Genomic DNA, 57,671 nt, shown 5'->3' with positions numbered 1-57,671 from the left:
ATGCTCTCACGTGCCACATCTTCTGGAAGCTCTCCTTCTAAACCATTGAAGGATAAGCTATCATGGTCAATTTTAGCTTTATCAAGAATTTGGTCAACCAAGGTTTTCTTGACTTTGCCTTTCTTAGCCATTGTCATATCTCCTTTTAAAGTTATACATTTCTACCATCCATTATAACACATTCGTCCGAACACGCCTAAACCAATTTGACAAGAAGAAAACCAGTGCCTTAGACACTGGTTTTTACTGACTACTAGATGAACTTGTCGAAGTAGTCTTCTTATTTTTAGTTGGTTTTTGCTTAATCTTACCAAAGAGTTTTTCAAAGGTTTTACGTTTGTTTTTCTCTGGATTGATTTGGTTAAGATCTAGGATGTTGTCGAAACCTGGAAGGCTTCCTTGAGACGTATACTGGTGAAGGTCATAGTCGATTTCAGTGTTTGGTAAAGCCTCGTAATAACCAGAATCGGTACCATAGGCTGGAATCCAAACAGCGTCGAAGTTTTTAGTTGAAACTTCTTGCTCGAGCATGAAATAAGCACCAATATAGAGACCAACATTTTCAGCTCCAAGTCGTTTGAGCTCAGCGAGAAAGGCTTGGACACCTTGCTCCATGTTAGACATGGTTTCCTCTTCGACGTCAATCCAGTAATAAGTCGGTTTGTATGGAGAAGCATTTTTGTAGAAAATACGAGCTTCTTCCTTCATCTCCTTGACAGAAGTACCTTGAGCGTAGGAATAGACGGCAACTGGAACGTCACGTTTTTTGAGTTCTTTAATATGTGTTTTAAAAGATTTGTCGACCCCATTCGAACTAGCGGCATTGCTATCCTTACTAATCAGTGATCCACCGAAGACGCGGACGATAGCACCAGAAATATGATTTGACAAGACATCGTAATCGATATCCTGAGGTAGTTGCCACCCTGAAAGGTCGATAATGGGATTGAGTATCAGCTCCTCGTCGGAACTGCTAGATGTACTACTGGTTGTTGTTTTTGGTGTAGTAGCATAAGGAATAGCAGATTTCACGTTTTGAAGATGCGCCTGTTGTTTGGACGTATTGTGAATATTTGCAATAACTAATGCTAATCCTAAAAGAGCTAGAACCACGTAAACAACGATCGGTTTTATTCTTTTTCTCATTACTCCCATTCTACCTTAAATAGCGCAAAAATGCAAAATAGAATGTTTATAAATTCTGTGAGAGATATTAAAGTGACTGATTTCCAAAAAGCCTTTGTAGTGCTGACTTAGGCACATTTTATGAATAAAGGTGTTTTGAGCTATCCTTGAATTAAGTGAATTTTTCATTTATTAAAGCAAGAAATTTAGCTTAAAAGTCAGTTTCCTCCTTGAAACTAGCGCCACTAGTGGCATCAGACCAGGCGACAAGAGCTTGAGCAGAGTTATCCAGATAGGTCTTGAGAGGTTGCTTCAAATCATAAATGGTTTCCCAAAATCCTAGTACCTTTCCTTCGTTGTCGATAGCAGCTTGGTAGGTTTGGATGAGGACTTGATCAAAACTGTCTGTTGGAATCTGATAACTTCTTTCTTTGGTAGGAGAGGCTAGCACTTCAGACATGATCCAATCAGGCAGATTTTCAGACTCACGGGGGAAGAAACTACCGTCAGCGCCACCATTGTCATAGAGAAAGTTTCCTTGGGCATCATAGGCTGCTAATTTATAGGGCAGGTGATTCAGTAGTGTTTTTAAATCATTCATACTTTCATCATAGCTTCTTTCATGCAAAATGGCAATGCATTGGATTGGAGACAATACTATCGTAGGATAGTATCAGTTTGTCCAAGGATAGTAGTATCTCCTGTAGCAGTATCAGGGTATAATAAAGTAAAAGAAGACTCGAGGTGAAAACATGTCAAAACTTATTTTTTTAGATGTTGATGGGACCTTGGTGGATTATCATAATCGTATTCCAGAGTCAGCAGTTAAAGCAATTCGTCAGGCGCGTGAACAGGGGCATTTGGTCTATGTTTGTACCGGACGTAGCAAGGCAGAAATGCAACCAGAATTATGGGAAATTGGCTTGGATGGGATGATTGGTGGCAATGGCTCTTATGTAGAGCATCATGGCCAAGTCCTCATGCATCAGTTGATTTCCAAGGAAGATGCTGCTAAGATTGTGGATTGGCTAACAGAACGCCATCTGGTCTTTTATCTGGAGAGCAATAATGGTCTATTTGCTAGTCCGGATTTTCGGGAGCGGGCACGTGAGACACTTAAGACTTATGCCATTCAAAAGGGGCAGTCAGAAGGGTCTGTCGCTGGTAAGGAACCAGAAGATTTTCTTCATGGCCTTCAGTATGGTGGGGAACTCTACCGTGATGACCTAAACAAGGTCAGTTTCGTTTTAGAATCCTATCAGGATCACCTAGATTCAAAAGAAGCTTTTTCACAGCTTGAAGCCCATACTTGGGGAGGTCGAGGTGAAACAGCCTTGTTTGGTGATCTAGGTGTTAAGGATATTAACAAGGCCCATGCCATCGATGTCCTTTTGGAACATTTGGGGGCTGAGCGTTCGGAAACCATTGCTTTTGGCGATGCCAAGATTGATATCCCTATGTTGGAATACTGTGAGGTCGGGGTTGCCATGGGAAATGGTGGGCCGGAAATCTTAGCTATGGCAGACCTAATCACAGACGATGTTGAAGCTGATGGCCTCTATAAGGCTTTTGAGAAATTGGGTTTATTGCAATAGAAAAAACTGAGTTTCTTTTGGAGCTCAGTTTGTGTTTTATGCTGGTTTACGACCGATAAATTTTTTCAAGAGGTACAAGAGATAGCCAACAGCGATATACCCGACACTGATGACCAGGACGTTTACCAAGACCTTGTTCCAACCAAATTTATTAACATTGATAAAGAAGTAGGCGAAGGGGCTATCTTTGGCACCTGGAATTGGGAGTTTTAGCACCAAGCCATTTAGAAGGGCAAAGGCAAAGTAAGACAGAGGGACCACGGACCAGTAAATTGGCTCACGTAGACGGTAGGCTTTCTTAGCATCGAAAATAAGGGTATCAAGCACCAACCCCCAAGGGACAATATAGTGGACCAAGAAGTTGCGGAGGGTCCAGAATTTCTCAGGTTCCGTAATAGGTGCCAAGAGGATATGATAGATGACTCCAGTGATGAGGATAGCCATGGTTACACCACCCTTGTAACGCAAGAGTTTGGTGTTGGTTGTCGCGTTCCCTTTTTTGAAGTCATAGATGATAAAGAAAATCAAACTAGAAAAGACAAGGATATTGGACAAAACAGTGTAATAGAGTAACATGCCCCAACCATCATCATGGATTTGGATAGAGACTCCTACCAGTCCACAAAGGGCTAGCAAGATACGGTAAAATCGTGAAATAGTCATAAGCTTCCTTTTCCTAATAAATAATCTCTCTTATCATATCACATTTTTCACTAACAATTTATTGAAAATTCTAGTAAAATCAAGGTAAGAAAGACTTTAAGGAGTAATGATGTCCAATTTAATCGATTATCTTGATAAGGTTAAGGATTTGCCTTTCGACCAAGAGCCTCTAAATATCTTGGATAAGGTTTGCATCAATGAAATTGGCTACCTGACTTATGAAAAATGGCTCTCAGCAAGTGATTTGAAGGAAACCATCAATCTACATGACTATGCTGAAGGGAAGGACTTAAATCCAGACTACAGCTTCATGGTGACTAAGGAACGGGTAGATTTGGCTGAAGCCATGGTCAGGTCTAGGCGTTTCGCTGGACTTAATCTAAGTGACTACTGTAGTGTCTTGGACAAGGAAGTGGAAAAGCAGTTTGCGGCTATGATTTTCAGCTTGCCTGAATTTGACTACCAGCAGATTGTCTTACGTGGTACCGATGATAGCGTCATTGGTTGGAAGGAGGATTTTCAGTTGACCTACAGTCGGGAAATTCCAGCCCATCGCTCAGCCATGGCCTTTCTGGAGAAGTACTTGCCAAACCTCAGTGGTCATATCATTGTTTCTGGACACTCCAAGGGTGGTAATCTTGCCCTCTATTCGGCTGTACAGAGTTCGCCTGTCCTGCGTGAGCAAATAGCAGAGCTCTTGCTTCTGGATTCTCCGGGCCTGATGAAGTCCCTCTTAGAGAAGCCTTCTTACCAAGAGTTGAACCCCAAGATGACGGTTATTAGACCTCAAGAATCTGTTGTGGGAGTCATGCTCTACTGGGATAAGGTCGCAAAGCTCGTAGCAGCAGATGGCATAGGCATTGCTCAACACAATGTCTTGCTTTGGCAGGTTGACCTGGAAGCAGGAGATTTTGTTTATGTGGACCAGCCCACAGACCTGAGTCAACGCTTAAAAGAGACCTTCCAAGAATGGATTGAGACCTTGCCTAATCAAGAACTCAAGCAGGTTTGTGACTTGTTCTTTGATACCATTCTTGATTCTGGAATTGAAAGTCTGGATGATATTGGGATTAAAACTCTCCCTAAGCTAGGCCAACTGTTGCAAGAATTTGGCAATCTCTCGGACCAACAAAAGAAGGTCCTGCAGGACGGTTTCAACCAGTTACTCTGGATATTTTGGAAGTCAGGAAATAAGAGATCTAGCCTGCCCAAGCTAGAACTTCCTGATTTTATCAAGAAGTTGAGTGAATTAACCAACAACGATTAGAGACAGCGGAATCATAGAAGTGGAGGATTTTATGTCTAAGAACGTACTTATTACAGGAGCAACATCAGGAATTGGGGAAGCAACGGCGCGTGCCTTTGCCGAAGAGGGAGAAAATCTCATCCTAACAGGTCGCCGTGTGGAGCGCTTAGAAGCTCTAAAAGAAGAGCTCCAAGCAACCTATCCAAATCAAAAAGTTTGGACCTTTTCCCTAGATGTCACAGATATGGCCATGGTCAAGGATGTTTGCCAAGCCATTCTCAAAAGTGTAGGTCAGGTCCATGTCTTGGTCAATAATGCAGGTCTGGCACTAGGTCTAACAGCTTATCAAGACTATGAGGAGTGGGACATGCTGACCATGCTCGATACCAATGTCAAGGGCTTGATGATGGTGACACGTCAGATTTTGCCAAGCATGGTAGCTGCCAATGAGGGTCATATCATCAATATGGGCTCTACGGCGGGCATTTATGCCTACGCAGGTGCTGCCGTTTACTCAGCTACCAAGGCCGCAGTGAAAACTTTCAGCGATGGCTTGCGTATCGATACCATTGCCACAGATATCAAGGTGACGACCATTCAACCTGGTATCGTTGAGACAGACTTCTCTCAAGTTCGCTTTCACGGTGATAAGGATAAGGCAGCCAAAGTTTATCAAGGGTTAGAAGCCCTCCAGGCTCAAGATATTGCGGATGCAGTCCTTTATGTCACTAAGCAACCAAGACGTGTCCAGATTTCAGACATGACCATCATGGCTAACCAACAAGCTACAGGGTTTACGATTTATAGGGGAGAAGACTAGGAGAAGCTTATGAAGAATCACACTAATCCAGCCATCGGCAGTAGCTGGGAAGACTTGCAAACAAAACTCTTTAGCAAGGAAGAGATTGAAGCCAGTTACCAAAGAGTGGAAAAACTCATACAGGAAAAAATGGGTAAATAAATGATAATAACATGACCTTCGGGCCGTGTTTTTTTGTTGGAATTTTCCCAAAACTATGAAAGAACCCGTGAAAATGCTATAATGTAAGGGATTACGACAATATTGAAAGGATAAGCCATGCCACCAGTTACTCCAGAACTTGAGATAGAACGTCAATTAATCGAGCAATTAACCTCTGGGGAGAGTCAGTGGACCTATCGCCCAGACTTAAAAAATGAAGGTCAATTATGGGACAACTTTTTTGAGAAGTTAGCGCAAAATAACGTTGCCCTCCTTGCTGACCATCCCTTGACTGAGCAGGAGAAGCGCCAAATCAAGAACCAGCTTAACTTCATTAACTATTATGAAGCTGCTAAGTGGTTGGCAGGTGAAAATGGTATTGCCAAAGTCGAGGTACAGCGTGAAGATGCTAGCCTTGGGACTATTCGACTTTCTGTCATCTGGCGTGATAATATTGCTGCTGGAAAATCCAGTTACGAGGTGGTTAATCAAGTAGAACGTGACAAGGCCTACCCACAAGATCAGGACCGTCGTTTAGATACGACGCTGATGATTAATGGACTTCCTCTTATCCACATCGAGCTCAAGAGTCCTCGTGTGGCCTTTTTGGATGCCTTTCATCAAATCAAAAAGTATGACCGTGAAGGAAAGTTACGTGGTATCTATTCTGCCCTTCAGATGTTTGTTGTGACTAATAAGGTGGATACACGCTACATCGCAGCTGCACGAGAGGATAAACTCAATAAACAATTCTTGACATCTTGGGTGGATAAAGATAATAAACCCATGACCAGTCTCATGGACTTTGCCCATGAGGTCCTGTCTATTCCACGTGCCCATCAGATGGTGATGCAGTACTCCGTTATTGATGATAGTAAAAAAGCCCTCATCCTCTTACGTCCCTATCAAATCCATGCCATCGAGTCTGTTCAAGATGCCTCTCGTCGTCAGGAATCAGGCTATATCTGGCATACCACGGGTTCTGGTAAGACCCTGACCTCCTACAAGGTGGCTCGCAACCTCTTGCAGATCCCAGCTATCCAAAAGACCATCTTTGTCGTCGACCGTAGGGACCTTGACCAGCAGACGACTTCGTCCTTCCTTTCCTACGCCGCTAATGATGTCGTTGATATTGACGAAACGGACAATACCCACGATTTGGTCAAGCGTTTGGCAGGAAATGATAAGCGTGTGATTGTGACGACTATCCAGAAAATCACGACCATGATGCGCAAGTTCCAAGAAGGTAAATATCAAAAGGATTCGGAAAAAATTAAGGACCTTCGTGTGGCTTTTGTTGTGGATGAATGTCACCGTGCGGTCACGCCTCAGACCCAAAAAGACATCAAAGGCTTTTTCCACAATTCGCTCTGGTATGGCTTTACAGGAACACCGATTTTCAAGGAAAATAAACGCAAGCAATTAGGTGATTTGGCACAAACCACCCACCAACAATATGGCGAACGCCTCCATGAGTATACGGTCAAAGAAGCCATCCATGACGGGGCAGTTCTGGGATTTAAGGTGGACTATCGTAATACCATTATTTCGCCGATTCCTGAAGAAGACCTTCCTGACTCTGTCTATGAAGATAAAGAGCACATGCTAGAAGTCTTGGATGCTATCCTAAACAAAAGTTATCAACAGTTGGGCTTCCCAAATGGTGAGGGCAAGACCTACGAGGCCATCTTAACCGTTAAGTCCATTCCACAGGCTCAGGCCTATTACAATCTGCTCAAGAGTATCAAGGCAGGACAGGAACGTGTCAAGGTGTCAGAGCGGGTTAAGCGCGTGCTACTTGACTTTCCAAAGGTGACAGTCACTTACTCCGTGTCGGAAAATGAAGAAGAGTCTATCGGCTACCAAGAGCACATGAAGCAGGTCATGGATGACTACAATCAGGAGTTCGGTACCCATTTTAATATGGCTGATTTGCGTGGTTTTAACACGGATATCAATAATCGTTTAGCCAGAAAGTTAGACAAATACATTCCTCGTAATGAGCAGTTGGATTTGGTTATCGTCGTTGACCGTCTTTTGACCGGTTTTGATGCCCCATGTCTATCCACACTCTTTATCGACCGTAAACCTATGCGTCCACAGGATTTGATTCAAGCCTTTAGCCGCACCAACCGTATCTTTGACAGTAAAAAGCGTTATGGCCATATCATCACCTTCCAAAGACCAGAGGCTTTTAAAGAGGCTGTGGATAACGCCCTTAAACTCTACTCAAATGGTGGTGAAAATGATGTCATCGCCCCAGATTGGGAAGAGGAAAAAGCCAACCTCATCCAAGCCTGGATAGACTTTCAAGTAAAAGTGGAAGATGTGGAAAACTATGTCATCACGATTGAGCAGGCCACTAGCCCACAACTCCGTCGCATTGCCAAGGCTTACCAAACCTTTGACAAGTATCTGGCATCTATCCGTGTCTATAGTGAATACGATGAAGCGGCTATCTATGCGGAGACAGGCCTATCAGATGAAAAGCTCGAAACCTATCTAGGAATCTATCAAAATATCCTAGCAGAGCTCAAAAGCCGAGCCGAAGACGATGGTGATCATAATCTCTTTGATATCCACTACGAACTGGAATCCGTCCAAGTCGATGAGATTAACTATGCTTACATCCTGACACTGATTCAAAGTATGATTCAGCAGGAAGAGGATAGTCCACAGGCCCTCAGTGACAGGGATATCGAAACGGTTGATAACTACATCCAGAGCCTGGAACGCACCAATCCTAAACTAGCCGAAATCATCCAAAACCTGTGGAAAGAAGTCCAAGCCAATCCTAAAGATTACCAAGGACAATCTATCACTGGTGTCTTAGACACTATGATTGAAGCCATTATTGACGACCATCTCAAACGCTTTGCTAGAAAATGGTATGTCGGACTCGATGAACTTCGTTACTATGTCCAACACTATCGCAAGGGTGCTAAGAAGCAATCTGGAGAAAGCCAGCTCACCAAGAGCCAACGCTACAAAGACTACAAAGCAGAAACAGCTGATGCCCTCAACCCGCTCAGCTACAAAAAACACATCAAAGAAGCCTACACCAAACTCATCGAAGAGGTCATTGAACCATTGAGAGTGGGGAGGTAGAGGAATAACTAAGGAGGAATAAATGAGTTGGACTAGTATATTTGCAGGAGTTGCAGCATTTACTTCAGTTGTTAATGTGTTTGTAACTATTATAAATAATAAAGCTCAAATGAGGGCCCAAATAATAGCAAGTTCTCGGGTTCAATGGATTAAAGAAGTTAGAAATATCTACACAAACTTTTTAAAGTTAAGTACGGAATTTCATAATGAATTACTGTTTCTAAACGAGTTTGATAAAGAAAAGAATTTTGACAAAATATTTAATCTGTTGAGAGGGAATTTGTGGTCAAATTATTATCAATTGATTTCTTATTTTCCTGAAATAGATAGTGATGGAAGAAATATCGAGATTAGAAATACTTTCGAAGAATTAATTATTTATTTAGAAGAAAAATTGGAGTACTCTTATAAGAATACTACTTTTATTGAATTTACACCTAGTTGTAAACAATTGAAACAAGAGAATATATCTGACCAATATAAAGTATTACTAGATTATATTTCTATTGAGTTTTCAAATTATATAAAACAGGAATGGGAAAAGGTCAAGTCAGAGGTAATGTAAACTTTTTGAATTATATAGTCTATTAAGGTGAAAGTATTACACATATTGTGTGATACTTTATTTTTTAAATGTTGTCCCATTATTGTTATTTCTGTCCCTAAGTGATATAATGATAATAGATAATAAAAAGGAGTTTAGTTATGAAAAAGAAACAAGTTATCAACTTAATTAAATACTTTTCAGAAAAAAATGAAATAGGATTTAGAACGGAGGCTTATGAAATTGCAAAGTCCTTTGATAAAAATGGGGACTATCAACTAGCTGAATACATAATGGCACTCCTATCAGATGCAAATACTTTTGTTCCACAAATTAATGAAGAAAATTTTGAATCGTTAAGAAAGGTTTCATTACTAAGTCCTGAGGCATTGCCATTACCAGATTCTATTTCCAAAAATATAATTGGTATTGTGAATGCTGTTCGAAGGAATATTGGTGTTAATAAGTTTTTATTTGAAGGTGCGCCGGGTACTGGTAAAACGGAAACCACAAAACAAATAGCAAGACTTTTGGATCGAGAACTCTATATTGTGGATTTTGAATCAATAGTTGATAGTAAGCTAGGTCAGACGTCAAAGAACATTGCTTCACTTTTCAAGGAAATTAATAGTTTTTCTAAACCAGACAAAGTAGTCGTGCTATTTGATGAAATAGATGCAATTGCTTTGAATAGGTTAGATTCGAATGACTTGAGAGAAATGGGAAGAGCTACCTCGTCTATACTAAAGGGATTGGACTCATTAAATGATGAAATCGTTCTAATTGCTACTACAAATCTATTTGACGTTTTTGATAAGGCTTTAATTAGACGATTTGATGCGGTTATTAATTTTAATAATTATAGTCAAGAAGATTTATTAGAAATATCTGAGGTTCTAATCAGCGATATACTGAGAGATTTTAAACAATCTGGGAAAAATAGTAAATTGTTGAGAAAGGTTATCTCATTGATGAATCCGATTCCTTATCCAGGAGAGCTAAAGAATATTTTAAAAAGTTCAGTGGCTTTTAGCAGTTTAACTGATAAGTATGATTATTTTAGACGGATATTTTCAAATGCATATAAATCTATAGATGAAGTTTCAATTGATGAACTGAAAACACTTGGTTTTACGGTGCGAGAAATTGAAATCTTAAAAGGAATATCAAAAAGCCAGGTTTCAAGAGAATTAAAAGGAGAGTAAGTAATGAACGAATTGTTGCAATTAAAAGGTCGTTTTGAACAAAAATCAAGCAGTAATCGACCTGGTTCTCCAAAATTGTTGGCCAATCAAAAAGTAAGTAGTGAGAAATTATTAAAATTAAAAAAAGAGTTAGGGTCATTAAAAAAATACTGGCTTAAAGTTCCTTATTTTGAAGGAGCCTTAATATCAACAACCTATGTAGATGTTGTGGCAAAAAGTAGAAGGGTGAAGGAGCTTTTTAAAAAAAGTAATAAAGTTCAACCCAATGACTGTATTGTTGGGGCAAAGTTTTTTGAAAGCGATTCTAATAAAAAAAAGCATGTTATTACGTATTATGTAGATTTAGAAGTTTTAGATGAAACAATTAATAAGCTTAATACGGTTGCTTCTATACTTGTAAATGATTTTGATGGTGAAATTTCAACAGAAACATTAAATTCAATAAGTGATAAAAAGATTAGTTACGAACCGAGTGGAATTTCTAAGACTCGATTCTTACAAACTGTTGTAGATGTTAGTTCAATTGAGAATTTTGGAATACCTCAAAATGAACTTGATGAACTGAGCACATCAATAATTAGTATTTTTGATATTAATATACCAACATCAGAACTACTGAAAAGAATTGGTTTAAATGTTCCTGATTATAGAATAATAGATGGAGCAACAATATTATTGACGCCTGATCAGTTAACAATTTTAAATGAAAAAGCTCCTTATCTAATTGCCATGGCTACTACTGATATCTCGAAATTAGACCTCCAAAACTGTGAGTTGTTTAATAGTGAGCAAACTATGTCAATTCCTTCTCCTACTGATGAGCCTGTAGTTGGAGTAATAGATACGATGTTTGACAATAGTGTGTATTTTTCTGAGTGGGTTACATTTCAGGATAAGGTAGATTCAGAAATTCCTATTGAACGATCTGATTATGAACATGGAACGGCAGTATCTTCATTAATAGTTGATGGTTCCTCAATTAATCCAGAATTAGATGATGGTTGTGGTCGTTTTCGAGTAAAACACTTTGGAGTTGCGAGAGGTAGTAAGTTTAGTTCGTTTTCTGTACTTAAGTCAATTAAAGAAATTGTTGCAGAGAATAGAGATATAAAAGTATGGAATTTATCGTTGGGTTCGGCATTGGAAATTCAAAATAACTTTATTTCACCCGAAGCAGCTTTATTAGATGAAATTCAGTTTGAATATGATGTGTTATTTATAGTGGCAGGAACTAATAAAAGAATAAGTGATAAAGATGGAATGAAAATAGGTGCACCAGCGGATTCAATTAATTCTTTAGTTGTGAATGCAGTTGATAAAAATAATAAACCGGCCACATATTCTAGAGAGGGCAATGTTTTATCTTTTTTTAATAAGCCTGATATTTCTTATTACGGTGGAGACAAGAAAGATAAAATGAGAGTTTGTATGCCTAATGGAGAATACTTTGTGTCAGGGACGTCTTTTGCAGCACCTTGGATTACGAGAAAAGCGGCATATTTGATTCATAAAATTGGTTTAAGTAGAGAAGTAGCAAAAGCTTTAATTATTGATTCTGCTATATCTTGGGTTAAACCAAATATTTCCTCTAATTTAATTGGTTATGGTGTAGTACCTCGAAGAATTGAAAATGTACTTAATACAACGGATGACGAGATTAAATTTGTTTTATCAGGTGAGTCTCTCATGTATGATACATATAATTATAACCTTCCGGTTCCTATTGTTGACGAAAAGCATCCTTATATAGCTAAGGCAACATTATGTTATTTTCCTAAGTGTTCTAGAAATCAAGGAGTGGATTATACGAATACAGAATTAGATATTTATTTTGGAAGACTAAACGGAAAGAAAATTGTTACTGTGAATGATAATAAACAAAATGATAATGTAGCTCTACCAGAAAAAGAAGCTAGAGGCATGTATAGAAAGTGGGATAATATTAAGTCTATAGTAGAATATGTAAAAACTAATGGTCGTGCGAAAAAAGCATATGAAAATGGTTTATGGGGATTTAGTCTTAAAACTAAGGAAAGACTTAATAATGGAGATGGAAAGAATCTTAGGTTTGGAATAGTTGTAACATTGAAAGAAATAAAGGGTGTAAATAGGATTTCAGATTTTATAAGTCAATGTTCGATGCGTGGATGGCTCGTCAACAGAATTGATATCAAGACAATGATAGATATCTATAATATTGCTGAAGAAGATATTGATTTTGAAGATTAATATATCAATAGGAATTTTGAAGGAGTTTAGTTAAGGTATGGTTAACAGAAAGATTCCAAAAATTAGATTTAAACATTTTGGTGATGGTTGGAAATCTGATAAATTAGGAAATTTAGGAACAGTTGCCATGAATAAGCGAATTTTTAAGGAGGAAACATCCGAAGTTGGAGAGGTTCCATTTTATAAAATTGGCACTTTTGGTGGTAAACCAGATTCGTTCATAACACGTGACAAATTTGAGGAGTATAAATCAAAATATCCATATCCTAAAATTGGAGATATTTTGATTTCTGCTTCAGGAAGCATCGGTCGAACAGTAGAATATCAAGGGGAAGAGGCATATTTTCAAGATTCAAATATCGTCTGGTTAAAACATGATGGACGAATAGATAATTCTTTTCTCAAACATTTTTACGCCATAGTAAAATGGCAAGGTGTTGAAGGAACAACTATTAAGCGGTTGTACAATAAAAACATTTTAGAAACTCCAATAACTCTTCCAAGTATATCCGAACAATCCGCCATCGGCTCTCTTTTCTGCACCCTCGACGACCTTCTAGCAAGCTACAAGGATAATCTCGCTAACTATCAAGCTCTAAAGGTGACCATGCTTTCCAAGATGTTTCCCAAAGCTGGACAGACAGTCCCTGAGATACGTTTGGATGGATTTGAAGGTGAGTGGGTTGAAAAAAGATTAAAGGACATATCTAAACGTGTGACACGAAAGAATAATGATTTAGTATCAGAAAGAGCCTTAACGATATCGGCTCAATTCGGTTTGATAGATCAGGAGGAATTCTTTCAGAAAAAGATAGCTTCGAAAGATGTAAGTGGATATTATCTTATAAAAAAAGGGGAGTTTGCATATAATAAAAGCTATTCGACAGGTTATCCCTTAGGAGCAATAAAGCGTCTTGATAAGTATGAGAATGGAGTATTATCTACTTTGTACATTCTTTTTAAAGCAGTAGATGTTGATTCGGACTATCTTGCTCATTATTATGAGAGTGATAAGTGGCATCGAGAGGTCTCTATGTGTGCTGCTGAGGGAGCACGAAATCATGGATTATTAAACATTACGCCTGTTGATTTTTTCAACACTAGATTAGTAGTACCTAAAGAACTAGAGGAACAACGTGCAATCGGCTCCTATTTCTCTAATCTCGATAACCTCATCAACTCTCACCAAGAAAAAATTACTCAGCTTGAGAATTTGAAAAAGAAACTCTTGCAGGATATGTTTATATAAAAAGGAGAATAGCCTTATGTCAAAAATAAAATCTAATCGTCTCACTAAAGATGATAAACCAGTTGTAGCCATTTGTTATGATTTTGATAAAACTCTGTCTCCTGATGATATGCAAGCTCAAGGGTTTATCCAGAAGCTAGGTTATGAAATTGGAGATTTTTGGAAAAAGTCAAATAGTTTTGCCTATAATAATGATATGGACCAAAATCTAGCTTATATGTATACTATGAAAACAGAATCTGCAGGAAAAGTTTTATTCACAAAAACTGAACTAGCTAGGTTTGGTTCAGAAGTAGCATTATTCGATGGGGTTGAAGGCTGGTTTGAACGGATCAGAAAGTATGGGGAAGAACGAGGTGTAACTGTTGAGCACTATATTATTTCATCGGGTTTGAAAGAAATGATAGAGGGGACTTCTATTGCTAAAAAAGGAGCTTTTAAGAAAATTTATGCGACTTCTTTTTATTGTGATGAAAATGGGGTTGCAGTCTGGCCAGCTCAAGTAGTGAATTACACCAATAAGACGCAATTCCTATTTCGAATCACCAAAGGTGTTCTGGATGTAAATGACTCTGCAGTCAATGAATTTTTCCCAGAGAGTGATTTACGAGTTCCTTTTAGAAATATGATTTATCTGGGTGATAGTGATACTGATATCCCCTGTATGAAATTAGTTAAAATGCGAGGAGGCTATTCTATCGGTGTATTCAATCCAAAAACTAATGACAGAACTAAAGTTCACAAAATGACTCGTGATAGTCGTATTGATTATTTTGTGCCAGCAGATTATTCAGAAGGAACAGAACTTGATAATTTAATCAAGACAATTATTGATAAAACAGTATTTAATGAAAAATTAGAAACTAAGAAAAATGCTGATAAGGTTGAAGCAGGCACAAGAAAGCTTAAAAGAAAGAAAAAATAGACTAAAATTTCATTTTTAAATTTCTAAGTTATAAAAAAAACTCTTACAAGATATGTTTATCTAACCTTCAAAAAAGATCCTTATCAGCATTCCTCAGCACATCCTTTTTCGAATAGTATAAGTGAGTCCCTTTGAAACTTTCAAAGGGTGCTCCTTAGTTCTTAATAGCTTAAAAGTATTTACTTTTAATAACTTTGGAGTTATAATTAATTCGAAAAGAGGTTGCTTTGTGCACGCTATTTATTTTTATAAGGACAAACAAGGGAATCAACCGGTCTTGGACTACATGAGGGAGTTAGCTCGTCGCGATAATAAGGACTGCCGGTTCAAACTCAACAAGCTCAACGACTATATTGAACTTTTGAGCCAGCATGGAACTCGTGCTGGCCACCCCTATATCAAGCATCTGGATGCGGAGATTTGGGAGTTGAGGCCCTTGCGGAATCGGATTTTATTCGTGGCTTGGTTGGATGGGAGCTTTGTCTTACTGCATCATTTTGTCAAAAAGACGCAAAAGACGCCCAGACGAGAGATCGAGAAAGCCAAGCGGGAGTTGCAAGATTTGAAAGAAAGAGGGCTAAGAGATGAACAATAGTGCCATCGGAAGCAATTGGAAGGATGTGAGAGCAGAGCTCTTCACTAAGGAAGAAATCCTGGAAAGTGATCTGCGGGTCGCGATTATGACTGAGCTGATCGAGGCTCGGCATGAAAAGGGCATTAGCCAAAAGAAACTAGAAGAACTAAGTGGGGTCAGTCAACCGGTCATCGCTCGGATGGAGACAGGAAAGACCAGTCCTCAATTGGACACGGTTTTGAAAGTCTTAGCTAGTCTGGGCAAGACCCTCGCTGTCGTCCCACTGGAACAAGAAAAGGTCTAAAAGAAATCAGAAAGAATTACTATGGAAACAACACAAACCTCCCAGTCGCTTTATCAAGCCCTGTGGAACTCAGCGGACGTGCTCCGCTCTAAGATGGATGCCAACGACTACAAGTCTTATCTCTTGGGTATGGTCTTTTACAAGTATTTGTCGGACAAGATGCTCTTTTTCGTGGCAGAGACCATGGAGGAAGAGACAGAAAGCTTGGAAGAGGCACTGGCAGTCTATCGTAAATACTACGAGGATGAGGAGACTCACGAGGATCTCTTAGCAGTCATCACTGATGAGATGAGCTATGCCATTCATCCTGACTTGACCTTTACGGCTTTAGTGGAGCGAGTGAACGATGGAAGCTTTCAGCTAGAGGACTTGGCTCAGGGCTTCCGTGATATTGAGCAGAGCGACGAGCTTTATGAAAACCTTTTTGAAGACATTGACCTCTACTCTAAGAAACTTGGAGCGACTCCTCAAAAGCAAAACCAGACGGTTGCGGCTGTGATGAAAGAGTTGGCAGTCCTAGATGTGGCAGGTCATGCTGGTGATATGTTGGGGGATGCTTATGAGTACTTGATCGGTCAGTTTGCGACGGATTCGGGTAAAAAAGCTGGTGAGTTCTATACGCCACAACCTGTTGCCAAGCTTATGACGCAGATTGCTTTTTCAGGACGTGAGGACAAGCAAGGTTTTACCCTTTACGATGCGACTATGGGGTCAGGATCGCTCTTGCTTAATGCCAAACGCTATTCACGTCAACCACAGACTGTGGTTTACTTTGGTCAGGAGCTCAATACCTCAACTTATAACCTGGCACGTATGAACATGATTCTGCATGGTGTGCCGATTGAAAATCAGTTTTTACACAACGCTGATACATTGGATGAGGATTGGCCAACCCAAGAGCCAACTAACTTTGACGGTGTTCTCATGAACCCACCTTATTCAGCCAAGTGGTCTGCTAGCTCAGGTTTCATGGATGATCCTCGCTTCTCACCATTTGGGAAACTAGCACCTAAATCTAAGGCCGATTTTGCCTTCCTTTTGCATGGTTACTATCACTTGAAACAAGACAATGGTGTTATGGCCATTGTCCTACCTCACGGGGTCCTCTTCCGTGGTAATGCTGAAGGGACTATTCGTAAGGCTTTGTTAGAAGAGGGTGCTATTGATACGGTTATTGGTCTGCCTGCTAATATCTTCTTTAACACCAGTATTCCAACGACGGTTATCATTCTTAAAAAGAACCGCACCAATCGTGATGTTTACTTTATCGATGCCTCTAAGGAGTTTGATAAGGGCAAGAACCAGAATATCATGACGGATGCCCATATTGAGAAGATTCTCAATGCCTATAAGAGCCGTGAGGATATGGACAAGTTTGCCCATCTGGCTAGCTTCGAAGAGATTGTGGAAAATGACTACAACCTTAATATTCCTCGCTATGTGGATACCTTTGAGGAAGAGGAAGTGGAGCCCTTGACTGAGATTGTGGCTAAGATTAATCAGACCAATGCGACAATCGAAAGTCAGACAGCGTCCCTTCTCGACATGCTTGGTCAGCTTCATGGAACGACCAAAGAAGCAGACGAAGAACTCAAGGCTTTTGTGGAAGCATTTAAGGGGTAGTTGCCATCTTTCATTTACTTTTTCCGAATAATTGAAGTAGAGGGACCAACCCTCTATTTTTAATTGAGGAGATGTAAATGGAAAAAAGACATAAGCATGTCTCACCGACCTTGGATATCATGGCTAAGAAGATTTTTAGCCTGCCTGAGGTGACGGTGGCATTTATTCGAGATATTTTGGATTTGGATGTTGTGGATGCCCAGATTTTGGAGGGAACACAGCTTCATAAGAAGGACTTTGATGAGGATGAGCTCTTTTCAACCTCGGTGGATGTTCGAGCCAAGTTGAATGATGGAACTGAGGTTATCATTGAGATTCAGGTGCGTAAGCAGCATTATTTTCTCAATCGTTTTCATTATTATTTGGCTAACCAGCTAGTAGAAAATGTGCAACAATTACGCCAACAAGGGCAGACGCATAAGATGTATGAGCAGATGGAGCCGGTCTATGGTATTGCTATCTTGGAGAAGACCTTGTTGCCAGATGAGGAGTCCCCGATTAATACTTATTGGATGGCCAATAGTAGGACGGGGAGGCCTTTGAATGCTTACTATAAGGATGGGAAACAGCAGAACCTTCTTCAGATTGCCTTTTTAGAGTTGGATAAGTATAATAAAGATAAGCATATTAGGGATGAAGGGCGGCAGTGGCTAGAGTTCTTTGGAAATCTCCCATTTTCAATGGCACCTAGTCACGCGGTCACGCATGCCGATTCATTACTGGATTCATCCAGCTGGACACAGGAGGAAAAGGCGATGATTGATGAACGCATACGTATTCAAGAAAATTATGACATGACCATGGAAACAGCAATTGATGAAGCGCGTGAAGAAGGTATAGAGAAAGGGTTAGAGCAGGGACTAGAGCGAGGTCGTTATGAGGGACAACTAGAAATGATTCGTAAGATGCTGTCAAAAGGCCTATCTCTAGAAGTTGTCTCAGATGTGACTGGTCTATCGCTTGAAGAATTAGATGGTTTGTTATCGTAAGAGCCAACCGATAGGAGGAAAAGGCGATGATTGATGAACGCATACGTATTCAAGAAAATTATGACATGACTATGGAGACAGCAATTGATGAAGCGCGTGAAGAAGGTTTGGAACGAGGTCGTCATGAGGAGCGTTTAGAGTTGATTCGTAAGATGCTCTCAAAAGGCTTATCTCTAGAAGTGGTATCAGATGTGACTGGTCTGTCGCTTGAAGAACTAGAGGCAATGTTATCGTAAAATCTAGTTAGGTTAGTTATTTTTTTGAAAAATCAGAGACAGATTATTGTCTCTTTTTTTATTTTTGGGTGTTTAACATTTGTAATACTAAAACATTCGGAAAATAATACTTTGAAGCGTAAAATTAAAAAAGACTGTCAAACGTTTGACAGAAATCTGAGAAAACAGATTTAAAACATTTTGATAGTTTTGGCCGATAACTCTTGCTAAATAAGCCTTTATGGAAATTTAGAGTCTTTTCTTTCTTACACGTGAAAGAAATCACCTTTTTGTGCGACATTTTTAGACTATAATTTAGACGTGAATGACTGAACTTTCTAATATGACAATTTTGTTAAGGCCTTGTTAAAATGGATAGCCTAGCCTTTTTTTTTACTTTTTCATCCCTTATAATTTACTTTGGTTTGTTTTTAATAAGAAAAACAACAGCATTATTAACAATATTTAATATGAGGGAATCTTTATTTTCTTTCAAAGGACGGCTTGGTCCTAAGATAGAGAGATTGTGAAAAAAAGTATCAGGAGAATAGACTTGTTTAAAGAAAGAAAAACGAAACCAAAGTACAGCATCCGTAAATATTCCATTGGGGCAGCATCAGCTTTGATTGGCTTTATGGCTCTTGCCAATGGGCAAGCAGCTCAGGCTGATGAGGCACAATCGATTGGTGATTTGACTGATGCCTCAAATCAGGCACAGACACCTCAAACAGCCTCAAGGGCACAAGTGGCGACTTCCGAACCAGCATCAGTTGAGACTGTGCAAGCGTCACAGCCTGCTAATATTGCTCCAGTTCATCCTCAGGTAACAACTGTTCAAGCAGCTGAACAGACTCCGACCATTGATCAATTGGTTGAGGCAAGCAACCCTCAAACTCAAGAAACTTCAGCAAATGTTTTAACCAATGCGACTGAGGATCAAGCTCAAGGCAAGGAGTATAGCACGGATGCCTACGGTGCCAAAATGCCTTACACGACTCATGAAGCAGAAAATGCGACTGTCGAAAATGGAGCTACAATTCAACAGTCAACGGACATGGAATCTACAGCTGTAGAAGCGACTAACCAAACTTATGTTGAGCTTCCTAAAAAAGATGCAGCAGTTACCTTCAATGTTACCGAGCCAGCCAATGCTTTGAATGTGCGTTATACAATACCTGATGGTGCATCAGGTCAGTTGGATGTGCAGGTTAATGGTTCAAGTGTCGGTAATCTTGATTTGTCATCTCACTCAGCATGGCAGTACCTTAAAGGTGACCATGAGTATGATCAAGCTATTGATGGATCAAGTGCACGTTTCCGTTTTGATGAGACACGTCTTCTCCTCAAGGACATCCAATTGAAATCTGGTGATAAGATTTCTCTGGTTAAGAAGAAAGATGACAATGTCCCTTATGGTATTGATTTTATTGAGCTAGAACAGGCTCCAGCGCCAGTTGCCCAAGGTGAAAATAGTATCAGTATTGTGGATAAGGGTGCATCTGCCAATGATGATAGTGATGACACAGCTGCCTTACTTGCGGCTGTTGAAGAAGCTAAAGCCAGCGGAAAATCTGTCTATATTCCAGAGGGACGTTTCAATTTCGACAAACAAGTTAATATCGAAGCCGATAATCTAAAGATTTCAGGTGCTGGTGTTTGGCATACACAACTGCACTTCACAAGTGATAAACGCTATGGTGGTGGGATTGTCTTCGGTCATAATAGTAATGGTATCGAGTTGAGCAATCTTTATATGGATTCCAACTTGACCTCTCGTTATAACGAGGATGCACAGTACAAGGCTATTTCGGGAACACTTGGCAAGGATTCGAAAATTCATGACATCTGGGTTCAACATTTTGAAGTTGGTATGTGGATTGGAGACTATGACCAAACGGGAAATATGAAGTACACGGATGGTCTTGTCGTTGAAAATGCTCGTATCCGTAATAACTTGGCTGATGGTATTAACTTTGCTCAAGGAACCAAGAATTCAACAGTAAAAAACTCTAATATCCGTGGGAATGGTGATGATGGTTTGGCTATCTGGTCAAGTATTTCAGATGGGACAAATGCCGCAGCTGAGGAAAATAATAAATTCCTTAACAACACCATTGAATCAGGTTGGCGTGCTGCTGGTATCGGTATTTTTGGTGGTAAGGGGCATGAGATTTCAGGAAACCTCATTAAGGACGTCTTTGCTGGAGCAGGTATCCGTGTAAACACTGTCTTTGCAGGTCACAATTTTGACCTCAATGATTCTGGAATTAAGATTCATGACAATACCATTCTACGTTCAGGGACAACTAATGACCTCTATAAGCTCCATCGTGGTGCCATTGATTTCCAACAAGTTCGTGGAACAATCAAGAATGTCGATGTCTATGATAATAAACTATTGAATACCTTGGCTGAGCCGGTGATTACCAAAAACTTTGAGATGGGTGACAATGGTAATGGAGAAATCCGTTTATCTAATAATACGATTGACAATAAGGCGACGATTGTTGGGGCTGTCTCAGCAGTTTCTCCAACAAAACCTGAACCAAAGCCTGTCAATAATCCAGTCTCCGAGACTTCAGTTTCTGAAGCACTGAAGAGTGAAGCAAGTTCAAGCACTCCAGTTTCTGAAGCATCAACTAGTGAAGTGATCTCAGAGTCTTCAGTTTCAGAAACACCAAAGAGTGAGGCAGGTTCAAGTACTCCAGTTTCTGAAGCATCAACTAGTGAAGTAGTTTCTGAGACTTCAGCATCAGAAACACCAAAGAGTGAGGCAAGTTCAAGTACTCCAGTTTCTGAAGTATCAAACAGTGAAGTAATTTCCGAGACTTCAGTTTCTGAAGCACCGAAGAGTGAGGCAGGTTCAAGCACTCCAGTTTCTGAAGCCTCAACTAGTGAAGTAATTTCTGAAACTTCAGCATCAGAAATACCGAAAAGTGAAGCAACTTCAAGCGCCCCAGTTTCCGAAGCATTGACTAGTGAGGAAAGTTCAACAGACCCAGTTTCCGAAGTATCTAACAGTGAGGTAATTTCCGAGACTTCAGTTTCAGAAACACCAAAGAGTGAGGTAGGTTCAAGCACTCCAGTTTCTGAAGCATCAACTAGTGAAGTAATTTCTGAAACTTCAGCATCAGAAACACCAAAGAGTGAGGTAGGTTCAAGCACTCCAGTTTCTGAAGTATCTAACAGTGAAGTGATCTCTGAGACATCAGTTTCAGAAACACCAAATAGTGAGGCAAGCTCAACCGCTCCAGCCTCTGAGTCACCAAAGAATGAGGAAACTTCAGTAGCTTCATCTACTAGTCAGGTTGACGTAGCAATTACTTCTGATAGCCCAGAGAAATCTCCAACTTCAGAAAGCACACAAAAAGATCCGATAAGTGAGGTTTCTTCAGAAGTTATTGAAAAAGGTTCAACAAGTCAGGTTGATGTCAAAGTTTCTGAATCTCCAACAATAGCACGTAGATCTGAAGTTGTCAGCATCTCACCAAATAGTCAGGTCGCTTATAACAATGACCTAAAAATCTCTGTAACAAGCAGTCAGCTCGCCTCAGAAGCTATTCGCTATAATTCTCTTTTGAATGAGAAGTCTGTGGATATGATTGCAAGTAAAGTTATGGCGGTTATGGCCTCTGAAACATTAGCCTCAGAAGCGGCATCACTTACAAGCTCTGAAGGTGTTGCCAAAGAGATTAGCAGTGATTTGTCAGAATTGGCGGAAAGCAAGAAGGATGACACACCTAAGAATGTCGCTCGTATTGATAAAGCAACTGAGGCAAAACAGGTGGCCAAGAGTTCTGAAAGCCAAGCTAGCACTTCAAAAGAAAAAGGTAAGTCTAATACGACAACGGTCTTCCTTCTTGTCGGAGTTGCTGCAGCACTAAGTATATCTACAGTTTACCTTACAAAACAAGGTAAAAAAGCAGGTAAATAGTAGGTAAGAAGCATCCATTAAAATGGGTGTTTTTTATCTATGCCAAAAAATACCAAGAAAACAAATGTCGTTACAATGACAGAAGCAGATGCCCTAGCCCAAGGTAAACGACACACGTCTAAAGAGTAATACAAAAGCTGGACATCTTGTCCAGTTTTTTTGTAAAACGACTCACATTTTACCACTTTTATCTGAAAATTTGATATACTGAGACTATCAAAGATACTTGAAAGAGAGGTTAATTGACTCTTTTTCAGTACAAGAAAGGAATAAAAATATGATTTGGATTATTATTGCCATTATCGTTGTTCTTGTAATTTTTGTTATTGCAAGTTATAACGGCTTGGTTAAAAGCCGTATGCAGACTAAGGAGGCATGGAGTCAAATTGATGTTCAATTGAAACGTCGTAATGACCTTCTTCCTAACTTGATTGAGACTGTTAAGGGATATGCAAAATACGAAGGTTCAACGCTTGAAAAAGTAGCAGAACTTCGTAATCAAGTAGCAGCTGCGACTTCACCAGCAGAGGCTATGCGTGCTAGTGATGAATTGACACGCCAGGTTTCTGGAATCTTTGCGGTAGCTGAAAGTTACCCTGACCTTAAGGCTAGTGCAAACTTCAGCCAGCTTCAAGAAGAGTTGACGAACACTGAAAACAAAATTGCCTATTCACGTCAACTTTATAACAGTGTGACAAGTAACTACAATGTGAAATTGGAAACATTCCCAAGCAATGTTATTGCTAAAATGTTTAGCTTTAAGGCTGCTGAATTCCTTGAAACACCTGAAGAAGAAAAAGCTGTTCCTAAGGTTGATTTCAGTGGACTAGGTAACTAATATGTTATTTGATCAGATTGCTCGAAATAAGAGAAAGACTTGGCTTTTGCTCCTGGTCTTTTTCCTCTTGTTGGGCCTTGTTGGTTACGGTGTCGGCTATCTTTGGTTAGGTTCAGGCTTCGGTGGTTTGATTCTTGCTCTAGTTATCGGTTTTATCTATGCCGTTACCATGATTTTCCAATCAACCAATGTCGTTATGGCTATGAATGGTGCACGAGAGGTTGATGAACAAACCGCTCCAAACCTTTATCATGTGGTTGAAGATATGGCTATGGTGGCACAAATACCGATGCCACGTGTCTTTATTGTCGATGATCCTTCAATGAATGCTTTTGCGACGGGGTCTAGCCCTAAAAATGCTGCTGTGGCTGCTACGACAGGTCTTCTTGCAGTTATGAATCGTGAGGAACTTGAAGGGGTCATAGGGCACGAAGTCAGCCATATTCGTAACTATGACATCCGTATTTCGACTATTGCAGTAGCCTTGGCATCTGCGATCACCATGCTAGCTGGTATGGCTCGCAATATGATGTTCTGGGGTGGAGGCCGTCGTCGTAATGATGATGATCGTAATGGAAGTAGTGGCTTGGAGATTATTCTTCTCATTATTTCCTTGATTGCCATTATTCTTGCGCCTTTGGCAGCTACCCTGGTTCAGTTGGCTATTTCACGTCAGCGTGAATTTCTAGCTGATGCTTCTAGTGTCGAATTAACACGTAACCCGCAAGGTATGATTAATGCTCTGCTTAAACTTGATCATAGTGAACCGATGCAACATCACGTAGATGATGCTAGCGCAGCTCTCTATATCAACGATCCTAAAAAGGAATCTGGTTTGCAGAAGCTCTTTTATACGCACCCACCAATTTCAGAACGGGTGGAACGCTTGAAACAAATGTAAAAAAAGTGAGACTGATGACACTTCTAAGGGTGTTTATCAGCCTCGCTTTTTTAGTTTGATTCAATATAAAGGTTGCTAGCAACAGTTTCTGGAATTTGAATTTCTTTTCCATCAATATTCAGGCGGTAGAGTTGTGTAAAAGGGTCAAAGCCTTTCAAGGTAAAAGTTACTCCAATTTTAAGACTGACAGTTTCCAAATAATGGAGTAAATCAATTTGATCCTGAACTCGACGAAGTACATAGTCTCCAGGAGTTAGGTCTTGTGTAAAAGTCTGGTTGTAGATTTCCTCTATGAGCTGACCTGACTTGGGGATTTGCCCACCGTGTGGACAGGTTTGGGGGTAATTGAGTAGGCGGTCAAGGGCATTGATAAAGTGATCAGAGACAGTATGCTCTAAAATTTCAGCCTCTTGATGAATTAGGTCGCAAGTATATTGCAAGTGGTCCACCAAAAAGACTTCGATGATGCGATGTTTCCGATAGAGTTCAGCGACATTGATTTTACCAGTTTTCGTTAGAAGATAGCCTTTGACTTTGTCTTTGATGATGAGGTCTTCTGAAATTAATTTCTTAATCATTTCTGTCACAGCAGGTGGAGACACCTGCATACGGTTTGCGATTTCCTTATTGCTTATTTTGCCTTCTTCAGTACCAATCTCATAGATACATTTGAGGTAGTCTTCTTTGTTAGGTGTCATTTCTCTTCCTTTGAAAATAGTCTCACCTTAGTATAACAGATTTATCATAAGAATACAGAATATTTCTTAGATAAGATTTTTACTGATTCAAGCCTTGGGTGATTTTATCCAGATTATATTTCATCATGTTGTAGTAGCTATCACCGTCTTGCCCTTTTTCAGCAATAGAATCTGTAAAGATCTTTGCATAAATAGGAATATTGGTATCCTTAGATACTGTTTTCATAGGGCGTTCATCGACACTAGATTCGACAAAGAGAGCTGGTACCTTTGTTTGGCGTAGTTTTTCCACGAGTGTTTTGATTTGGTCTGGTGTGCCTTCTTCTTCTGTATTGATTTCCCAGATGTAGGCAGATGGTATGCCATAGGCTTTAGAGAAGTATTTGAAGCATCCTTCACTAGTGACAATCAGTTTTTTCTCATCGGGAATCTTGTTAAATGTCTCTTTAGCTTCTTGGTCCAGTTTACTAAGTTTGTCAGTATAGGATTTTAGATTCTTTTCGTAGTAGGTCTTGTTTTTAGGGTCCTTAGCAATCAGTTGCTTGGCAATATTTTGAGCATAAATAATCCCATTTTCCAGATTAAGCCAAGCGTGGGGATCTTCCTTACCTTTTTCTGATTGACCTTCAAGGTAAATTACCTCAACACCATCACTAACTGCAAAATAATCTTTATTTTCTGTCTTATGAGCATTCTTGACTAACTTAGTAAACCAAGCATTTCCACCAGTTTCTAAATTGATACCGTTGTAAAAAATCAAGTCAGCTTGCGATGTCTTCTTTACATCATCAGGAAGGGGTTCGTATTCGTGAGGATCCTTACCAACGGGGACAATACTGTGGAGAGTGATTTTATCTCCGGCAATATTTTTGGTGATATCAGCAATAATGGAATTGGTCGTAACGACTCGTAATTTATCCTTGTTACTGCCTTGTTTATTGGTACAAGCTGTTAGAGTAACTACCGCTAAAAGTAGTAGTACTATTGTTGATAGTATTTTTTTCATATTATTTTCATCCTATTTTTTATTGTTTAGAAGTTTTATTCATGCCACTTTGTTTTGGGGCGATGAAAAAGCTGATGAGAAAGAGTAGAGCAGACGTTAATACAATGCTCGAACCAGCTGCAATATTAAAACTATAGCCGATAAAAAGACCTAGAACAGATGCCAGAGCCCCCAATCCTGATGAGAGAAGAATCATTGTTTTTAGGCTATGAACATAAAGGTAGGCAGTGGCAGCCGGTGTAATTAAAAGTGCCACAATAAGAATAGTGCCAACACTCTGCATGGCAGTTACAGAAACCAAAGTTAGAATAACCATAAGTAAGTAGTGGTAGAAGGTGACCTTAACTCCCATAGACTTGGCCAAAATTGGATCAAAGGATGTTAGGAGTAGAGGGCGAAAGAAGATTGTAATAGTTGCTAGTACGAGAAGTGAAACGATAATCGTTATCCACATATCCATGTCTTGTACAGCTAGAATATTCCCGAAGAGAATATGAAAGAGATCTGTGGAACTATTAGCAACACCGATGAGAATAATACCGAGAGCTAGAAAGCTCGAAAAGGTAATCCCAATTGCCGTGTCACTCTTAATAATGGAATTGCTTTTGATATAGGTAATCATTGTAGAAGCTAAAAGTCCAAAGATGATGGCTCCTATGAAAAAGTTAATACCCAAGATAAAGGAAGTAGCTACGCCGGGTAAAACCGCATGTGAAATCGCATCACCCATAAGCGACATGCCTCTTAGAATAATAAAACAACCAACAGCCCCTCCGACAATTCCAATAACTAAAGCCGTTATAAGAGCATTTTGTAAGTAGTGGAAATTTAGCAAACCATCAATAAATTCAGAAATCATTTACATCTCCTTTATAAAATAAACTGTTACCGTAGGTTTTACGGAGATTATCCTCATTAAAAACAAGATTAGTAGGCCCACTAGCAATCAGTTTACGATTTAGGAGGATAACTTGGTCAAAATAATGAGGAACTTTGCTCAAATCATGGTGGACAATAAGAATAAGCTTACCTTTGTCCCTAAGTTCTCTCAAGGTGTTCATGATAATATCTTCGCTAACAGAGTCAATCCCTACAAAGGGTTCATCTAATAAAATAATATCAGCCTCTTGTACAAGACAACGAGCGATTAGAACACGTTGAAATTGCCCTCCTGATAATTGGCTTATTTGTCGATGGGCCAAATCATTTAGACCAAGTAGTGTTAAAGCATCTGTGACCTTAGACCAATCACTCTTAGATAGACGTTTAAAGAACTTGGTTTTGGGATAGAGTCCTAGAGAGATGCACTCTCTGACAGTAATCGGAAAGTTAAAATCAATATCAGCCTTCTGTGCAACATAGGAAATACGATTCAATTGCTGACGAATAGGTTGTTTATTGAAAAGGATTTTTCCAGAGTGAGGAATAATACCAATTAATGCTTTAATTAGAGTTGATTTACCAGCACCATTTGGTCCAATAATCCCAGTAATACTAGGTCCCTCCAAGTTTAAGGTGATATTATCCAGAGCCAATGTCTGTTGGTAAGACACATTAATATTTTCAATTTGAATCATTAGCTACCTCCTTGAGTTTAATATACTTTAAAATAAAAAATAAGTCAAGTTAACTTTTATAATTAATCAAACTTAATTATTTACTGTTGTCAAGATGACAGAGGATAGTGAATGAGAGTACATTTTTATATCAAATATTTAGCCTAATCAAACTGTTTGACATTTGGGAGAGGCAACAAGGAATATTACTTTCTTCAATTTGTACAATCTTACTCTGTATTTCAAGAAATCTTTAGTTTTTATTTTTAAAAACTAGTCATATTTCCTTATTTCTGGCATAATAGATGTATGAAACTAACGATTCAACGAATGGCTCGAATAGCCATTTTGTCAGCTCTGGCAGTAGGATTGCGGTCGGCATTTATAGGATTGCCAAATATTCAGCCTATTACAGCTATGTTTTTTGTGGCTGTTCTTTACTTGGGTTTGGTAGATGGTCTCTTGATTATGGCTTTAACCATGTCCATCTCAGGATTCATCTTTGGTTTTGGTCCTTGGGTCTTTAATCAGATTCTTGCCTTCGGCGTCTTGATGGCTCTTTGGAGTTTGATTGCACCTAGGTTGTCACTTGTTTGGCAGATTGCTTTGGTAACTCTCTTGTCCTTTCTCTATGGGGTTCTCATGGATTATAGCTATGGCCTCCTATTTAGAAGTGGGATTACCTTTGTTATTTCTGGTCTGCTTTACGACACCTATCATGCAGTATCGACGCTTCTATTCTATCCATTCATCCAGTCTATTTTTAGGAGGTTTTTGAAATGAAAAAATTATTGACATATATTTTTCTTGCTTTATCACTTGTTACTCTAGCAGCCTGTGGAAAAAATGAGGCAGCTAAACTTACTAGCAGCACAAATAATCATCAGTCTAAGGTTCAAGGTCAAGTGACTTTGATTTTGAAAACAGATAAGGAAAGTAAGAAAAAATCAGTAGAAATCCAAAAAGGTGATACAGTGCTTGATGTATTGGAAGAGGTATATCCTGTTCAAGAAAACGATGGCTTCATCACTGAGATTGATGGTATTTCTCAAGATAAAGATAAGGGGATCTATTGGATGTTTGATGTCAATGGTAAACTAGGTGAAAAAGCAGCCAACCAACTTAAGGTTGAAGATGGCGATGAAATCAAATTCTATCAAGAAAAGTATAATTAAGATTCTGAACTCTGTTTCAGAGTCTTTTTTATAAAGTTCGGAAATAGCCTTGAAAATTTGTTTGAAAAAGTCGGAAAATTGCAAAATAACTGACGATTTAAAGGAAAATAGTTTACTTTTGTTTTAAAAGTGATATGATAAGAGGGTACTACATAAAGTAAGGAGAATAAGGTTTGGCTTTTAACAAATTGGAAAGCAGTAACAACCAGGAAATCATCTCTGAAGAAGTTGGTATCTTGAAAGAATTGTTGGATGATGCAACACGAGGCATGGCTGGAGAGCAAGGTCTCACAACTATCCAACATTTGGTTGAACTTTATGATGAAGGTGACTATGTGGCCCTTACACAAGCCATTTCAGAAATGACAAATGACGATATGGTCGTTGCATCACGTTATTTCTCTTTGTTACCTCTCTTAATTAATATCTCTGAAGACGTGGATTTGGCTTATGAAGTCAACCACAAGAACAATATTGATGAATCTTATCTAGGTAAGTTGTCTGAAACCTTTGATGTTGTCGCTGAAAGTGAAAATGCACGTGACATTCTTGAACATGTCAATGTCGTGCCAGTATTGACAGCCCACCCAACTCAGGTTCAACGTAAAACTATGCTTGAATTGACTAACCACATTCACGAACTTCTCCGTAAGCATCGTGATGTTAAGGCTGGTCTTATTAACAAGGATAAATGGTATGCAGATTTGCGTCGTTATGTAGAAATCATGATGCAAACAGATATCATTCGTGAGAAAAAACTTAAGGTTAAAAACGAAATCACTAACGTTATGGAGTATTACAACTCCTCATTGATTAAGGCGATTACAAACTTATCACATGAATTCAAACGTTTAGCAGTTGAAAAAGGTATCGAACTTGACAATCCAACACCTATTACTATGGGAATGTGGATTGGTGGTGACCGTGACGGGAACCCATTTGTAACAGCAGAAACTCTTAAACTTTCTGCCACTGTACAAAGTGAAGTTATCCTTAACTACTATATTGAAAAAGTTGATAATCTTTACCGTTCGTTCTCCCTCTCATCACGCTTGACTGAGGTTTCAGATACAGTAGCAGAGATGGCGAAACATTCTCCAGATACATCTGTTTATCGTGAAAATGAACCTTACCGTCGTGCTTTCAGTTACATCCAGTCTAAGTTGATTCAGACACTTCTTTTCTTTAAAGAAGGAAACTTTAGCAAGGAAAGAGTTGCTAAACGTCTTTCTGAAAATGTTCGTCTAGGCTCAGCTTCAACGGGTGAAGTAGTAGCTGATTACGTGCAACAACGTCTCAGCCAAAGTCTTCAAGCTGTCTCACAACAAACGACTGAATTTTATGAAACAGCTGAGGATTTCCATGATGATCTTTTGGCAATCAAAAATTCACTTCTTGAAAATGACGATGCTGTCTTAATTTCAGGTGATTTTGAAGAGCTTCTCCAAGCTGTAGAAGTCTTTGGTTTCTATCTTGCTACAATCGATATGCGTCAGGATTCAAGCGTTCATGAAACTTGTGTGGCAGAATTGCTTAAGTCTGCTAATATTGTTGATAACTATAGTGAATTGACTGAGGTTGAAAAGGTTGCGGTTCTTCTCAAAGAATTGCAAGAAGATCCTCGTACTTTGTCATCAACTAATGTGCCTAAGTCAGAAATTCTTGAAAAAGAATTGGCAATCTTCCGTACAGCTCGTCTCTTGAAAGACTATATTGGTGAAGATGTCATCAAACAACATATCATTTCTCACACTGAGAGCGTTTCTGATATGTTTGAGTTGGCTATCCTTCTTAAAGAAGTTGGCTTGGTTGATACAGAACGTGCGCGTGTCCAAATCGTTCCACTTTTTGAAACTATCGAAGACTTGGAAAACTCTAATGATATCATGAAACAATACCTTGGTTATGATATCGTTAAACGTTGGATTAAGAATAGCAATAACTACCAAGAAATCATGTTGGGTTACTCAGACTCTAACAAAGATGGTGGTTACTTGTCATCTGGTTGGACACTCTACAAGGCTCAAAATGAATTGACTAAGATTGGGGAAGAGCGTGGTATTAAGATTACCTTCTTCCATGGTCGTGGTGGTACTGTTGGTCGTGGTGGTGGCCCATCATATGATGCCATTACTTCTCAACCATTTGGTACCATTAAAGACCGTATCCGCTTGACTGAACAAGGTGAGGTTATCGGTAATAAATATGGCAACAAGGATGCTGCTTACTACAATCTTGAAATGCTTGTTTCAGCTGCTCTTGACCGTATGGTGACACGTCAAATTGCCGATCCAGAAGAATTGGTTGATTTCCGTGAGGTTATGGACGGAATTGTTCACGATTCAAATGTTATTTATCGTGACCTTGTCTTTGGAAATGAACATTTCTATGATTACTTCTTTGAAGCTAGTCCTATCAAAGAAGTGTCAAGTTTGAATATTGGTTCTCGTCCAGCTGCTCGTAAGACTATTACTGAAATTTCTGGTCTTCGTGCGATTCCTTGGGTATTCTCATGGTCACAAAACCGTATCATGTTCCCAGGTTGGTATGGTGTGGGTTCTGCCTTTAATCGCTTTATCCAAGCTGAAGAAGGCAACCTCGAGAAACTTCAACATATGTTTGAAACATGGCCATTCTTCCGTTCACTTTTGTCAAACGTAGACATGGTGCTTTCAAAATCAGATATGAATATCGCCTTCCACTATGCACAATTGGCAGAAAGTGAAGAAGTTCGTAGTGTCTTCAATATTATTTTGGATGAGTGGCAGTTGACTAAAGATGTCATTCTTGCGATTGAAAAACATGATGGCTTCCTTGATGAAAGTCCATCGCTTAAAGCAAGTTTGGACTTCCGTTTACCATACTTCAATGTCTTGAACTACATCCAAATTGAATTGATTAAACGTCTTCGTAACAATGATTTGACCGATGACGAAATTAGCCTTATTCACATTACCATCAATGGTATTGCAACAGGTCTTCGTAACTCTGGTTAATAAAGTAAAGTTCATCACGTTAGTGGTGGGCTTTTTGTTATGGTGAAAATTCTGTTATAATAAAACCATGATTGCTATGGAAACGATTGAAAAGCTGTCCAAAGAAAAGCTCCCTATGATAACGGTCTTGGCGGGCGAGGATTTAGGGCAGTATAGTCAAGCTAAAGAAAAATTTTTAAAACAAATTGGTTTTGATCCCAGTGACTTAACCTATTCTTATTTTGATATGTCTGAGACTGATTATCAAGATGCTGAGCTCGATTTAGAAAGCATGCCTTTTTTTGCAGATGAAAAGGTGGTCATTTTTGATCATTTCGCAGATATGACTACTGCTAAAAAATCGTATCTGGATGAGAAAGAGTTGAAGCGCCTTGAAAATTATCTTGAGTCTCCTGTTGAAACAACACGTCTTGTCTTGATGTCTGCAGGAAAGCTAGATGGAAAGCGTCGTTTAGTCAAACTTCTCAAACGTGATGCCATGGTGCTTGAAGCCAGTCCTTTAAAAGATGCAGAACTTAGAACCTATTTTCAAAAGCAGGCGCATCAAGAGGGGCTTACATTTGATACAGGAGTCTTTGAGGAACTTTTGATTAAGTCAAATTTTGACTTTTCAGATGTTCAAAAAAACTTAGCTTTTCTAAAGGGGTATAAAACGGAAGGAAATATCTCATCGCAAGATATTGCTGAGGCCATTCCGAAAAGTTTGCAAGATAATATTTTTGATATGACGCAACTTCTTTTGCGAGGCCAAATTCAGAGTGTTCGTGAATTGGTTCATGATTTACGGCTTCAGGGTGAAGATGAGATTAAGTTGATTGCTGTGATGTTGGGACAATTTCGTACCTATTTACAGGTTAAACTCTTATCTGCTCAAGGCAAAAGTGAGCAGCAAATTATTTCAAGTCTGTCAGATTATTTAGGGCGTAAAGTCAATCAATTTCAGGTTCGTTTTGCTCTGAGAGATAGTCGTCCTTTGTCAGTAGCATTCTTAAAAATGACGATTAAGATTTTAGTAGAGACAGATTACCAGATAAAAACAGGAACCTTAGATAAAGATTACTTGTTTGATTTAGCACTTTTAAAAATCGTATCAAACCGCTAGAGATTTAGAATTTTCTTTGATTTTGTAAGCAAAATTTTTGAAAGCTCTACCACTTTACGGTAAAATGAAGAAAAAATGAAAAGAGGACCTTTACTATGGCAATTATCCTTCCAGACCTTCCTTACGCTTACGATGCTTTGGAACCATACATTGATGCTGAAACAATGACTCTTCACCACGATAAACACCACGCAACTTATGTAGCAAATGCTAATGCTGCTCTTGAAAAACACCCAGAAATTGGTGAAGATCTCGAAGCACTTTTGGCTGACGTGGAACAAATTCCAGCAGATATTCGTCAAGCACTTATTAACAATGGTGGTGGACACCTTAACCACGCACTTTTCTGGGAACTCTTGTCTCCTGAAAAACAAGAACCAACTGCAGAAGTAGCAGCTGCCATTAACGAAGCTTTCGGCTCATTTGAAGCCTTCCAAGAAGCTTTCACAGCAGCAGCAACAACTCGTTTTGGTTCAGGTTGGGCATGGCTTGTTGTTAACGCTGAAGGTAAGCTTGAAGTCGTTTCAACAGCTAACCAAGACACTCCTATCTCAGACGGTAAGAAACCAATCTTGGCACTTGATGTTTGGGAACATGCTTACTACCTAAACTACCGTAACGTACGTCCAAACTACATCAAAGCTTTCTTTGAAATCATTAACTGGAATAAAGTTGCTGAGCTTTATGCAGCAGCTAAATAAGTTTAAAATTATCCTCACTATTGGGGATATTTTTTTGTAATATGATTGTAAAATCTCCTTGATTTTTAGTGAATTATAGCTTAAACTATATTTGTTATGAAAAAAAAGAAAAAACATTCAAGCAAAAAGTATAGTGGAAGCCGCCGAAAAACTAAAGATAAAAAGAAAGATTCGGTAAAACAAGACCTTCAACAAGACGTCCAAAAAGACACTAAAGACACTAAAGATACTAAAAAAGATGTCAAAAAAGGCGCTAAGAAAGACAACAAAAAAGCATCGAAAAAAGATGCTAAAAAGACTTCTAAAAAATCAGTAGAGAAGAAATCTGCTGAGGAATCAGTAGTACCAGTTGAGCACAAGGAAAATGAAGCAAAAAATGAAACCTTGGCACTTAGAAGTAAGCGCTCTAAGAAATCTAAAGCTAAATCAAAATCAACTCGTGATGATAAAAAAGCTTATATTATCTTAGCATTCCTAGGTGTTTTGGTAATTCTTTTGTTTGTTGCCATGCTTGCTTTAGCAGGACGTGGTAAACAAGCTGGTCACACTGGTGGTATTGGAAATATCTTCGGATCTAGTTCTAAAGTCACTAAAAAAGAAGACAAAGAAAAAGAGGAAAAGGTAACTCCAACTAATAAATCAGCCGAAGCTAAACAAGCAGTCATGGAAGCAGATGCAGATACCATGTATGGTAATGGCTTGTATTATGATTATGCTAACATGACATTGAACCAAGTGGTTGAAGCATTTATGGCTGACCAAGGTATTGAGTCTAGCCAAATTGCCTTTTCATATAAAAATACCAAGACAAATGAGCAATTCTCAATGAATGATACTCAACCAATGACTGCAGGATCAACTTATAAATTGCCATTAAACATGCTTGTCATGGATCAGGTTAATAAGGGTAAACTTTCTTTAACTGAACGTTTTGATATTACTAATACTGAGTATGAATATCAGGCTGAGCACGATAGTTATGTTGCTGCTTTCGGTGGTTCGATGACTATTCCAGAGATGCAAGAGTATTCTCTTGTTTACTCTGAGAACACTCCTGCCTATGCTTTGGCGGAACGCCTTGGTGGTATGGAAAAATTCTATGGCATGCTCGATAAATACGGTAAATCAAAAGGTGAAGTGAAGACTATCCAAATGCATGGTAATAAGACGACAACGGATTATTACATCCAAGTTTTGGATTATCTTTGGAAACACCAAGAGGATTATAAAGACATTCTCAAATATTTAGGAGAGTCTTTCCCAGAATATTATTATAAAACATATAATCAAGGATTGACTATTTATCAGAAACCAGGTTATGTTCGTGAAGCACTTAACGTTGATGCTATTGTAATGGAAGATACACCGTATCTTATTGCAATTTATACACGTTACCTAGGAGGTTCTAACGAAGAAACTTCAGAGGTTAATAATGTGGGATTACAACAATTAGAGATGCTCTCTTATGTCATTAATGAGTGGCACCGTGTCAATATGAACTAATAAAGAAAAGCCGAATTTATCGGCTTTTTTTCTATATAATTGAACAAAAAGTAAGAAGTACTATCCCTAGAAAAAGAAATGGGACAAATGCAATGCATTCCTTAAGATTTTTTCGTAGAAGGAAGTAAGCTAGTCCTAATAGGCAGGCAATTTCGATAATAAGTAGTATTTTTGAAAATGGGAAAATAAGGGAGGCACTTGCTAAATAGAGAAAATCTCCTTCCCCAATATTTAGATGCTTCATATAAGAAAGGATAGCGAGGATTATCCCTAAGGCAAATGTGATGTAGTAGTTGCCCATGAATAAGAGTGGGACTGTTCCAACTATCCAAATCAGAAGCGGATAGGATTTATGTTTCAAATCAAAAATTGATAGACAAAGGCTGAAGTAAAGAAAGTAGGTTACTTCAAGACTTAAAAAGTCATAGAAATATAGCAGGCATATTACTCCACAAAATAGTTCAATAAAGAGGTAACGAAAAGGGATAGGAGTCTGACATGAACGGCATCTAGATTTTAAGAAAAGTTGTGAGAGGATAGGGATTATCTCGAAAAAACGCAACTGATGCTTGCAATGGCTACAGTGACTTCTAGGAAAAATAATCGACTTTTCAGGAAAACGATCACAAATCAGTCCGGTAAATGAACCTAAAGAGGCTCCTAGAAAAAAATAAATAATACTTAACATACCTAATTATTCGAAAAAGAGTGAGAAAAAACATTTTGCTTGCATCTTATTTAGAAATATTCTAAAATAAAAGTGTAAATAATAGTAATTCTAAATAAGGAGAATTAATATGGTAGATTCAATTAAAGAAACAATCAATGAAACAGTTAACCAACAAGCTGAAACACCTTCAAATACAAAAACTAAAGCAGTTTTGAATCAAGCAGTTGCTGATTTGTCTGTAGCAGCTTCAATTGTTCACCAAGTTCATTGGTATATGCGTGGTCCTGGTTTCCTCTATCTTCATCCAAAAATGGATGAATTGATGGATAGTTTGAATGCTCATCTTGATGTTATTAGTGAACGTTTGATTACTATTGGTGGGGAACCATACTCAACTTTGGTAGAATTTTCATCTAATTCAGGCTTGACTGAAACTACTGGTACATTTGACAAACCAATGTCTGACCAGATCCAATTATTGGTTGATACATACAAATATTTGTCAGTATTGTTCCAAGTTGGTTTGGATATCACAGATGAAGAAGGAGATGCTCCTTCAAATGATATCTTCACTGCGGCTAAATCTGAAATTGATAAGACAGTCTGGATGTTGACTGCTGAACTTGGACAAGCTCCAGGCTTGAGATAAGCATTTTTGAGTTAAGATGATTGTCAAGAGTTCCTCTAAAAGTGTATAATAGACGTAAAATACTTTTAGAAGAAGGGAGGCGGCGATATGTCTGAGCATCGACGTAGTCTAGGCGTTTATGAAGATGTCCTAAATCAGTTAAAAGCTAAAGGAATTCGGTTGACGGAATCTCGTAAAGCTGTTATTCGCTATTTGATGATGTCTGATCAACACCCTAGTGCAGATGTGATATATTATGACCTTCTCCCTGACAATCCTGGGATGAGTTTGGCGACGGTCTATAACAACCTGAAGGTGTTGGTAGAAGAAGGGGTTGTCTCTGAAATCAAGGTTAATAATGATAATACAACCTATTATGATTTTATGGGACATGACCACTTAAACATTGTTTGTGAAAAATGTGGTCACATTACTGACTTAGACTTACCGATTCCGTCTTTCAAGGAAGAGGTAGAATCACAAACAGGCTTTCGCATTACTCGTGAACAGATGATTTTACATGGGATTTGTCCGAATTGTCAATAACCTGAGTCTAAATGACTTAGGTTTTTTTGAAGTATACAATAATCTGTAAAGGTTTTCAAAACTATCTTGTCATGGCAGAAGCTTTTTGCTAAAATATTGCTATGAAAACTTTATATGACGTTCAACAGTTGTTGAAACAGTTTGGCATAGTAGTTTACCTAGGGAAAAGGCTCTATGATATCGAAATGATGAAGATTGAATTAGAAGCCCTCTACCAGAATGGTTTGGTGGACAAGGACAGCTACCTTACTGCTGAAATGATTTTACGACGTGAACATCGCATTGAAATGGAGAAAGAAAATGAGTAAAAAACTCTTGGGAATTGACCTTGGTGGAACAACTGTTAAATTTGGTATTTTGACTTCAGAAGGTGAAGTGCAAGAAAAATGGGCGATTGAAACAAATACGCTTGAAAATGGTCGTCACATTGTCCCTAACATCGTGGAGTCTTTGAAACACCGTTTGGAAATGTACGGACTTACTGCAGAAGATTTCATTGGAATTGGTATGGGTTCTCCAGGAGCTGTTAATCGTGAAAATAAAACGGTCACTGGTGCTTTCAACTTGAACTGGGCAGAAACTCAAGAAGTTGGATCTTTCATCGAAAAAGAACTCGGTATTCCATTTGCGATTGATAATGATGCTAACGTTGCTGCCCTCGGTGAACGTTGGGTTGGTGCTGGTGCTAACAATCCTGATGTTGTCTTTGTGACATTAGGAACAGGAGTTGGTGGCGGCGTTATCGCTGATGGTAACTTGATCCATGGTGTTGGCGGTGCTGGTGGTGAAATTGGCCACATTATCGTTGAGCCTGAAACAGGATTTGAATGTACTTGCGGAAACAAAGGATGCTTGGAAACTGTAGCTTCTGCAACAGGTGTCGTACGTTTGGCACGTCATTTAGCAGAAGGATATGAAGGTGACTCTTCTATTAAAGCTGCTGTAGATAATGGTGAGCAAGTAACAAGTAAAGATATTTTCGTTGCCGCTGCTGAAGGCGACAAGTTTGCCGATAGCATCGTTGACAAGGTCTCTGAATACCTAGGACTTGCAACAGCAAATATCTCAAATATTCTTAACCCAGATTCAGTTGTCATCGGTGGTGGTGTTTCAGCAGCTGGTGAATTCTTGCGTAGCCGTGTCGAAGGATACTTTACACGTTATGCATTCCCACAAGTTCGCCGTACAACAAAAGTGAAATTAGCAGAGCTTGGAAATGATGCTGGTATCATCGGAGCTGCTAGCCTTGCACTTACAATTGATAACTAATGAATGACAGAAGGTGTGTCTGACCAATTATAGGTGGACAGCACCTTTTTCTTGTTGAAAAACGTTTACAATCAGCTGAGCTCTGCCATTTTGTTGAAAATGTGGTATACTTTAAAAGTTGAAATAAAAATTAAAGAGGAAAAAATGACTAAACTTAGAGAAGATATCCGTAACGTAGCCATCATTGCCCACGTTGACCACGGTAAAACAACACTTGTTGATGAATTGTTGAAACAATCACACACTCTTGACGAGCGTAAAGAGCTTGATGAGCGTGCAATGGACTCTAACGATCTTGAAAAAGAACGTGGAATTACCATCCTTGCCAAAAATACAGCCGTTGCTTATAACGGTACGCGTATCAACATCATGGATACACCAGGTCACGCGGACTTCGGTGGAGAAGTTGAACGTATCATGAAAATGGTTGATGGGGTTGTTCTTGTTGTCGATGCCTACGAAGGTACAATGCCTCAAACACGTTTTGTGTTGAAAAAAGCGCTTGAGCAAAACTTGACACCTATCGTTGTTGTTAACAAGATTGATAAACCATCAGCTCGTCCTGAAGAAGTTGTTGATGAAGTTCTTGAACTTTTCATCGAGCTTGGTGCCGATGATGATCAGTTGGAATTCCCAGTTGTGTATGCTTCAGCGATTAACGGAACATCATCATTGTCAGATAACCCTGCTGATCAAGAGCACACTATGGCTCCAATCTTTGACACTATTATTGACCACATCCCAGCTCCTGTAGATAACTCAGACGAGCCTCTTCAATTCCAAGTGTCACTTCTTGACTACAATGATTTCGTTGGTCGTATCGGTATTGGACGTATCTTCCGTGGAACTGTAAAAGTCGGTGACCAAGTTACCCTTTCAAAACTTGATGGAACAACAAAGAACTTCCGTGTTACTAAACTTTTCGGTTTCTTTGGTTTGGAACGTCGTGAAATTGAAGAAGCAAAAGCTGGTGATTTGATTGCCATCTCAGGTATGGAAGACATCTTCGTTGGTGAAACAATTACACCAACTGATGCTGTTGAACCATTGCCAGTTCTTCGTATTGACGAACCAACACTTCAAATGACTTTCTTGGCTAATAACTCACCATTTGCAGGTCGTGAAGGTAAACACGTGACATCACGTAAGGTTGAAGAACGACTTTTGGCAGAGTTGCAAACAGACGTTTCTCTTCGTGTTGATCCAACTGATTCTCCTGATAAATGGACTGTCTCAGGTCGTGGTGAATTGCACTTGTCAATCCTTATCGAAACAATGCGTCGTGAAGGTTACGAACTTCAAGTATCTCGTCCAGAAGTTATCATCAAAGAAATTGATGGCGTGAAATGTGAGCCATTTGAACGTGTTCAAATTGATACTCCAGAAGAGTACCAAGGTTCTATCATCCAAGCCCTTTCAGAACGTAAAGGTGACATGCTTGATATGCAAATGGTTGGTAACGGTCAAACACGTCTTATCTTCCTTGTACCAGCTCGTGGTCTTATCGGATTCTCAACTGAATTCTTGTCTATGACACGTGGTTACGGTATCATGAACCATACTTTCGACCAATACTTGCCAGTTGTTGCTGGTGAAATTGGTGGACGTCACCGTGGTGCCCTTGTTTCTATCGATACAGGTAAAGCGACAACTTACTCAATCATGCGTATCGAAGAACGTGGTACAATCTTTGTTAACCCAGGTACTGAAGTTTATGAAGGTATGATTGTTGGTGAAAATGCTCGTGAAAATGACCTTGGTGTCAATATCACTACAGCAAAACAAATGACAAACGTGCGTTCAGCAACTAAGGACCAAACGGCTGTTATCAAGACTCCACGTATCTTGACTCTTGAAGAATCGCTCGAATTCTTGGATGATGATGAGTATATGGAAGTAACGCCTGAATCTATCCGCTTGCGTAAACAAATTTTGAATAAAGCAGAGCGTGATAAAGCCAATAAACGTAAGAAAAAAGCAGCAGAAGCTGAATAATATTTAGAGAGGAGAAGAGATGTTTTATCTGATTGTTGCTATATTGATTGCATCGTTCTATTTCTTTATTGCACCAAAGTCGGTAAAAAACACCATGAATCTTCTCTTTGTCATGGCTACCTTAGCATTGCTCTTACTTTTAGCAGTGCTATCAATCATTAAATTCTTCAGTTTACCTGGTGAGTTCTATGTTACGGTGGGAATGCTTGTATTGAGCTATTTCACCTTGAAAGATTTTTTCGCTATGTCAGAGCTTAATCATGAAAAAGCCGAACATGAAGATAAATAAGTAGCATGAGATTAAAAGTCAATCGAATAGATTGGCTTTTTCTTTTGCCAAGAAGAGGTAACTCCTTGAAATAGCTTAGGATAAAGGGTAAAATGATTATGATACAATTTGAGAGAATGGACGAATTATGAAATCAGTAACACAATTTGAAAATAAAAAAGTTTTGGTCCTTGGTTTGGCTAAATCTGGTGAAGCAGCTGCCCGCCTATTGGCTAAGTTGGGTGCTATTGTCACAGTAAATGATGGGAAACCATTTGAGGAAAATCCATCAGCACAGGCGCTTCTTGAAGAAGGGATTAAGGTTGTCTGTGGCGGACATCCTCTTGAACTATTGGATGAAAATTTTGAATTAATGGTGAAAAATCCTGGAATTCGTTATGACAATCCAATGGTAGCTCGTGCACTTGAAAAAGGCATTCCTGTTTGGACTGAAGTCGAATTAGCTTACCTAGTATCTGAAGCACCTATTATCGGTATTACAGGCTCAAATGGTAAGACAACAACGACAACTATGATTGCTGATGTCCTAAACCATGGTGGCAAATCGGGTGTCTTGTCTGGAAATATCGGTTTCCCTGCGTCAGAAGTTGCACAGTCAGTTACTGCTCAAGATACCTTAGTTATGGAATTGTCTTCTTTCCAATTGATGGGGATTGACAGCTTCCATCCACATATTGCTGTGATTACTAACTTGATGCCGACACATATTGACTATCATGGTAGTTTTGAAGAATATGTGGCTGCCAAATGGAATATTCAAAATCAGATGACTGCGGATGATTTTGTTGTTTTGAACTTCAATCAAGACTTGGCTAAGGAATTAGCTACACAAACTAAAGCACAAGTAGTTCCATTCTCAACAGTGGAAAAAGTAGATGGTGCCTATCTTGAAAATGGTGGTCTCTACTTCAAAGGTGAATTGGTGATGCAAGCCGATGAGATTGGCGTTCCTGGTAGTCACAATGTTGAAAATGCCTTGGCAACTATAGCTGTAGCAAAATTGTCAGGTATTTCAAACCAAGCTATCAAGGAAACTCTCGCAAGCTTTGGTGGGGTTAAGCACCGTCTCCAATTCGTTGACACTATTGATGAAGTAAGATTCTACAATGACAGTAAGTCAACAAATATTTTAGCGACACAAAAAGCACTTTCTGGTTTTGATAATAGTAAAGTCATTTTGATTGCCGGTGGTTTGGATCGTGGTAATGAATTTGATGAACTCATTCCTGACATTACTGGTCTTAAGAAAATGGTGATTTTAGGGGAATCTGCTCCTCGTGTCAAACGTGCTGCTGATAAAGCGGGTGTGACTTATCTTGATGCCAAAGATGTGGCAGATGCGACACGTATTGCTTTTGATCAAGCCAGTGCAGGAGATGTTGTCTTGTTGAGCCCTGCAAACGCAAGCTGGGATATGTACAAGAATTTCGAAGTGCGTGGTGACGAATTTATCACAACTGTTGAGCAATTGAAGGGATAGTCTATGGCAAAAGCGAAAAAGATTGTTTTTACCGGTGGTGGAACCGTTGGACATGTGACTTTAAATCTTATCTTAATTCCAAAATTTCTCAAAGATGGATGGGAAGTGCACTATATCGGTGATAAGCACGGGATTGAACATGAGCAGATTGATAAATCTGGCTTAGATGTGACTTTCCATAGTATTGCTACAGGTAAACTACGTCGTTATTTCTCATGGCAAAACATGTTGGATGTCTTTAAAGTTGTTTGGGGGATTCTACAGTCTATTGCAATAGTTGCCAAGATTCGTCCCCAAGCACTCTTTTCAAAGGGTGGATTTGTCTCAGTGCCACCGGTAATTGCTTCTAAATTATTAGGAGTTCCTGTATATGTGCATGAGTCTGACCTTTCTATGGGCTTGGCCAATAAAATTGCCTATAAATTTGCGACTACTATGTTTACGACTTTTGAACAATCAAAAGGATTGGCAAAGACAAAACATGTAGGTGCTATTACAAAGGTAGGAATGGCGACACCCAATCAGTCTGATGCCCTTGAAAAGATTAAAGAACAGTTTGATGACAACTTAAAAACTGTCCTTTTCATTGGTGGTTCAGCTGGTGCAAAGGTATTTAATGATTTTATTAGTAATACTCCACAACTGACGGAAAAATATAATGTCATTAATATTTCTGGGGACTCTTCATTGAATACCTTAGAACGTCATCTTTATAGAGTTGATTATGTGACAGATTTGTATCAACCTCTTATGGATACAGCAGATTTAGTTGTAACTCGTGGTGGCTCAAATACGATTTTCGAATTGTTGGCTATGAAAAAACTTCATTTAATTATTCCTTTAGGGAAAGAAGCTAGCCGAGGAGACCAACTTGAAAATGCTGCCTATTTTGAACGAAAAGGCTACGCACGTCAATTACAGGAAACAGAATTAAGTTGGGAAACCTTGAATCATGAGCTTGAACAACTTGTTGAACATGCAGAGACTTACAAAGAAGCGATGGCTAAATCTGAGGAAATCACTTCTCCTGATGATTTTTATAACCTATTAGTGACTAGTATTTCAAAAAAATAAAGGAATTTCATGGCAAAAAAGGATCAAGAATCACAAGAAAAACAAGTTCTCACAGAGTGGCAGAAGAGAAATCTCGAATTTTTGAGAAAAAAAGAAACCGAAGATTCTGAAGAATTTGCGAATGGAAAGGTCGTTCATTCACAAGAAGCGACTTCAAATGAGAGCCAGCCACCAGTGAAAAAGAAGGTTAAAAAGAAAAAAAAGACCAAAAGGAAGAAACGAAAAAAAGGTAATACAACTAGTAATATTCCAATTGCACAACAAAATCTTGCAGGACTAGTTGTTTTTATCGCTGCACTCCTAATCGTATTTTCACTTTTCTTTATTTCACCTTGGTCAAAACAAAAGGTTCTCACTGTATCAGGAACAAAAAATGCTTTACCAGAAGATGTGAAAGTTGCAAGTGGTATTCTTGATACAGACTATATCACTCATGTCTTTTTCAACCAAGGAAAGGTTGCATCAACTGTTGAAAAAACTAATGTTTGGGTTAAAAAGGCTACAGTTACATATAGTTTTCCAAATCAATTTAATATTGCAGTAAAAGAATACCCAATCGTGGCTTATCGTCAAACTACAAATGGTTATGTTTCTATTCTTCAAAGTGGTAAGACAGGAGGAACAGTTTCAACTAGTAATCTACCTGATAAATTCATCACCTTAAAGATGGATGACGAGAAGAAAATCGAAGAGTTAGTAAAAGAATTAAATAAACTTGATACAAAAATCAAGAATAATATTCAAATTATTAATCTTACGCCTACTAAAGCAACTTCAGATTTACTAACGATTGAGCTGTATGATGGCAATTCCATTCGTGTTCCACTTTCTCAATTAACAGTTAAGCTTCCTTACTACGAGAAAATTAAGAGTCAACTTTCAGATGGAAGTATTGTAGATATGGAAGTTGGACTTTATACAACGACTCCTGAAGTTGAATCATCAAAAACTGATGGGGATAAAAAGAAAGATAAAGATAAGACTGATAAAAAAGAAGAAAATGCAACTTCTGAAGAAGGTCAAGATACTACAACATCAACGGAACAGCATTCTGAAGAAGAAACTAATTCTGAAAATTCAGGTATTCAAACAGAAGAAAATCCACCAGTTGGTCAGGAAACAATTCATCGGACTTCCCCTGCTCAAGGCTAATATTGAATAATAAAAAACGTAAAATGCTGACATTTTACGTTTTTTTATGGTACAATAGTATCCGAATAATTCTGTTTTTATACAGTTTACAAAGATATTGAATGGAAAGATTGAGAGGTCGAGTGAATGGCTAGAGATGGCTTTTTTACAGGATTAGATATAGGAACTAGCTCGATTAAGGTTCTTGTTGCTGAGTTTATTGATGGATCAATGAATGTCATCGGAGTAAGTAATGTTAAGAGTTCTGGTGTGAAAGATGGCATCATTGTTGACATTGACGCTGCAGCGAAATCAATCAAAACAGCTATTGAACAAGCAGAAGAAAAAGCTGGGATTGTTATTGAGCAAGTGAACGTTGGGCTTCCAGCTAATCTTCTTCAAATTGAGCCTACACAAGGTATGATTCCTGTAACAAGTGAATCAAAAGAAATCAAAGATGAAGATGTTGAAAGTGTTGTTCGCTCAGCCTTGACAAAGAGCATTACACCTGAGCGTGAGGTTATCTCACTAGTTCCTGAAGAGTTTATTGTTGATGGCTTCCAAGGAATTCGTGATCCTCGTGGAATGATGGGGATTCGTCTTGAAATGAGAGGTCTCATTTATACAGGACCAACAACAATTCTTCACAACCTTCGTAAGACAGTTGAACGTGCGGGTATTCAAGTAGAGAATATTATCATCTCTCCTCTTGCAATGACACGTGCTGTTCTGAATGAAGGTGAACGTGAGTTTGGTGCTACTGTTATTGATATGGGTGGCGGTCAAACAACTGTTGCAAGCATGCGTGCTCAAGAACTTCAATTTACCAATATTTATTCTGAAGGTGGCGAGTACATCACTAAGGATATTTCAAAAGTTTTGAAGACTTCAATGCAGATTGCTGAAGCGCTTAAGTTCAATTTTGGTAATGCAGATATTGAAGAAGCAAGCGAAACAGAAACTGTCCAAGTAGAGGTTGTAGGTGAGAATTCACCTGTTGAAATTACAGAAAAATACCTTGCTGAGATTATCTCAGCTCGTGTGAAGCATATCCTTGATAGAGTTAAACAAGACTTGACTCGAGGACGTCTACTTGATTTGCCTGGTGGCATTGTCCTTGTAGGTGGAACAGCTATCATGCCAGGTGTGGTTGAAGTTGCTCAAGAGATTTTTGAAACAAATGTTAAACTTTACGTGCCAAACCAAGTTGGTATCCGTAATCCAATGTTTGCAAATGTGATTAGTCTTGTTGAGTATGTTGGTCTTCTTACAGAAGTTGACATCATCGCGCAACAGGCTGTGTCTGGTGAAGAGTATCTTCGTCGTAAACCAATCGACAATGAGACTCCTTCCTTGAGTTTTGATAGAACTCCTGCTCCAGCACCTCGAGTGGCTCCTCAACCAAATCCTATTCCTGTTGAGAACACTATTGAGGTACCTCTGCCAGTTGAAGAAGAAAATCATGAACAAAAACAAAAACTTGGTGATCGTGTTCGTGGAATTTTCGGCAGTATGTTTGATTAATTGAATCTAGTAAAAGCGAGGAAATAAAATGAGTTTTTCATTTGATAGCGCATCAGTTCAAGGTGCGGTAATTAAAGTTATCGGTGTCGGTGGAGGTGGCGGAAACGCCATCAACCGAATGATTGAAGAAGGTCTTGCTGGTGTTGAATTTATTGCAGCTAATACTGATATTCAAGCACTCAGTTCTTCTAAAGCAGAAACAGTAATCCAATTGGGTCCTAAATTGACTCGTGGCCTTGGTGCTGGAGGTCAACCTGAAGTTGGTCGTAAGGCAGCTGAAGAAAGTGAAGAAACACTTACAGAAGCACTTACAGGAGCTGATATGGTCTTTATCACTGCTGGTATGGGTGGTGGCTCTGGTACAGGGGCAGCACCAGTTATTGCACGTATTGCGAAAAGTTTGGGTGCATTGACAGTTGCAGTTGTGACACGTCCATTTGGATTTGAAGGTAACAAACGTGGTGCCTTTGCTGTCGAAGGGATTCAAGAGTTGCGTGAGCAAGTTGATACCCTTCTTATTATCTCTAACAATAACCTTCTTGAAATCGTTGATAAGAAAACACCTCTTCTTGAAGCTCTTAGTGAAGCAGATAATGTTCTTCGTCAAGGGGTCCAAGGTATTACAGACCTTATCACTAACCCAGGTTTGATTAACCTCGACTTTGCCGATGTGAAAACAGTTATGGCCAATAAAGGTAATGCACTTATGGGTATCGGTATTGGGTCTGGTGAAGAACGTATTGTTGAAGCTGCACGCAAAGCAATCTATTCACCACTTCTTGAAACTACTATTGATGGTGCAGAAGATGTTATCGTTAACGTAACTGGTGGTCTTGATATGACGCTTACAGAAGCAGAAGAAGCTTCTGAAATTGTTGGTCAAGCAGCTGGTAACGGTGTTAACATTTGGCTTGGTACATCAATCGATGATACATTGAAAGATGAAATCCGTGTAACAGTTGTTGCAACTGGTGTTCGCAAAGATCGTGCTGAAAAAGTATCTGGTATCAAAGCTCAACCACGTAAAGTGACTACAGCTCCTTCACAACCATCAGCTCCTACTCAACAAGTTGTTCAAGAAGAACAACGTCCAGTCTCTCAACCTTCATTTGAACGTCAACCAAATTTTGACTATAATGAAACACCTTCAATGCCACAACCAGGAGTTCGTCCTGCAGCGGCAGCTCCTCAACAAGAGCAGTCAGCTTTTGGTAATTGGGATTTGAGACGTGATAATATTTCTCGTCCTGAAACTGGTCAACTAGATAGTCAATTGACTATGTCTACATTCTCAAGTGATGTTGAAGATGATGATGAATTGGAGACACCACCATTCTTTAAAAATCGTTGATAATGACTATAGAAGAGAATAAAAATAATGTTTATCAAGCGGTAAAAGAAGCATGTGAAAAGGCTAATCGCTCTAGTGATGAAGTCAATATTATTGCCGTAACCAAATATGTTTCAAGTGATGTCGCTGAAGAATTGGTTCAAACGGGAATTAAGCACATTGCTGAAAATCGCGTTGATAAATTCTTAGATAAGTATCAAGCTTTAAAAAATTATGATTTGACTTGGCACCTTATTGGTACCTTGCAACGTCGTAAAGTAAAGGATGTTATTAATTTAGTTGATTATTTTCATGCTTTGGATTCTGTTAAATTAGCAGAGGAAATTCAAAAGCGTGCCGACCATACTATTAATTGCTTCCTACAAGTTAACGTTTCAGGTGAGGAATCAAAACATGGTTTTTCAGCTGAAGAACTTGATGCTGTTCTAAAACAAATTGAAAATCTTGATAACATTTGTATCGTTGGACTAATGACTATGGCTCCAATTGATGCAGATGCTCAAGAACTTGATAAGATTTTTTCTGAGACAAATGAGCTTAGACAATCAATTCAAGAGAAAAAACTAAAGAATGTTCCTTGTGATCAGTTAAGCATGGGGATGAGTCGAGACTATGACATGGCTATTCAGAATGGATCAACCTTTGTCAGAATAGGCAGTGCATTCTTTAAAGAGAACGGAGAATAACCTTATGGCATTAAAAGACGCAATTGATAAAATTGTTTCATATTTTGATACCGACGAAGTAACAGATTATGAAGATGCTGCTAAAGAAGAGGCTAAAGAACGTCCTGTAAAAGCACGTCCAGTAAAAGCACAGAGACCTGTGCAGACACCACCTCCTCGTCAGCAACGTCAACCTGAGCGTTCTCAGGCAACAGTCCCTCCTCGTCGCCAACATGTTAATTCAGACTTACAGGAAACTCAAGTCCTTCGTAGTTTACCTCTGAGTCGTTCACAAGCAAATCAGGGACCACAACAAATGAATACAACTAAAACAACAATTGCAATTAAATATCCTAAAAAGTATGAAGATGCTCAGGAAATTGTAGAACTATTGATTGAAAATGAATGTGTTTTAATCGATTTTCAATATATGTTGGAAGCGCAAGCTCGTCGTTGTCTTGACTTTATTGATGGTGCTAGCAAGGTACTTACAGGCAACTTGCAAAAAGTTGGCTCTTCAATGTATTTGCTTACGCCAATTAATGTCGTAGTTGACATTGAAGAGATTGGTTTGGCTCACGGCAACCAAGAAGCTAATTTCGACTTCGACATGAAGAGACGTTAAATGATGTCTGTATTACTTTATGTTATTTGGGCACGTGTTGTTAACGTGATAGAGATTCTTCTTGTAGTCTATGCTTTGTTATCCTGGTTTCCAGGAGCTTATGATACTAGCCTTGGAAGAATCATTAGACAAATTGTTCAACCGATTCTTGCACCATTTCGTCGCTTGAATTTAGCTTTTGCTGGTATTGATTTTTCAATAATCGTAATTGTACTTCTACTAAACTTTTCACTTAGAATTCTTAGATTTATTCTACTCTGATGTCAGATATTAAAAAAATTGAACAGCATTACTCGTTAGATGAACGGCCTTTTCTAGAGAAGGTTAGGGGATTTTGTCATTTAGTTGATGAGAGGTACAGTCCTTACTTAACTGATTTCTTGAACCCTCGTGAAATTCAGATTGTTGAAGAGTTGGCTCATTATTATAATTTAAAATTTTTTGTGAGTTCAACTCTTGAATCTGAAGAGTATGGAAGAGTGATACTTGCTCCAGAATATTACGAGCTTGAAGAAGATGACTTTGAAATTAAACGATTAGAAATCTTATATGCGAGACAGTTCAATAAATTGACACACCCAAAAGTTTTGGGTGCGCTACTTAATCAGCTTGGTCTTGATCGTCAAGTATTTGGAGATATTATTCTTGATGAAGAAGGACGTGTTCAATTTTACATTGCTTCTCATTTAGCAAGTTATGCGATAATGACTATTACTAAGATTGGTAATGTTTCGGTTACTCTAAAAGAAGTAAGTAAAGACGATTGGATTTCAAATCAAGAAAAGTATTCAAAAACTTTTGTCTTACTTTCCAGTATGCGTCTTGATAATGTGTTGGCGACGGTATTAAACTTATCTCGTTCTAACGCCTTAAAACTTATTGCTTCAGGAAAAGTAAAATTAAATTATAGACAAGTTGAGAAGGCTGATCAGGCGGTTATTATTGGTGATATGATTTCGGTTAGAGGTTATGGTCGATTTCGACTAGCTCAACAAGACGGATTTTCAAAGTCCGGAAAAGCTAAAATCGTTATTGAAAGTCTGTTAAGACGGAGAAAAAAGTAGTTATTTAATTTAAACCATTAAATATGGTAATGAAAAATAAAGGAGGCCTGTAATGGCTATTACAGCACTTGATATTAAAGATAAACAGTTTACAACTAAATTTCGTGGATATAATGAGCAAGAAGTTGATGAATTTCTTGATATTATTGTAGACGATTATGAAGATTTAGTTCGTGACAATCGTGAACTTGCTGCTCGTGTAAAAGAGCTTGAAGAAAAATTGGCTTATTTTGATGAAATGAAAGAATCATTGAGTCAATCAGTTATTTTGGCTCAAGAAACAGCAGAAAAAGTTAAAGCTTCAGCGGCTGACGAATCAGCTAACTTGATTAATAAGGCTAACTTCAATGCTACTCATTTGGTTGAAGAAGCTAAATCTAAGGCATCTGAAATTCTTCGTGATGCAACAGATGAAGCCAAACGTGTTGCCATCGAAACAGAAGAACTTAAACGTCAAAGTCGTGTCTTCCACCAACGCCTATTGGCTGCAGTTGAAGGTCAGCTTAGCTTAGCAAGTGCTCCAGAATGGGGTGAATTGTTGCAACCAACAGCTATTTATCTTCAAAATTCAGATGCTGCCTTTAAAGAAGTTGTTGAAAAAGTTTTGGATGAGCATGTACCTGATTCAAATGATGCAGCTTCATTTGATGCAACTCGTCAATTCACTCCTGATGAAATGGCTGAACTTCAACGTCGCGTTGCTGAAAGTAATAAGCAAGTTGAAGATTTCTCTAGTCCAGAAGTTGATGAAACAAACGAAGTTGTTTCAACTCCAGTTGAGTTTGGTATTCCAGACACTTTCGAAAGTGAAGTGGCAGATTTCCCAACTTCAGCACCAGTAGATGAAGATTTTGATTTGCAACCTGAGACAACAGGTGAAATTAATCTAAACGAAACACAAACGTTTAAATTGAATATTAGCGAATAAGAAAAATACAACTTACCAAGTATATTAACAGCGAGTGGGAGATGGTGTGAGTCCCACATTCCCTATTTGGATAGTTATCATTTTCAAGCATTCTAACTGAAATAAGTAAGTTAGAAGGATGGTCCTCCTTACGGACATATGAGGGAGCAAATTCTTTTGCTCTGAATTAAGGTGGTACCACGAGCTTTCGTCCTTTTTGATGAAGGCTCTTTTTATTTAGTAAATTAAATTAAAGAGGAGATATAATGAAACTCAAAGAAACCTTAAATCTAGGTAAGACAGCCTTTCCAATGCGAGCTGGACTTCCTAACAAAGAACCAATCTGGCAAAAAGAGTGGGAAGATGCCAAGATGTATCAACGTCGTCAAGAGTTGAACCAAGGTAAACCTCACTTCACTCTTCATGATGGTCCTCCTTATGCCAATGGTAATATTCACGTTGGTCATGCGATGAATAAAATTTCTAAGGATATCATTGTGCGTTCAAAATCAATGTCTGGTTTCTATGCTCCTTACGTTCCTGGTTGGGATACGCATGGTCTTCCAATTGAACAAGTATTGGCAAAACAAGGTGTGAAACGTAAAGAACTTGATCGTGCTGAATATCTTAAGATGTGTCGCGATTATGCACTTTCACAAGTTGACAAACAACGTGAAGATTTCAAACGTCTTGGTGTTTCGGCTGATTGGGATAACCCATATGTTACTTTGACACCAGATTATGAAGCAGCTCAGATTCGTGTTTTTGGTGAGATGGCTAAAAAAGGTTACATCTATCAAGGTGCAAAACCAGTTTATTGGTCATGGTCATCAGAATCAGCGCTTGCTGAAGCAGAAATTGAGTACCATGATTTGGTTTCAACTTCACTTTACTATGCCAATAAGGTTAAGGATGGAAAAGGAGTACTAGACACAGACACATATATCGTAGTTTGGACAACAACACCATTTACAGTAACAGCTTCACGTGGTTTGACTGTTGGTGCTGATATCGAATACGTTCTTGTAAAATCTGCCGGAGAAGACCGCAAATTTGTTGTTGCTTCTGAATTACTTAATAGTCTTTCTGAGAAATTCGGTTGGACAGATGTGGAAGTACTTCAATCATACCGTGGTGAAGAATTAAATAAAATTGTGACTGAACACCCATGGGATACAGAAGTTGATGAGCTTGTTATTCTTGGTGACCACGTTACTACAGATTCAGGTACAGGTATCGTCCATACGGCTCCTGGTTTTGGTGAGGATGACTATAACGTAGGTATTGCTAATGGTCTTGAAGTTGCCGTAACCGTTAATGAGCGTGGTATCATGATGGAAAATGCTGGACCTGATTTTGAAGGTCAGTTCTACGATAAAGTGGCTCCAATTGTTATGGAAAAACTCGGCGATTTACTCCTTGCCAAAGAAGAAATCTCACACTCATACCCATTCGACTGGCGTACGAAGAAACCAATCATCTGGCGTGCAGTACCACAATGGTTTGCATCTGTTTCTAAATTCCGTCAAGAGATTCTGGATGAGATTGAAAAAGTTAAATTCCATTCTGAGTGGGGTAAAGTTCGTCTCTACAACATGATTCGTGACCGTGGTGACTGGGTAATCTCTCGTCAGCGTGCTTGGGGTGTGCCCCTCCCAATCTTCTATGCTGAAGATAAAACACCAATCATGACTGAAGAAACTATCGAACATGTGGCTAAACTTTTTGAAGAACACGGTTCAGTTATTTGGTGGGAACGTGATGCCAAAGATCTTCTTCCAGAAGGTTTTACACATCCTGGCTCACCAAACGGCGAGTTTACTAAAGAAACTGACATTATGGACGTATGGTTTGACTCAGGCTCATCATGGAACGGTGTTGTTGTTAACCGTCCTGAGTTAACTTATCCAGCTGACCTCTATCTCGAAGGTTCAGACCAATACCGTGGATGGTTTAATTCATCTCTTATTACATCTGTTGCCAATAATGGTGTTGCACCATATAAACAACTCTTGTCTCAAGGTTTTGCGCTTGATGGTAAGGGTGAGAAGATGTCTAAATCGCTTGGTAACACAATTGCTCCTAGTGATGTTGAGAAACAATTTGGTGCTGAAATTCTTCGTCTTTGGGTAACAAGTGTTGATACAACTAATGACGTTCGTATCTCAATGGATATCCTTAGCCAAGTATCAGAATCTTATCGTAAGATTCGTAACACACTACGTTTCTTGATTGCCAATACTTCTGACTTCAATCCAACAACTGATGCTGTAGCCTTTGAAGACTTGCGTTCTGTAGATCAGTACATGACTATTCGATTTAACCAATTGGTTAAGACTATTCGTGATGCTTATGCAAACTTTGAGTTCTTGACTATCTACAAAGCCTTGGTTAACTTTATTAACGTTGAGTTGTCTGCCTTCTATCTTGATTTTGCCAAAGATGTGGTTTATATTGAGAGTGCGGAATCACTTGAACGTCGTCAAATGCAAACAGTCTTCTACGATATTCTTGTCAAGATTACAAAACTATTGACACCAATCCTTCCTCACACTGCAGAAGAAATTTGGTCATATCTTGAATTTGAAACAGAAGACTACGTTCAATTGTCAGAGTTGCCAGAAGCAGAAGATTTTGTGGGTCAAGATGCACTTCTTGAAAGATGGAATGCCTTCATGGATTTCCGTGGCCAAGCTCAAAAAGCTTTGGAGGAAGCTCGTAATGAAAAAGTTATTGGTAAATCGCTTGAAGCTCATTTGACTATCTATCCTGATGATGAAGTCAAAGAACTTATTGAAGGTTTGAACACTAACCTTGCTCAACTTTTGATTGTTTCAGCATTGACTATTGCTGAAGGAGAAGCACCTGAATCTGCTGTAAGCTTTGAAGGTGTGGCATTCACAGTAGAACGTGCTACAGGTGATGTCTGTGACCGTTGTCGTCGTATCGATCCAACTACTAAAGAACGTAGCTACAACGCGACTATCTGTGATCACTGTGCTAGCATTGTTGAAGAAAACTTTGCTGAAGGTGTAGCAGAAGGTTTTGAAGTAAAAGCAAAATAAAATAAAAAGAGTTCACCGTGAACTCTTTTTTCTATTTGTTTTTCGAATATAGTATTGAACACAATAAAAAACTAGCTGAGCTAGTTTTTTATTATAGTCCGTAGTTATAATCATCGTCTTGCATGGCTTCGACAGTTCCAAGAAGGTAACCATTACCAACTTGAGAGAAGAAGTCGTGGTTAGATGTTCCTGTAGAAATACCATTCATAACGATTGGGTTAACATCGTTCGCACTATCTGGGAAGAGTGGATCTTGTCCCAGGTTCATAAGAGCCTTGTTGGCGTTGTAACGAAGGAAAGTCATAACTTCCTCAGTCCATCCAACACCGTCATAAAGAGATTTAGTGTAGAGCTCTTCATTTTCATACAATTGATAGAGGAGATCATACATCCATTCACGGAAACTTTCTTGCTCTTCTTCAGGCAATTCGTTGAATCCAAGTTGGAATTTATAGCCAATATAGGTTCCGTGAACAGATTCGTCACGGATAATGAGCTTGATAATTTCAGCGACGTTAGCTAGCTTGTTATTACCAAGATAATAGAGTGGAGTGAAGAACCCTGAATAGAAAAGGAAAGTTTCAAGATATGTTGAAGCAACCTTTTTCTGAAGAGGCGTTCCATTTTCATAGATATCGTTAATGATTTTCGCCTTGGTTTGGAGGTATTCGTTACTGTTAGTCCACTCGAAAATTTCTTCAATTTCAGATTTAGTATTCAAAGTTGAGAAGATTGAAGAGTAAGATTTGGCGTGAACAGATTCCATGAACTGAATGTTGTTCAATACAGCTTCTTCATGAGGTGTACGGACGTCTGCACGAATGGCTTCAACACCAGTTTGAGATTGCATGGTATCTAGCAAGGTTAAACCACCGAAAACTTTTCCAACCAAATCCTTTTCTTCAGCTGAAAGTTTACGCCAGTCATCAAGGTCATTTGAAAGTGGGATACGTGTATCTAGCCAAAATTGTTCGGTCAATTTTTCCCAAGTAGATTTATCAATCGCATCTTCGATTTCATTCCAGTTAATGGCTTTGTAGTAAGTTTCCATTAGAAACCTCTTTCTTTATTGATGTCGTTACTATTTTATCATAATTCAAAATCATGATATAGTTTTTTGAGTTGATCTATTAAAAAAGTCGGCGAACCGACCTTTTAATGCATTTTGTAAATAAGAGTAGTGAGGTTGTTATCGTTAAATCACCATCTTAGATGACACAGCTTTCACATTGGTTAGAACCAACCTCTTCACCGTCATCTGTATAAGTACGGATGTAGTAGATTGATTTAATTCCCTTGTTAAAGGCGTAGTTACGAAGGATAGAAAGGTCACGAGTCGTTTGTTTATTTTCTGTTTTCCATTCGTAAATTTCTTTTGGTAACTCACTACGCAAGAATAGGGTTAATGACAAACCTTGATCAACGTGTTCAGTTGCAGCGGCATAAACGTCGATAACTTTACGCATGTCCATGTCGTAGGCTGAAGTGTAGAAAGGAATTGTGTCTGTTGAAAGACCGTTGGCTGGATAGTAGATTTTTCCGATTTTCTTTTCTTGACGTTCTTCAATACGTTGTGTGATTGGATGGATAGAAGCCGAACAGTCGTTAATGTAAGAGATTGAGCCATTTGGCGCAACAGCCAAACGGTTTTGATGGTAGAGTCCATCTTTCTTAACGAGTTCACGGAGCTCTTCCCAATCTTTGGCTTGTGGGATGAAGTGGCCATCGAAAAGTTCTTTGATACGGTCAGATTTAGGAACGTATTGGCCTGTAACGTATTTGTCAAAGTAAGAACCATCAGCATATTTTGATTTTTCAAAACCGACAAAGGTTTCTTGACGTTCACGGGCAATGTTGTTAGATTCAACTAAAGTCCAGTAGTTCATAAGCATGAAGTAGATATTAGTGAATTCAACAGATTCAGGGCTACCATACTCGATATGGTGTTTAGCGAGGTAAGAGTGAAGCCCCATAGCTCCCAAACCAAAGGTATGAGCTTGTTGGTTACCATTTTTGATAGATGGTACAGCATCAATACTTGAGCTATCTGTAACAAAGGTAAGCGCACGTGTCATTGCTCTAATCGAACGACCAAAGTCAGGTGAGGTCATCATGTTAAGGATATTAGTTGATCCAAGGTTACATGAAATATCTGTACCGAGTTTAACAAACTCTTGTGCATCGTTAAGCTCACTTGGTGTTTGAACTTGAAGAATTTCAGAACAGAGGTTGGACATGATAATCTTACCATCGATTGGATTGTGTCGATTGGCTGTATCAACATTGACGATATATGGATAACCTGATTCTTGTTGGAGTTTAGAAATTTCAGTTTCTAGCTCACGGGCATTAATCTTGGTTTTTGTGATATTTGGATTGGCAACCAACTCATCGTACATAGCTGTAATATCAATGTAGTTATATGGTTTACCGTACTCTTTTTCGACTGAGTAAGGACTGAAGAGGTACATATCTTCATTATTACGTGCCAACTCGTAGAATTTATCTGGAACTGTAACACCAAGTGATAGTGTCTTAACACGCACCTTCTCATCAGCATTCTCTTTCTTAGTAGAAAGGAAGGCAAGAATATCTGGGTGGAAAACATCCAAATAAACAACACCAGCACCTTGACGTTGGCCAAGTTGGTTTGAGTAAGAGAAGCTATCTTCGAAAAGCTTCATAACAGGCACGACACCAGAGGCTGCCCCAGCATATCCTTTGATAGGAGCACCAGCTTCACGAAGGTTAGACAAGCTAATACCTACCCCACCACCAATACGTGATAACTGGAGGGCAGAGTTGATAGAACGTCCGATAGAATTCATGTCATCCGTTACTTGAATAAGGAAACATGACACGAGCTCACCACGACGGCTACGTCCAGCATTTAGAAATGAAGGAGTAGCAGGTTGGTAACGTTGGTGAATCATTTCGTTAGCTAGGTCACTAGCTAGGTTTTCATCACCATCAGCAAAGTAAAGGGCGTTGAATAGAACACGATCTTCAATACTTTCGAGGTAAGACTCGCCATCGTTTGTTTTGAGGGCATATTGTTGGTAGAACTTGTAGGCTGCCATGAAAGATTGGAAGCGGAATTTTTGAGAATGAATTTCTGCAGACAATTTTTCGATGAAAGCAGGTTCGTATTTACCGATGAATTCAGACTCGATATAATCGTTCTCAATCAAATAATTAATTTTATCTGTGATGCTGTTGAATGCCATTGAATTTGGCTTAACGTTTTCAAGGAAGAAGGCACGAAGTGCTTCTTTGTCCTTATGCAAAGGAATTTGACCGTTAACAGGACGGTTAATTTCGTTGTTGAGGCGGAAGTATGAGACATCGCCAAGATTTTTTAAAGACATAATACAGATACCAGGCTCAGTTTAATAGTATATTAAGGTTAAAACATTAAACTAAGCAAACAAGTTCCTTTCTATTTAAAAACTTGATAATTAAAGGATTTCTTTAAGTTTAGTCGGTTGAAAACCTGAAAAAACGATATCGCCTGCTTCAATAACTGGAGCAGCAGTGAAACCAAGACTTTTTACGTAATCGATTTTTTCTGGCTGTTCATCAATGTTGATTTCTTCGAAATCAGCACCTTCCTTTTCCAGGAATTTTTTAGTCATTTTGCACTGCATGCAGTTGTTTTTAGAAAACAATGTAATCTTTGCCATTGCAAATACTCCTTTATAAAAAGATTTTAAGTGGCCAAGAGAGCCACTTTTTAACTTTATATAGAATACCCAAAATATTGGGAAAAATCAAGAGGTTGAACCGACAAAATACAATATTTTGTGTTTAGTATTGAAACACAACCCTATATCTTGTGTTTTAAAGGCTTTTTTAAGTTTCCTAAATTAAATAGGATTTGTTTATGGAATTGACTAAAAAAGAAATATCTCACCTCTGATGTTATATAATATAACATCAAAATGCCAATTCTATTTGTTTTTTCAAAAAAAACAGTGTAGAATAAAGAAAATTTTTAACTAATGGAGGTTCAAGTATGCAAGAATACTGTTCAAATCTAACTGTAAATGGTAAGACATTCTCTTTCTATGATCTCGAAAAAGCAGCAAAATCTCATGATGTTAAGGTCGGAGAGCTACCTTATACCATTCGAATAATACTTGAAAGTCTCCTCCGAAAAAAAGATGGCGAGGATGTTAAGGAATCTCACATTTCTGATCTAATGAAATTTCCGAATTTTCCAACAATTTCTGAAGTGCCTTTTAAACCAAGTCGTGTTATCTTACAAGATTTTACAGGAGTTCCTGTTGTTGTTGATTTAGCTTCAATGCGTGATGCTATAGTGGCTAATGGTGGTAAAGCCGAATTTATTAATCCCGAGATTCCAGTAGATTTGGTCATCGACCACTCTGTCCAAGTGGATTCATACGGATGTGATACTGCT

General features: G+C 38.7%; 52 protein-coding genes and 4 pseudogenes (2 of these 56 running past the window's edge). 44 read left to right on the top strand and 12 right to left on the bottom strand.

Going from position 1 to position 57,671, the window contains the following annotated elements; genetic code table 11:
* The 3 genes from H7T93_RS00930 to H7T93_RS00920 all read right to left on the bottom strand — a co-directional run.
* Nucleotides 1–131 carry the beginning of an aminoacyl-tRNA deacylase gene (locus tag H7T93_RS00930; RefSeq protein ID WP_014634221.1) on the bottom strand. The gene continues 343 nt to the left of window position 1, outside the view, so only the first 131 of its 474 coding nucleotides appear in the window; it begins with the start codon at nucleotides 129–131; the stop codon falls past the left edge of the window.
* Nucleotides 132–243: 112 nt separating this feature from the next.
* Nucleotides 244–1,146, bottom strand: coding sequence for a glycoside hydrolase family 25 protein (locus H7T93_RS00925; protein ID WP_037600402.1), 903 nt, complete (start codon nucleotides 1,144–1,146; stop codon nucleotides 244–246).
* Between the two features lie 190 nt (nucleotides 1,147–1,336).
* A complete protein-coding gene (locus H7T93_RS00920) occupies nucleotides 1,337–1,726 on the bottom strand; it encodes a hypothetical protein (protein WP_021144402.1) in 390 nt (129 codons plus the stop codon).
* Between the two features lie 151 nt (nucleotides 1,727–1,877).
* Between H7T93_RS00920 and H7T93_RS00915 the strand changes: the two genes are divergently transcribed.
* Nucleotides 1,878–2,720, top strand: coding sequence for a Cof-type HAD-IIB family hydrolase (locus H7T93_RS00915; protein WP_021144401.1), 843 nt, complete (start codon nucleotides 1,878–1,880; stop codon nucleotides 2,718–2,720).
* Between the two features lie 36 nt (nucleotides 2,721–2,756).
* On the opposite strand, the gene H7T93_RS00910 is transcribed toward H7T93_RS00915, so the two are convergent.
* Entirely contained in the window at nucleotides 2,757–3,383 is a 627-nt protein-coding gene (locus H7T93_RS00910) for a Pr6Pr family membrane protein (RefSeq protein WP_201041580.1), read from the bottom strand.
* Nucleotides 3,384–3,492: 109 nt separating this feature from the next.
* On the opposite strand from H7T93_RS00910, the gene H7T93_RS00905 reads away from it, so the two are divergent.
* From H7T93_RS00905 to htpX, 18 genes and pseudogenes are all read left to right on the top strand, one after another.
* Entirely contained in the window at nucleotides 3,493–4,650 is a 1,158-nt protein-coding gene (locus tag H7T93_RS00905) for an Mbeg1-like protein (protein WP_195519903.1), read from the top strand.
* 31 nt (nucleotides 4,651–4,681) lie between these two features.
* Entirely contained in the window at nucleotides 4,682–5,449 is a 768-nt protein-coding gene (locus H7T93_RS00900) for an SDR family NAD(P)-dependent oxidoreductase (protein WP_195519904.1), read from the top strand.
* Between the two features lie 9 nt (nucleotides 5,450–5,458).
* Complete coding sequence (locus tag H7T93_RS09915; protein WP_013990816.1) at nucleotides 5,459–5,590, top strand: hypothetical protein; 132 nt, start codon at nucleotides 5,459–5,461, stop codon at nucleotides 5,588–5,590.
* 117 nt (nucleotides 5,591–5,707) lie between these two features.
* Nucleotides 5,708–8,698, top strand: a complete 2,991-nt coding sequence (locus tag H7T93_RS00895; RefSeq protein WP_201041579.1) for a type I restriction endonuclease subunit R — start codon at nucleotides 5,708–5,710, stop codon at nucleotides 8,696–8,698.
* Nucleotides 8,699–8,720: 22 nt separating this feature from the next.
* Entirely contained in the window at nucleotides 8,721–9,263 is a 543-nt protein-coding gene (locus H7T93_RS00890; RefSeq protein WP_195519906.1) for a hypothetical protein, read from the top strand.
* Between the two features lie 140 nt (nucleotides 9,264–9,403).
* Complete coding sequence (locus H7T93_RS00885; RefSeq protein WP_195519907.1) at nucleotides 9,404–10,447, top strand: ATP-binding protein; 1,044 nt, start codon at nucleotides 9,404–9,406, stop codon at nucleotides 10,445–10,447.
* Nucleotides 10,448–10,450: 3 nt separating this feature from the next.
* Complete coding sequence (locus tag H7T93_RS00880; RefSeq protein ID WP_195519908.1) at nucleotides 10,451–12,676, top strand: S8 family peptidase; 2,226 nt, start codon at nucleotides 10,451–10,453, stop codon at nucleotides 12,674–12,676.
* 37 nt (nucleotides 12,677–12,713) lie between these two features.
* On the top strand, nucleotides 12,714–13,925 hold the full coding sequence (locus H7T93_RS00875) for a restriction endonuclease subunit S (RefSeq protein ID WP_195519909.1): 1,212 nt from the start codon (nucleotides 12,714–12,716) through the stop codon (nucleotides 13,923–13,925).
* Between the two features lie 16 nt (nucleotides 13,926–13,941).
* A pseudogene (locus H7T93_RS00870) lies at nucleotides 13,942–14,817 on the top strand (HAD family hydrolase); the annotation flags it as partial.
* A gap of 262 nt (nucleotides 14,818–15,079) precedes the next feature.
* Nucleotides 15,080–15,445, top strand: a complete 366-nt coding sequence (locus H7T93_RS00865; RefSeq protein ID WP_195519911.1) for a type II toxin-antitoxin system RelE/ParE family toxin — start codon at nucleotides 15,080–15,082, stop codon at nucleotides 15,443–15,445.
* Nucleotides 15,435–15,728 carry a helix-turn-helix domain-containing protein gene (locus H7T93_RS00860; RefSeq protein WP_004182751.1) on the top strand — a complete coding sequence of 98 codons (294 nt, stop codon included), beginning with the start codon at nucleotides 15,435–15,437 and terminating at the stop codon, nucleotides 15,726–15,728. Before H7T93_RS00865 ends, H7T93_RS00860 begins: the two co-directional genes overlap by 11 nt.
* 21 nt (nucleotides 15,729–15,749) lie before the next feature.
* Nucleotides 15,750–17,351: a type I restriction-modification system subunit M gene (locus tag H7T93_RS00855; protein ID WP_195519912.1), complete on the top strand. Its 1,602-nt coding sequence runs from the start codon at nucleotides 15,750–15,752 to the stop codon at nucleotides 17,349–17,351.
* A 77-nt stretch (nucleotides 17,352–17,428) separates the two neighbouring features.
* Nucleotides 17,429–18,340, top strand: a complete 912-nt coding sequence (locus H7T93_RS00850) for an Rpn family recombination-promoting nuclease/putative transposase (protein ID WP_004182749.1) — start codon at nucleotides 17,429–17,431, stop codon at nucleotides 18,338–18,340.
* A 26-nt stretch (nucleotides 18,341–18,366) separates the two neighbouring features.
* Nucleotides 18,367–18,576 carry a hypothetical protein gene (locus H7T93_RS00845; protein WP_004182748.1) on the top strand — a complete coding sequence of 70 codons (210 nt, stop codon included), beginning with the start codon at nucleotides 18,367–18,369 and terminating at the stop codon, nucleotides 18,574–18,576.
* A 532-nt stretch (nucleotides 18,577–19,108) separates the two neighbouring features.
* Nucleotides 19,109–22,489 carry a YSIRK-type signal peptide-containing protein gene (locus H7T93_RS00840; protein ID WP_201041578.1) on the top strand — a complete coding sequence of 1,127 codons (3,381 nt, stop codon included), beginning with the start codon at nucleotides 19,109–19,111 and terminating at the stop codon, nucleotides 22,487–22,489.
* 36 nt (nucleotides 22,490–22,525) lie between these two features.
* Nucleotides 22,526–22,618 (top strand): annotated as a pseudogene (locus H7T93_RS10020) (streptodornase); the annotation flags it as partial.
* A gap of 148 nt (nucleotides 22,619–22,766) precedes the next feature.
* A complete protein-coding gene (locus H7T93_RS00830; protein ID WP_002884070.1) occupies nucleotides 22,767–23,327 on the top strand; it encodes a LemA family protein in 561 nt (186 codons plus the stop codon).
* A gap of 1 nt (nucleotide 23,328) precedes the next feature.
* On the top strand, nucleotides 23,329–24,228 hold the full coding sequence (gene htpX, locus H7T93_RS00825) for a zinc metalloprotease HtpX (protein ID WP_002884129.1): 900 nt from the start codon (nucleotides 23,329–23,331) through the stop codon (nucleotides 24,226–24,228).
* 50 nt (nucleotides 24,229–24,278) lie between these two features.
* Here htpX and H7T93_RS00820 read toward each other — a convergent pair whose 3' ends face one another.
* From H7T93_RS00820 to H7T93_RS00805, 4 genes are all read right to left on the bottom strand, one after another.
* Complete coding sequence (locus tag H7T93_RS00820) at nucleotides 24,279–24,926, bottom strand: metal-dependent transcriptional regulator (RefSeq protein ID WP_084914715.1); 648 nt, start codon at nucleotides 24,924–24,926, stop codon at nucleotides 24,279–24,281.
* Between the two features lie 79 nt (nucleotides 24,927–25,005).
* Nucleotides 25,006–25,932 carry a metal ABC transporter substrate-binding protein gene (locus H7T93_RS00815; protein ID WP_201041577.1) on the bottom strand — a complete coding sequence of 309 codons (927 nt, stop codon included), beginning with the start codon at nucleotides 25,930–25,932 and terminating at the stop codon, nucleotides 25,006–25,008.
* Nucleotides 25,933–25,951: 19 nt separating this feature from the next.
* Nucleotides 25,952–26,791, bottom strand: a complete 840-nt coding sequence (locus tag H7T93_RS00810) for a metal ABC transporter permease (RefSeq protein ID WP_021147014.1) — start codon at nucleotides 26,789–26,791, stop codon at nucleotides 25,952–25,954.
* On the bottom strand, nucleotides 26,781–27,509 hold the full coding sequence (locus H7T93_RS00805) for a metal ABC transporter ATP-binding protein (RefSeq protein WP_002890643.1): 729 nt from the start codon (nucleotides 27,507–27,509) through the stop codon (nucleotides 26,781–26,783). The genes H7T93_RS00810 and H7T93_RS00805 overlap by 11 nt, the downstream gene beginning before the upstream one ends.
* Nucleotides 27,510–27,797: 288 nt before the next feature.
* Here H7T93_RS00805 and H7T93_RS00800 point away from each other — a divergent pair, with 288 nt between their 5' ends.
* The 6 genes from H7T93_RS00800 (at nucleotide 27,798) to H7T93_RS00775 (ending at nucleotide 34,965) form a co-directional block, all read left to right on the top strand.
* Complete coding sequence (locus H7T93_RS00800) at nucleotides 27,798–28,271, top strand: substrate-specific component CbrT of cobalamin ECF transporter (protein WP_021147012.1); 474 nt, start codon at nucleotides 27,798–27,800, stop codon at nucleotides 28,269–28,271.
* Nucleotides 28,268–28,663 carry a DUF4430 domain-containing protein gene (locus H7T93_RS00795; protein WP_048790740.1) on the top strand — a complete coding sequence of 132 codons (396 nt, stop codon included), beginning with the start codon at nucleotides 28,268–28,270 and terminating at the stop codon, nucleotides 28,661–28,663. Before H7T93_RS00800 ends, H7T93_RS00795 begins: the two co-directional genes overlap by 4 nt.
* 173 nt (nucleotides 28,664–28,836) lie before the next feature.
* Entirely contained in the window at nucleotides 28,837–31,659 is a 2,823-nt protein-coding gene (gene ppc, locus H7T93_RS00790) for a phosphoenolpyruvate carboxylase (protein WP_073689706.1), read from the top strand.
* Between the two features lie 67 nt (nucleotides 31,660–31,726).
* Entirely contained in the window at nucleotides 31,727–32,761 is a 1,035-nt protein-coding gene (gene holA, locus H7T93_RS00785) for a DNA polymerase III subunit delta (RefSeq protein ID WP_195917818.1), read from the top strand.
* A 95-nt stretch (nucleotides 32,762–32,856) separates the two neighbouring features.
* The gene (gene sodA, locus H7T93_RS00780) at nucleotides 32,857–33,462 is read left to right on the top strand and encodes a superoxide dismutase SodA (protein ID WP_004182735.1); all 606 of its coding nucleotides are present in this window, start codon (nucleotides 32,857–32,859) and stop codon (nucleotides 33,460–33,462) included.
* Between the two features lie 96 nt (nucleotides 33,463–33,558).
* The gene (locus H7T93_RS00775; RefSeq protein WP_195917817.1) at nucleotides 33,559–34,965 is read left to right on the top strand and encodes a serine hydrolase; all 1,407 of its coding nucleotides are present in this window, start codon (nucleotides 33,559–33,561) and stop codon (nucleotides 34,963–34,965) included.
* A 31-nt stretch (nucleotides 34,966–34,996) separates the two neighbouring features.
* Here the strand turns inward: H7T93_RS00775 and H7T93_RS00770 are convergent, their stop codons facing one another.
* The gene (locus H7T93_RS00770) at nucleotides 34,997–35,653 is read right to left on the bottom strand and encodes a prepilin peptidase (protein ID WP_195917816.1); all 657 of its coding nucleotides are present in this window, start codon (nucleotides 35,651–35,653) and stop codon (nucleotides 34,997–34,999) included.
* A 109-nt stretch (nucleotides 35,654–35,762) separates the two neighbouring features.
* Between H7T93_RS00770 and H7T93_RS00765 the strand changes: the two genes are divergently transcribed.
* The 18 genes and pseudogenes from H7T93_RS00765 (at nucleotide 35,763) to ileS (ending at nucleotide 53,248) form a co-directional block, all read left to right on the top strand.
* Nucleotides 35,763–36,284 carry a Dps family protein gene (locus H7T93_RS00765; protein ID WP_195917815.1) on the top strand — a complete coding sequence of 174 codons (522 nt, stop codon included), beginning with the start codon at nucleotides 35,763–35,765 and terminating at the stop codon, nucleotides 36,282–36,284.
* A gap of 87 nt (nucleotides 36,285–36,371) precedes the next feature.
* Nucleotides 36,372–36,809, top strand: a complete 438-nt coding sequence (locus tag H7T93_RS00760) for a Fur family transcriptional regulator (RefSeq protein ID WP_195917814.1) — start codon at nucleotides 36,372–36,374, stop codon at nucleotides 36,807–36,809.
* Nucleotides 36,810–36,910: 101 nt separating this feature from the next.
* Nucleotides 36,911–37,117: a YqgQ family protein gene (locus H7T93_RS00755; RefSeq protein ID WP_014634249.1), complete on the top strand. Its 207-nt coding sequence runs from the start codon at nucleotides 36,911–36,913 to the stop codon at nucleotides 37,115–37,117.
* Nucleotides 37,110–38,078, top strand: coding sequence for an ROK family glucokinase (locus H7T93_RS00750; RefSeq protein ID WP_195917813.1), 969 nt, complete (start codon nucleotides 37,110–37,112; stop codon nucleotides 38,076–38,078). Before H7T93_RS00755 ends, H7T93_RS00750 begins: the two co-directional genes overlap by 8 nt.
* A gap of 144 nt (nucleotides 38,079–38,222) precedes the next feature.
* On the top strand, nucleotides 38,223–40,073 hold the full coding sequence (typA, locus tag H7T93_RS00745; protein ID WP_002884130.1) for a translational GTPase TypA: 1,851 nt from the start codon (nucleotides 38,223–38,225) through the stop codon (nucleotides 40,071–40,073).
* A 19-nt stretch (nucleotides 40,074–40,092) separates the two neighbouring features.
* A complete protein-coding gene (locus H7T93_RS00740; protein ID WP_201041576.1) occupies nucleotides 40,093–40,362 on the top strand; it encodes a DUF3165 family protein in 270 nt (89 codons plus the stop codon).
* Between the two features lie 127 nt (nucleotides 40,363–40,489).
* A complete protein-coding gene (gene murD, locus H7T93_RS00735; protein WP_156685201.1) occupies nucleotides 40,490–41,842 on the top strand; it encodes a UDP-N-acetylmuramoyl-L-alanine--D-glutamate ligase in 1,353 nt (450 codons plus the stop codon).
* Nucleotides 41,843–41,845: 3 nt separating this feature from the next.
* Nucleotides 41,846–42,916, top strand: a complete 1,071-nt coding sequence (locus tag H7T93_RS00730; protein WP_195917812.1) for a UDP-N-acetylglucosamine--N-acetylmuramyl-(pentapeptide) pyrophosphoryl-undecaprenol N-acetylglucosamine transferase — start codon at nucleotides 41,846–41,848, stop codon at nucleotides 42,914–42,916.
* A gap of 9 nt (nucleotides 42,917–42,925) precedes the next feature.
* Nucleotides 42,926–44,068 carry a cell division protein FtsQ/DivIB gene (locus H7T93_RS00725; protein ID WP_059749125.1) on the top strand — a complete coding sequence of 381 codons (1,143 nt, stop codon included), beginning with the start codon at nucleotides 42,926–42,928 and terminating at the stop codon, nucleotides 44,066–44,068.
* A 126-nt stretch (nucleotides 44,069–44,194) separates the two neighbouring features.
* Complete coding sequence (gene ftsA / locus H7T93_RS00720; RefSeq protein ID WP_201041575.1) at nucleotides 44,195–45,571, top strand: cell division protein FtsA; 1,377 nt, start codon at nucleotides 44,195–44,197, stop codon at nucleotides 45,569–45,571.
* Between the two features lie 28 nt (nucleotides 45,572–45,599).
* Nucleotides 45,600–46,689, top strand: a pseudogene (ftsZ, locus tag H7T93_RS00715) (cell division protein FtsZ); the annotation flags it as partial.
* Nucleotides 46,690–46,763: 74 nt separating this feature from the next.
* Nucleotides 46,764–46,922: pseudogene (locus H7T93_RS10055) on the top strand (cell division protein FtsZ); the annotation flags it as partial.
* Between the two features lie 2 nt (nucleotides 46,923–46,924).
* Nucleotides 46,925–47,608 carry a YggS family pyridoxal phosphate-dependent enzyme gene (locus tag H7T93_RS00710; RefSeq protein ID WP_201041574.1) on the top strand — a complete coding sequence of 228 codons (684 nt, stop codon included), beginning with the start codon at nucleotides 46,925–46,927 and terminating at the stop codon, nucleotides 47,606–47,608.
* 4 nt (nucleotides 47,609–47,612) lie between these two features.
* Nucleotides 47,613–48,212, top strand: coding sequence for a cell division protein SepF (locus tag H7T93_RS00705; RefSeq protein ID WP_037600934.1), 600 nt, complete (start codon nucleotides 47,613–47,615; stop codon nucleotides 48,210–48,212).
* 3 nt (nucleotides 48,213–48,215) lie between these two features.
* Nucleotides 48,216–48,473 carry a YggT family protein gene (locus H7T93_RS00700; protein WP_002890670.1) on the top strand — a complete coding sequence of 86 codons (258 nt, stop codon included), beginning with the start codon at nucleotides 48,216–48,218 and terminating at the stop codon, nucleotides 48,471–48,473.
* Nucleotides 48,473–49,276 (top strand): RNA-binding protein, encoded by an 804-nt coding sequence (locus tag H7T93_RS00695; protein ID WP_049528755.1) that lies wholly within the window; start codon nucleotides 48,473–48,475, stop codon nucleotides 49,274–49,276. Before H7T93_RS00700 ends, H7T93_RS00695 begins: the two co-directional genes overlap by 1 nt.
* Nucleotides 49,277–49,328: 52 nt before the next feature.
* Complete coding sequence (locus H7T93_RS00690) at nucleotides 49,329–50,204, top strand: DivIVA domain-containing protein (protein WP_002890673.1); 876 nt, start codon at nucleotides 49,329–49,331, stop codon at nucleotides 50,202–50,204.
* 245 nt (nucleotides 50,205–50,449) lie between these two features.
* The gene (gene ileS, locus H7T93_RS00685) at nucleotides 50,450–53,248 is read left to right on the top strand and encodes an isoleucine--tRNA ligase (RefSeq protein ID WP_201041573.1); all 2,799 of its coding nucleotides are present in this window, start codon (nucleotides 50,450–50,452) and stop codon (nucleotides 53,246–53,248) included.
* A 91-nt stretch (nucleotides 53,249–53,339) separates the two neighbouring features.
* On the opposite strand, the gene nrdF is transcribed toward ileS, so the two are convergent.
* The 3 genes from nrdF to nrdH form a co-directional block, all read right to left on the bottom strand.
* The gene (nrdF, locus tag H7T93_RS00680; protein ID WP_014633295.1) at nucleotides 53,340–54,299 is read right to left on the bottom strand and encodes a class 1b ribonucleoside-diphosphate reductase subunit beta; all 960 of its coding nucleotides are present in this window, start codon (nucleotides 54,297–54,299) and stop codon (nucleotides 53,340–53,342) included.
* Nucleotides 54,300–54,456: 157 nt separating this feature from the next.
* On the bottom strand, nucleotides 54,457–56,616 hold the full coding sequence (nrdE, locus tag H7T93_RS00675; protein ID WP_013990782.1) for a class 1b ribonucleoside-diphosphate reductase subunit alpha: 2,160 nt from the start codon (nucleotides 56,614–56,616) through the stop codon (nucleotides 54,457–54,459).
* 90 nt (nucleotides 56,617–56,706) lie between these two features.
* Nucleotides 56,707–56,931: a glutaredoxin-like protein NrdH gene (gene nrdH / locus H7T93_RS00670; RefSeq protein WP_004182714.1), complete on the bottom strand. Its 225-nt coding sequence runs from the start codon at nucleotides 56,929–56,931 to the stop codon at nucleotides 56,707–56,709.
* 332 nt (nucleotides 56,932–57,263) lie between these two features.
* Here nrdH and acnA point away from each other — a divergent pair, with 332 nt between their 5' ends.
* On the top strand, nucleotides 57,264–57,671 hold the 5' portion of the coding sequence (gene acnA / locus H7T93_RS00665) for an aconitate hydratase AcnA (protein ID WP_070476384.1). 2,256 nt of this gene lie beyond the right edge of the window; 408 of the gene's 2,664 nt are visible here — the first part of the coding sequence; its start codon is at nucleotides 57,264–57,266; its stop codon lies beyond the right edge, outside the window.

The organism is Streptococcus sp. 9.1 (genome assembly GCF_016648815.1).
GTDB lineage: Bacteria > Bacillota > Bacilli > Lactobacillales > Streptococcaceae > Streptococcus > Streptococcus salivarius_E.
The sequence above is the reverse complement of the archived record's forward strand: the minus strand, read 5'-3'. Positions and strand labels throughout refer to the sequence as shown.

Coding starts and splice junctions, on each gene's coding strand:
- H7T93_RS00805 (WP_002890643.1), bottom strand. CDS start 27,509: ATGATTCAAATTGAAAATATTAATGTGTCTTACCAACAGACATTGGCT.
- holA (WP_195917818.1), top strand. CDS start 31,727: ATGATTGCTATGGAAACGATTGAAAAGCTGTCCAAAGAAAAGCTCCCT.
- H7T93_RS00845 (WP_004182748.1), top strand. CDS start 18,367: ATGATTGATGAACGCATACGTATTCAAGAAAATTATGACATGACTATG.
- H7T93_RS00915 (WP_021144401.1), top strand. CDS start 1,878: ATGTCAAAACTTATTTTTTTAGATGTTGATGGGACCTTGGTGGATTAT.
- H7T93_RS00740 (WP_201041576.1), top strand. CDS start 40,093: ATGTTTTATCTGATTGTTGCTATATTGATTGCATCGTTCTATTTCTTT.
- H7T93_RS00860 (WP_004182751.1), top strand. CDS start 15,435: ATGAACAATAGTGCCATCGGAAGCAATTGGAAGGATGTGAGAGCAGAG.
- H7T93_RS00895 (WP_201041579.1), top strand. CDS start 5,708: ATGCCACCAGTTACTCCAGAACTTGAGATAGAACGTCAATTAATCGAG.
- H7T93_RS00910 (WP_201041580.1), bottom strand. CDS start 3,383: ATGACTATTTCACGATTTTACCGTATCTTGCTAGCCCTTTGTGGACTG.
- nrdH (WP_004182714.1), bottom strand. CDS start 56,931: ATGGCAAAGATTACATTGTTTTCTAAAAACAACTGCATGCAGTGCAAA.
- H7T93_RS00885 (WP_195519907.1), top strand. CDS start 9,404: ATGAAAAAGAAACAAGTTATCAACTTAATTAAATACTTTTCAGAAAAA.
- H7T93_RS00775 (WP_195917817.1), top strand. CDS start 33,559: ATGAAAAAAAAGAAAAAACATTCAAGCAAAAAGTATAGTGGAAGCCGC.
- sodA (WP_004182735.1), top strand. CDS start 32,857: ATGGCAATTATCCTTCCAGACCTTCCTTACGCTTACGATGCTTTGGAA.
- ileS (WP_201041573.1), top strand. CDS start 50,450: ATGAAACTCAAAGAAACCTTAAATCTAGGTAAGACAGCCTTTCCAATG.
- H7T93_RS00925 (WP_037600402.1), bottom strand. CDS start 1,146: ATGAGAAAAAGAATAAAACCGATCGTTGTTTACGTGGTTCTAGCTCTT.
- H7T93_RS00875 (WP_195519909.1), top strand. CDS start 12,714: ATGGTTAACAGAAAGATTCCAAAAATTAGATTTAAACATTTTGGTGAT.
- H7T93_RS00725 (WP_059749125.1), top strand. CDS start 42,926: ATGGCAAAAAAGGATCAAGAATCACAAGAAAAACAAGTTCTCACAGAG.
- ftsA (WP_201041575.1), top strand. CDS start 44,195: ATGGCTAGAGATGGCTTTTTTACAGGATTAGATATAGGAACTAGCTCG.
- H7T93_RS00815 (WP_201041577.1), bottom strand. CDS start 25,932: ATGAAAAAAATACTATCAACAATAGTACTACTACTTTTAGCGGTAGTT.
- H7T93_RS00710 (WP_201041574.1), top strand. CDS start 46,925: ATGACTATAGAAGAGAATAAAAATAATGTTTATCAAGCGGTAAAAGAA.
- H7T93_RS00695 (WP_049528755.1), top strand. CDS start 48,473: ATGTCAGATATTAAAAAAATTGAACAGCATTACTCGTTAGATGAACGG.
- H7T93_RS00755 (WP_014634249.1), top strand. CDS start 36,911: ATGAAAACTTTATATGACGTTCAACAGTTGTTGAAACAGTTTGGCATA.
- H7T93_RS00855 (WP_195519912.1), top strand. CDS start 15,750: ATGGAAACAACACAAACCTCCCAGTCGCTTTATCAAGCCCTGTGGAAC.
- htpX (WP_002884129.1), top strand. CDS start 23,329: ATGTTATTTGATCAGATTGCTCGAAATAAGAGAAAGACTTGGCTTTTG.
- nrdF (WP_014633295.1), bottom strand. CDS start 54,299: ATGGAAACTTACTACAAAGCCATTAACTGGAATGAAATCGAAGATGCG.
- nrdE (WP_013990782.1), bottom strand. CDS start 56,616: ATGTCTTTAAAAAATCTTGGCGATGTCTCATACTTCCGCCTCAACAAC.
- H7T93_RS00705 (WP_037600934.1), top strand. CDS start 47,613: ATGGCATTAAAAGACGCAATTGATAAAATTGTTTCATATTTTGATACC.
- murD (WP_156685201.1), top strand. CDS start 40,490: ATGAAATCAGTAACACAATTTGAAAATAAAAAAGTTTTGGTCCTTGGT.
- H7T93_RS00900 (WP_195519904.1), top strand. CDS start 4,682: ATGTCTAAGAACGTACTTATTACAGGAGCAACATCAGGAATTGGGGAA.
- H7T93_RS00880 (WP_195519908.1), top strand. CDS start 10,451: ATGAACGAATTGTTGCAATTAAAAGGTCGTTTTGAACAAAAATCAAGC.
- typA (WP_002884130.1), top strand. CDS start 38,223: ATGACTAAACTTAGAGAAGATATCCGTAACGTAGCCATCATTGCCCAC.
- H7T93_RS00890 (WP_195519906.1), top strand. CDS start 8,721: ATGAGTTGGACTAGTATATTTGCAGGAGTTGCAGCATTTACTTCAGTT.
- H7T93_RS00690 (WP_002890673.1), top strand. CDS start 49,329: ATGGCTATTACAGCACTTGATATTAAAGATAAACAGTTTACAACTAAA.
- H7T93_RS00850 (WP_004182749.1), top strand. CDS start 17,429: ATGGAAAAAAGACATAAGCATGTCTCACCGACCTTGGATATCATGGCT.
- H7T93_RS00810 (WP_021147014.1), bottom strand. CDS start 26,791: ATGATTTCTGAATTTATTGATGGTTTGCTAAATTTCCACTACTTACAA.
- H7T93_RS09915 (WP_013990816.1), top strand. CDS start 5,459: ATGAAGAATCACACTAATCCAGCCATCGGCAGTAGCTGGGAAGACTTG.
- H7T93_RS00830 (WP_002884070.1), top strand. CDS start 22,767: ATGATTTGGATTATTATTGCCATTATCGTTGTTCTTGTAATTTTTGTT.
- H7T93_RS00905 (WP_195519903.1), top strand. CDS start 3,493: ATGTCCAATTTAATCGATTATCTTGATAAGGTTAAGGATTTGCCTTTC.
- H7T93_RS00700 (WP_002890670.1), top strand. CDS start 48,216: ATGTCTGTATTACTTTATGTTATTTGGGCACGTGTTGTTAACGTGATA.
- H7T93_RS00765 (WP_195917815.1), top strand. CDS start 35,763: ATGGTAGATTCAATTAAAGAAACAATCAATGAAACAGTTAACCAACAA.
- H7T93_RS00730 (WP_195917812.1), top strand. CDS start 41,846: ATGGCAAAAGCGAAAAAGATTGTTTTTACCGGTGGTGGAACCGTTGGA.
- H7T93_RS00920 (WP_021144402.1), bottom strand. CDS start 1,726: ATGAATGATTTAAAAACACTACTGAATCACCTGCCCTATAAATTAGCA.
- H7T93_RS00770 (WP_195917816.1), bottom strand. CDS start 35,653: ATGTTAAGTATTATTTATTTTTTTCTAGGAGCCTCTTTAGGTTCATTT.
- H7T93_RS00800 (WP_021147012.1), top strand. CDS start 27,798: ATGAAACTAACGATTCAACGAATGGCTCGAATAGCCATTTTGTCAGCT.
- H7T93_RS00795 (WP_048790740.1), top strand. CDS start 28,268: ATGAAAAAATTATTGACATATATTTTTCTTGCTTTATCACTTGTTACT.
- H7T93_RS00760 (WP_195917814.1), top strand. CDS start 36,372: ATGTCTGAGCATCGACGTAGTCTAGGCGTTTATGAAGATGTCCTAAAT.
- H7T93_RS00750 (WP_195917813.1), top strand. CDS start 37,110: ATGAGTAAAAAACTCTTGGGAATTGACCTTGGTGGAACAACTGTTAAA.
- H7T93_RS00820 (WP_084914715.1), bottom strand. CDS start 24,926: ATGACACCTAACAAAGAAGACTACCTCAAATGTATCTATGAGATTGGT.